Origin of the sequence: Actinoallomurus sp. NPDC050550 (genome assembly GCF_040655075.1) — a bacterium.
GTDB lineage: Bacteria > Actinomycetota > Actinomycetes > Streptosporangiales > Streptosporangiaceae > Actinoallomurus.
Map to the genome: position 1 here is coordinate 1 of NZ_JBFAJC010000058.1, position 57671 is coordinate 57671.

Annotated in this window: 48 protein-coding genes and 5 pseudogenes (1 of these 53 running past the window's edge); 17 read left to right on the forward strand and 36 right to left on the reverse strand. The window is 67.4% G+C overall.

The genetic code is table 11. The features are described from left to right. From AB0I04_RS45120 to AB0I04_RS45135, 4 genes and pseudogenes are all read right to left on the reverse strand, one after another. On the reverse strand, window positions 1-327 hold a 327-nt coding region (locus AB0I04_RS45120), incomplete at its 3' end, for a transposase (protein ID WP_360899421.1). Between the two features lie 245 nt (window positions 328-572). After that, window positions 573-830, reverse strand: a pseudogene (locus AB0I04_RS45125) (transposase); the annotation flags it as partial. 115 nt (window positions 831-945) lie between these two features. Then, window positions 946-2172: an IS110 family transposase gene (locus AB0I04_RS45130; RefSeq protein WP_360899424.1), complete on the reverse strand. Its 1227-nt coding sequence runs from the start codon at window positions 2170-2172 to the stop codon at window positions 946-948. Between the two features lie 210 nt (window positions 2173-2382). Next, window positions 2383-2535 (reverse strand): annotated as a pseudogene (locus AB0I04_RS45135) (transposase); the annotation flags it as partial. Window positions 2536-2851: 316 nt separating this feature from the next. On the opposite strand from AB0I04_RS45135, the gene AB0I04_RS45140 reads away from it, so the two are divergent. From AB0I04_RS45140 to AB0I04_RS45160, 5 genes are read left to right on the forward strand one after another with little or no spacing between them, the layout of a single operon-like run. Next, complete coding sequence (locus tag AB0I04_RS45140) at window positions 2852-4141, forward strand: helix-turn-helix transcriptional regulator (RefSeq protein ID WP_360899427.1); 1290 nt, start codon at window positions 2852-2854, stop codon at window positions 4139-4141. Window positions 4142-4154: 13 nt separating this feature from the next. After that, a complete protein-coding gene (locus AB0I04_RS45145) occupies window positions 4155-4883 on the forward strand; it encodes a toll/interleukin-1 receptor domain-containing protein (RefSeq protein ID WP_360899430.1) in 729 nt (242 codons plus the stop codon). Further along, a complete protein-coding gene (locus tag AB0I04_RS45150; protein ID WP_360899433.1) occupies window positions 4880-6796 on the forward strand; it encodes a hypothetical protein in 1917 nt (638 codons plus the stop codon). The genes AB0I04_RS45145 and AB0I04_RS45150 overlap by 4 nt, the downstream gene beginning before the upstream one ends. A gap of 25 nt (window positions 6797-6821) precedes the next feature. Beyond that, entirely contained in the window at window positions 6822-7883 is a 1062-nt protein-coding gene (locus AB0I04_RS45155) for a hypothetical protein (RefSeq protein WP_360899436.1), read from the forward strand. Then, window positions 7873-8322 (forward strand): hypothetical protein, encoded by a 450-nt coding sequence (locus tag AB0I04_RS45160; protein WP_360899439.1) that lies wholly within the window; start codon window positions 7873-7875, stop codon window positions 8320-8322. Before AB0I04_RS45155 ends, AB0I04_RS45160 begins: the two co-directional genes overlap by 11 nt. A 206-nt stretch (window positions 8323-8528) precedes the next feature. Here AB0I04_RS45160 and AB0I04_RS45165 read toward each other — a convergent pair whose 3' ends face one another. Both AB0I04_RS45165 and AB0I04_RS45170 read right to left on the reverse strand, forming a co-directional pair. Next, window positions 8529-9179, reverse strand: a complete 651-nt coding sequence (locus tag AB0I04_RS45165) for a DUF2637 domain-containing protein (protein ID WP_360899442.1) — start codon at window positions 9177-9179, stop codon at window positions 8529-8531. Window positions 9180-9323: 144 nt separating this feature from the next. Then, entirely contained in the window at window positions 9324-10793 is a 1470-nt protein-coding gene (locus AB0I04_RS45170; protein WP_360899445.1) for a recombinase family protein, read from the reverse strand. Between the two features lie 381 nt (window positions 10794-11174). Here AB0I04_RS45170 and AB0I04_RS45175 point away from each other — a divergent pair, with 381 nt between their 5' ends. Both AB0I04_RS45175 and AB0I04_RS45180 read left to right on the forward strand, forming a co-directional pair. After that, complete coding sequence (locus AB0I04_RS45175) at window positions 11175-11402, forward strand: hypothetical protein (protein ID WP_360899448.1); 228 nt, start codon at window positions 11175-11177, stop codon at window positions 11400-11402. Beyond that, complete coding sequence (locus AB0I04_RS45180) at window positions 11402-12964, forward strand: hypothetical protein (RefSeq protein WP_360899451.1); 1563 nt, start codon at window positions 11402-11404, stop codon at window positions 12962-12964. The genes AB0I04_RS45175 and AB0I04_RS45180 overlap by 1 nt, the downstream gene beginning before the upstream one ends. A gap of 782 nt (window positions 12965-13746) precedes the next feature. Here AB0I04_RS45180 and AB0I04_RS45185 read toward each other — a convergent pair. After that, complete coding sequence (locus AB0I04_RS45185; protein WP_360899454.1) at window positions 13747-14556, reverse strand: hypothetical protein; 810 nt, start codon at window positions 14554-14556, stop codon at window positions 13747-13749. 624 nt (window positions 14557-15180) lie between these two features. Between AB0I04_RS45185 and AB0I04_RS45190 the strand changes: the two genes are divergently transcribed. Further along, window positions 15181-15318 carry a hypothetical protein gene (locus AB0I04_RS45190; protein WP_360899457.1) on the forward strand — a complete coding sequence of 46 codons (138 nt, stop codon included), beginning with the start codon at window positions 15181-15183 and terminating at the stop codon, window positions 15316-15318. Between the two features lie 731 nt (window positions 15319-16049). Here the strand turns inward: AB0I04_RS45190 and AB0I04_RS45195 are convergent. The 4 genes from AB0I04_RS45195 to AB0I04_RS45210 are packed head-to-tail and all read right to left on the reverse strand — an operon-like array spanning window position 16050 to window position 22792. Then, window positions 16050-17276: a Wadjet anti-phage system protein JetD domain-containing protein gene (locus AB0I04_RS45195; protein ID WP_360899460.1), complete on the reverse strand. Its 1227-nt coding sequence runs from the start codon at window positions 17274-17276 to the stop codon at window positions 16050-16052. Beyond that, complete coding sequence (locus AB0I04_RS45200; RefSeq protein ID WP_360899586.1) at window positions 17273-20611, reverse strand: SbcC/MukB-like Walker B domain-containing protein; 3339 nt, start codon at window positions 20609-20611, stop codon at window positions 17273-17275. The genes AB0I04_RS45195 and AB0I04_RS45200 overlap by 4 nt, the downstream gene beginning before the upstream one ends. A gap of 2 nt (window positions 20612-20613) precedes the next feature. Beyond that, complete coding sequence (locus AB0I04_RS45205) at window positions 20614-21285, reverse strand: DUF4194 domain-containing protein (RefSeq protein WP_360899463.1); 672 nt, start codon at window positions 21283-21285, stop codon at window positions 20614-20616. Next, window positions 21278-22792: a DUF3375 domain-containing protein gene (locus AB0I04_RS45210; protein WP_360899466.1), complete on the reverse strand. Its 1515-nt coding sequence runs from the start codon at window positions 22790-22792 to the stop codon at window positions 21278-21280. The genes AB0I04_RS45205 and AB0I04_RS45210 overlap by 8 nt, the downstream gene beginning before the upstream one ends. Before the next feature lie 212 nt (window positions 22793-23004). Between AB0I04_RS45210 and AB0I04_RS45215 the strand changes: the two are divergent. After that, a pseudogene (locus AB0I04_RS45215) lies at window positions 23005-23115 on the forward strand (IS30 family transposase); the annotation flags it as partial. On the opposite strand, the gene AB0I04_RS45220 reads toward AB0I04_RS45215, so the two are convergent. Then, a complete protein-coding gene (locus AB0I04_RS45220; RefSeq protein ID WP_360899468.1) occupies window positions 23086-23433 on the reverse strand; it encodes a DUF2398 family protein in 348 nt (115 codons plus the stop codon). The pseudogene AB0I04_RS45215 and the gene AB0I04_RS45220 overlap by 30 nt on opposite strands. Here AB0I04_RS45220 and AB0I04_RS45225 point away from each other — a divergent pair. Next, on the forward strand, window positions 23334-23789 hold the full coding sequence (locus tag AB0I04_RS45225; protein WP_360899471.1) for a G1 family glutamic endopeptidase: 456 nt from the start codon (window positions 23334-23336) through the stop codon (window positions 23787-23789). The two genes, AB0I04_RS45220 and AB0I04_RS45225, sit on opposite strands and share 100 nt — an antisense overlap. A gap of 70 nt (window positions 23790-23859) precedes the next feature. Here AB0I04_RS45225 and AB0I04_RS45230 read toward each other — a convergent pair whose 3' ends face one another. The 6 genes from AB0I04_RS45230 to AB0I04_RS45255 all read right to left on the reverse strand — a co-directional run bounded on the left by AB0I04_RS45230 (window position 23860) and on the right by AB0I04_RS45255 (window position 29354). Beyond that, complete coding sequence (locus AB0I04_RS45230; RefSeq protein WP_360899474.1) at window positions 23860-24351, reverse strand: hypothetical protein; 492 nt, start codon at window positions 24349-24351, stop codon at window positions 23860-23862. 353 nt (window positions 24352-24704) lie between these two features. Further along, entirely contained in the window at window positions 24705-26306 is a 1602-nt protein-coding gene (locus tag AB0I04_RS45235; RefSeq protein ID WP_360899477.1) for an alpha/beta hydrolase, read from the reverse strand. Between the two features lie 430 nt (window positions 26307-26736). Then, window positions 26737-26901: a hypothetical protein gene (locus tag AB0I04_RS45240; RefSeq protein WP_360899480.1), complete on the reverse strand. Its 165-nt coding sequence runs from the start codon at window positions 26899-26901 to the stop codon at window positions 26737-26739. A 31-nt stretch (window positions 26902-26932) separates the two neighbouring features. After that, the gene (locus AB0I04_RS45245; protein ID WP_360899483.1) at window positions 26933-27847 is read right to left on the reverse strand and encodes an ABC transporter ATP-binding protein; all 915 of its coding nucleotides are present in this window, start codon (window positions 27845-27847) and stop codon (window positions 26933-26935) included. Then, a complete protein-coding gene (locus AB0I04_RS45250; protein WP_360899486.1) occupies window positions 27844-28659 on the reverse strand; it encodes a hypothetical protein in 816 nt (271 codons plus the stop codon). Before AB0I04_RS45250 ends, AB0I04_RS45245 begins: the two co-directional genes overlap by 4 nt. Beyond that, window positions 28656-29354, reverse strand: a complete 699-nt coding sequence (locus tag AB0I04_RS45255; protein WP_360899489.1) for a hypothetical protein — start codon at window positions 29352-29354, stop codon at window positions 28656-28658. The genes AB0I04_RS45250 and AB0I04_RS45255 overlap by 4 nt, the downstream gene beginning before the upstream one ends. Before the next feature lie 182 nt (window positions 29355-29536). Between AB0I04_RS45255 and AB0I04_RS45260 the strand changes: the two genes are divergently transcribed. Together AB0I04_RS45260 and AB0I04_RS45265 are read left to right on the forward strand one after the other, a co-directional pair. After that, entirely contained in the window at window positions 29537-30682 is a 1146-nt protein-coding gene (locus AB0I04_RS45260) for a histidine kinase (protein WP_360899492.1), read from the forward strand. Next, window positions 30679-31326 carry a response regulator transcription factor gene (locus AB0I04_RS45265; protein ID WP_360899495.1) on the forward strand — a complete coding sequence of 216 codons (648 nt, stop codon included), beginning with the start codon at window positions 30679-30681 and terminating at the stop codon, window positions 31324-31326. Before AB0I04_RS45260 ends, AB0I04_RS45265 begins: the two co-directional genes overlap by 4 nt. 395 nt (window positions 31327-31721) lie before the next feature. On the opposite strand, the gene AB0I04_RS45270 is transcribed toward AB0I04_RS45265, so the two are convergent. Then, the gene (locus AB0I04_RS45270) at window positions 31722-32393 is read right to left on the reverse strand and encodes a hypothetical protein (RefSeq protein WP_360899498.1); all 672 of its coding nucleotides are present in this window, start codon (window positions 32391-32393) and stop codon (window positions 31722-31724) included. Between the two features lie 939 nt (window positions 32394-33332). Between AB0I04_RS45270 and AB0I04_RS45275 the strand changes: the two genes are divergently transcribed. Together AB0I04_RS45275 and AB0I04_RS45280 are read left to right on the forward strand one after the other, a co-directional pair. Then, window positions 33333-33830, forward strand: a complete 498-nt coding sequence (locus AB0I04_RS45275) for a hypothetical protein (protein ID WP_360899501.1) — start codon at window positions 33333-33335, stop codon at window positions 33828-33830. Between the two features lie 319 nt (window positions 33831-34149). After that, window positions 34150-34362 (forward strand): annotated as a pseudogene (locus tag AB0I04_RS45280) (transposase); the annotation flags it as partial. A gap of 268 nt (window positions 34363-34630) precedes the next feature. Here the strand turns inward: AB0I04_RS45280 and AB0I04_RS45285 are convergent. The 4 genes from AB0I04_RS45285 to AB0I04_RS45300 all read right to left on the reverse strand — a co-directional run bounded on the left by AB0I04_RS45285 (window position 34631) and on the right by AB0I04_RS45300 (window position 39400). Continuing rightward, window positions 34631-35566 carry an aminoglycoside phosphotransferase family protein gene (locus AB0I04_RS45285; RefSeq protein ID WP_360899504.1) on the reverse strand — a complete coding sequence of 312 codons (936 nt, stop codon included), beginning with the start codon at window positions 35564-35566 and terminating at the stop codon, window positions 34631-34633. Beyond that, window positions 35563-37326, reverse strand: coding sequence for an ABC transporter ATP-binding protein (locus AB0I04_RS45290; protein ID WP_360899507.1), 1764 nt, complete (start codon window positions 37324-37326; stop codon window positions 35563-35565). Before AB0I04_RS45290 ends, AB0I04_RS45285 begins: the two co-directional genes overlap by 4 nt. Window positions 37327-37397: 71 nt before the next feature. Beyond that, window positions 37398-39011 (reverse strand): ABC transporter ATP-binding protein, encoded by a 1614-nt coding sequence (locus tag AB0I04_RS45295; RefSeq protein ID WP_360899510.1) that lies wholly within the window; start codon window positions 39009-39011, stop codon window positions 37398-37400. Beyond that, the gene (locus AB0I04_RS45300; RefSeq protein WP_360899513.1) at window positions 39011-39400 is read right to left on the reverse strand and encodes a hypothetical protein; all 390 of its coding nucleotides are present in this window, start codon (window positions 39398-39400) and stop codon (window positions 39011-39013) included. Before AB0I04_RS45300 ends, AB0I04_RS45295 begins: the two co-directional genes overlap by 1 nt. A 997-nt stretch (window positions 39401-40397) precedes the next feature. On the opposite strand from AB0I04_RS45300, the gene AB0I04_RS45305 reads away from it, so the two are divergent. Together AB0I04_RS45305 and AB0I04_RS45310 are read left to right on the forward strand one after the other, a co-directional pair. Then, window positions 40398-41459, forward strand: coding sequence for a hypothetical protein (locus tag AB0I04_RS45305; RefSeq protein ID WP_360899516.1), 1062 nt, complete (start codon window positions 40398-40400; stop codon window positions 41457-41459). Between the two features lie 185 nt (window positions 41460-41644). After that, window positions 41645-42112 carry a hypothetical protein gene (locus tag AB0I04_RS45310; RefSeq protein ID WP_360899519.1) on the forward strand — a complete coding sequence of 156 codons (468 nt, stop codon included), beginning with the start codon at window positions 41645-41647 and terminating at the stop codon, window positions 42110-42112. A 718-nt stretch (window positions 42113-42830) separates the two neighbouring features. Here the strand turns inward: AB0I04_RS45310 and AB0I04_RS45315 are convergent. The 12 genes and pseudogenes from AB0I04_RS45315 to AB0I04_RS45370 all read right to left on the reverse strand — a co-directional run bounded on the left by AB0I04_RS45315 (window position 42831) and on the right by AB0I04_RS45370 (window position 55124). After that, on the reverse strand, window positions 42831-43403 hold the full coding sequence (locus AB0I04_RS45315) for a hypothetical protein (protein ID WP_360899522.1): 573 nt from the start codon (window positions 43401-43403) through the stop codon (window positions 42831-42833). Window positions 43404-43928: 525 nt separating this feature from the next. Further along, window positions 43929-44234, reverse strand: coding sequence for a DUF6458 family protein (locus AB0I04_RS45320; RefSeq protein ID WP_360899525.1), 306 nt, complete (start codon window positions 44232-44234; stop codon window positions 43929-43931). Between the two features lie 43 nt (window positions 44235-44277). Next, window positions 44278-44574 carry a GlsB/YeaQ/YmgE family stress response membrane protein gene (locus AB0I04_RS45325; protein WP_360899528.1) on the reverse strand — a complete coding sequence of 99 codons (297 nt, stop codon included), beginning with the start codon at window positions 44572-44574 and terminating at the stop codon, window positions 44278-44280. A 417-nt stretch (window positions 44575-44991) separates the two neighbouring features. After that, complete coding sequence (locus tag AB0I04_RS45330; RefSeq protein WP_360899531.1) at window positions 44992-46902, reverse strand: 5'-nucleotidase C-terminal domain-containing protein; 1911 nt, start codon at window positions 46900-46902, stop codon at window positions 44992-44994. A gap of 212 nt (window positions 46903-47114) precedes the next feature. Next, window positions 47115-47987: a helix-turn-helix domain-containing protein gene (locus AB0I04_RS45335; RefSeq protein ID WP_360899534.1), complete on the reverse strand. Its 873-nt coding sequence runs from the start codon at window positions 47985-47987 to the stop codon at window positions 47115-47117. A gap of 17 nt (window positions 47988-48004) precedes the next feature. After that, complete coding sequence (locus AB0I04_RS45340) at window positions 48005-48628, reverse strand: SGNH/GDSL hydrolase family protein (RefSeq protein ID WP_360899537.1); 624 nt, start codon at window positions 48626-48628, stop codon at window positions 48005-48007. Between the two features lie 82 nt (window positions 48629-48710). Continuing rightward, window positions 48711-50318: a beta-N-acetylhexosaminidase gene (locus AB0I04_RS45345; RefSeq protein WP_360899540.1), complete on the reverse strand. Its 1608-nt coding sequence runs from the start codon at window positions 50316-50318 to the stop codon at window positions 48711-48713. An 8-nt stretch (window positions 50319-50326) separates the two neighbouring features. Further along, window positions 50327-50527: pseudogene (locus AB0I04_RS45350) on the reverse strand (hypothetical protein); the annotation flags it as partial. Window positions 50528-50682: 155 nt separating this feature from the next. Next, window positions 50683-51996, reverse strand: coding sequence for a sugar ABC transporter substrate-binding protein (locus tag AB0I04_RS45355; RefSeq protein ID WP_360899543.1), 1314 nt, complete (start codon window positions 51994-51996; stop codon window positions 50683-50685). A gap of 27 nt (window positions 51997-52023) precedes the next feature. After that, a complete protein-coding gene (locus AB0I04_RS45360; protein ID WP_360899546.1) occupies window positions 52024-52833 on the reverse strand; it encodes a carbohydrate ABC transporter permease in 810 nt (269 codons plus the stop codon). A gap of 9 nt (window positions 52834-52842) precedes the next feature. Next, the gene (locus AB0I04_RS45365; RefSeq protein WP_360899549.1) at window positions 52843-53817 is read right to left on the reverse strand and encodes a sugar ABC transporter permease; all 975 of its coding nucleotides are present in this window, start codon (window positions 53815-53817) and stop codon (window positions 52843-52845) included. Further along, window positions 53814-55124, reverse strand: a complete 1311-nt coding sequence (locus AB0I04_RS45370) for a glycoside hydrolase family 36 protein (RefSeq protein WP_360899551.1) — start codon at window positions 55122-55124, stop codon at window positions 53814-53816. The genes AB0I04_RS45365 and AB0I04_RS45370 overlap by 4 nt, the downstream gene beginning before the upstream one ends. An 88-nt stretch (window positions 55125-55212) precedes the next feature. On the opposite strand from AB0I04_RS45370, the gene AB0I04_RS45375 reads away from it, so the two are divergent. Continuing rightward, on the forward strand, window positions 55213-56463 hold the full coding sequence (locus AB0I04_RS45375; RefSeq protein ID WP_360899553.1) for an ROK family transcriptional regulator: 1251 nt from the start codon (window positions 55213-55215) through the stop codon (window positions 56461-56463). A 584-nt stretch (window positions 56464-57047) separates the two neighbouring features. Here the strand turns inward: AB0I04_RS45375 and AB0I04_RS45380 are convergent. Continuing rightward, window positions 57048-57671 carry the 3' portion of a recombinase family protein gene (locus AB0I04_RS45380; protein ID WP_360899556.1) on the reverse strand. The gene runs 126 nt beyond the window's last position, so 624 of the gene's 750 nt are visible here — the last part of the coding sequence; the start codon falls outside the window, past its right edge; its stop codon occupies window positions 57048-57050.

Below are 57671 nucleotides of genomic sequence, written 5' to 3' on the forward strand. Positions count from 1 at the left end.
AATCGCCTCGGCGTCGTCGATGTCGGTCTTGGCGCGCCGTCGTCGGCGCCGCCGCTCGGCGGTCCGGTTGGCCTGGACTTCCCGCACGTCATAGCCCGCGGCGGTCAACGCGACCACCAGCGGTCGGCCGAGCGCCCCCGATCCCTCGACCCCGATCCGGTCGAGGACGAGCTCGGTGTCCATGAGCAGAGCCAGCAGCTCACGCATGCCATCAGGAGTCACGGGGAACGATGCGGTCTCCTGCACCCGGCCGCGCAGATCCAGGATCGCGATCGTGGCGGTGTGCTTGTGCGGGTCGATCCCAGCGACCGCATGCGTCGGCTTCACCGAAAGTACTCTTCGTCTGCAGGCTACGGTGGTCAGCGCGGACCCCCGATGCCGGCAGATCTGGGTTGAGTCGGTGCAGGCTCTCTTCAAGCCAGGTGTCGGGGGGCCCGCGCTCACGCGGCCAGCCCGGCACTTCGAATCGAAGACGACCTCGCGGCGTCAATAGCGTTCAGAGCCAGGGCTGGCCGGTTGGAACGCCGTTCAAGGGAGCAACTCCTTGATCGACTCGGCAAGTACAACACCCAGATGGCGTTGGTGGAGCAGACGACTTTGCGGATCTCGGGGTCGAACTGCAGGAACGGGACGAACTCGGCCCAGGCGTTCTCCCAAAGCCGCACGATCGCCGGATACTTGGTCCCCCAGGTCTCGGCGAACTCCAGCCACCGTTCCATCGCCGCCGATTCGGTGGGTGCGGTGTAGACGGGCTTGAGGGCCTTGGCGATCTTGTCCCAGTCCTGCCGGGCGGCATACCGGAAGCTGTTGCGGAGCAGGTGAACGATGCAGACTCCCGCTGTCAACCTTTGAGGCTGAAGTGGCTGGTGGGGTGGTTCTGGAAGTGGGCATGCCGCAGACCCGCGTGACCGGGCCTCGCGCGGGTGATCTTCTCAGCGGGTGTGTTTAGGCGGCGGTGCTCTGTTTGGCGGCCTGGTGCTTTTCGGGGTCGTAGGGGACGTGGTCGATCCAGCAGCGCCAGAGAACGCGGGTCCAGCGGGCGCCGAGCCCACGCAGGGCACGGTATTTACCCTGGCCGCGGGCACGTGCGTCTTCGTAGGCTTGGCGGGCCCAGTCGACTTCGCGTGTGGAGGTGAAGGCCCACCAGTCGATGGCGTGCCGCATCCGGGAGTTGGCGGCATAACGGAAGCGGACCTGGTGCATCCGGCCAGAGGCTCGAGTCACTGGTGCCAGGCCCGTCTCGGCGAGGAGCACTGCGGGCTCGGGATACCGGGCGCGGTCATCTCCCATCTCGGAGATCAGCGCGGCGGCGGTGACGGGTCCGATGCCGGGAAAACTGCGGAAGATTCCGGCGTCGGGATGGGTGTCAAGGAGCTGGCCGATGCGTTTGTCGCAGCCTCGGATCTGGGTGTTGAGCAGCTGTAGTTGGTCGACGAACAGGCTGGCGGTGAACTGTTTGCCGGCGATCGTGCCGGGACTGGCCGACAACAGATGGGGGCGCATCCGCTCGACCAGCCGGGCGGCGGGGACGCGGCCGGAGTAGCCGTGCCGGCGGCAGAACGCCTCCATCCGTGCCTCGCCGACCCGTCCTGCCTGGGCCGGGGTGGGGTAGTCGGTGATGAAGGACAAGGTGATGTCGCGGTCCAGAGTCGAGAACAGATGCAACGGCGCCGGATGGTAAGCCTCGAGAATCGCGCGGAGCTGGGATTCCACGGCGCGTTGCGATTCGATGATGCGTTCACGGTCGCGGGTGACGGCGGCCAGTTCGGCCGTCACAGGCGAGGGCGCCGGCAGAGGCCGCCAGTGGGCATGCTCGTGGCGGAGCGTGTCGGCCAGCACGAACGCGTCGAAGGCGTCGGACTTGGTCGCGGCGAGCCGATAGCGTTCCCGGGCTCGGGCGGAGATCTTCGGGGAGATGCAGTAGACCTGAAGGCCGCGCTGTTGCAGATGCTCCACCAGCAGGCCTTCACCACGTTCGATCGCGACCTTGATGCCAGATCGGCGGGCCAGCTGCTCATCGAGCTCGGCCAGTCCGGCGACGTCGTGGCGGATGCGGCGCTGCTCCAGGACCTGGCCGGCGGCATCGACGACACAGAGCTGGTGGGAGGCTCCGCCCCAGTCGATCCCGGCGAACGCCGGCTCGGCCGCAGGGCTGTCGGGGGTAGTGACCACTTTGCTCCTTAACGGGGCTTGGTCACCGCGCAGGCCGGCTTCCTCGGAACCTCATCTCGGCGCTCGAAGCGCGACTCCCGCTGACCGATGTGAAGCCCGCCACCGCCTCGGGCCGGCAGGTCTGCGTCTGGACCTCGAAGGTGCTCGTCTGCATAGGTCGTGCCCGGGGCGGCGCAGGTGACCAGCGAGACGATCTCGCCACGAACCAGTGTGGACGGATGAGGTCTGCACCAGCGCCTGGGGCCAGACGTTGGCGACCGCATCGGGCAGGCCACTGAGGCCGTCGCAGACGACCATGCAACAGTCGGCGACGCCACGGTTCTTCAGTTCGGTGAGCACCTGCAGCCAGTACTTGGCGCCTTCGCGCTGCCCTCGCCCACCACAATGATCGCGCGGGTAACCGATCCAGCTCGGTCGCATGGTTGCCGATCGCCTGAGGTCCGCCCCTGCCGCTGATGCATCTCCGCGAGATCGCCCAGCGGCGACAGCACATGGTTTCCCTCGGAATCCGCTACGGCCTCGATCGGCTCCTGCACCCATCGACAAACGCGACGATTTCCTATTGCCTTCGGAAGAGGAAACGGGAAACACCGTATTCGTCTTGTCCGGCCAGCGCGGCTCCCGCAGTCTTACTGGCGGTGACTCCCGGCTGTTCGGACGGGCAGGGACGGAGGTTCAAGTGGTCCAACAGTCCACCGATTTCGGAGCAGAACTTCGACGAAGGCGCCTGGCGGCGGACCTCACGCTGACCGGTCTGGCCCAGCGGGTCCATTACAGCAAGGCCCAGCTGAGCAAGGTCGAGCGAGGCATCAAGAGACCCAGCCGTGAGCTGGCTCGCCTCTGTGACACCGCGCTCGACGCTGGAGGAACACTCGTCTCCCTGATCCGGGAGAACTCCCCAGAGACCGAAGTCACCGTAGAACCAAGAACTGATGAGGAGGTGTGGCTGATGCAGTTGTCCTCAGATGGCCAAAGTCGGTTCCAGCCTATGAGCCGACGCCAGGTGGTCGCGGCTGGAGCCGCATCGATTGCGGGCATGAACATCGGCCTGCCAGTCGTTTCCGCCGACGCGGACGGGACAACGCTTCTCGGAGCATTCCGTTCTTTGTTCGATCAATACCGGCAGCTCGGTCAAGCCACCGATCCCGGGCTGTTGCTGCCTGTCCTCATCGCACAGACCCACGTGCTCCAGGAACTGTCCCGCTCGGCCGGTACCCGCACGCGCCAGGAGCTGTTGCGGCTCGGATCCCGCTACGCCGAATACATCGGCTGGCTGGTACAGGAAACCGGCGACGAACAGGGGGCACTGTGGTGGACCCGACGCGCCGTAGACCTCGCCGACGCCGGTGGTGATCACCACCTTGCCGCATACGCGCTGGTCCGGCGCGCGCTCGTCACCCTCTACCGCGACGACGCCGAGCAGACGATCGAGCTGGCCCGGCAGGCACAGAGCGGTGATGTGCCACCGCGCATCCGTGGCCTGGCCGCACAACGGGAGGCCCAAGGACACGCGCTCGCCGGCGACTACGACGCCTGCATGCGAAGCCTGGACCAAGCCCGTGCGTTCCTCGCCCGCCACATGGACGCCTCGGGCTCTCCGGTCATCGGCACCACGAACCTGACCGACCCAGCCGAGATGGTCAGAGGCTGGTGCCTGTACGACCTGGGACGGCCGCGCACCGCCGCCCAGGTCATCGAAACCCAGTTCGCACGAGTGCCTGAACGCGCGACGCGCACACGGGTCCGCTTCGGCACACGGCGAGCGCTCGCGTACGCGGCGGACGGCGAGATCGACCACGCCTGCCAGCTGACCCACGAACTGCTACTGGGCGTCACCACGGTCGGATCGGCGACTGTCTCGTCCGACCTGCGCGCCCTCGCACGCATGCTGTCCCGCTACCCGAAGAACCGATCGGTGCGCGAGTTGGCACCTGAACTCGGTAGCGCATTAGGAACCACCGCCCCGTAGTGAGGAGACCACGATGCATGGAGTGTTCATCAACTACCGCACCGGTGACGGCGACGAGGCCGCCGCCCTGCTGGAGCAGGGACTGTCCAACCGGTTCGGCAAGGAGCGGATCTTCCGCGCCACCAACTCCATCCAGCCGGGCCAGTCCTACCCAGAAGAGCTAATCATGGCCGTGCACAACAGTGCGGTCCTGCTCGCAGTCATGGGTCCCGGCTGGGCTCACGACCGTCGGCTGCGCGACAAGAGCGATTGGGTACGCCGGGAGATCCTGGAGGCCTATGCCTCGAAGATCACCGTCATCCCGGTGCTCAAGGGCCGCAGAACCGAGCGCCTGAAGGCGGCCGATCTACCGGCCGAGCTCGAACGCCTGGCCGATGTCCAATCCCTCCGGCTGGACCCGCGCGACAACGAGATGGACATCAGACGCATCGGCGACTTCCTCGCCGAACTCGTCCCGGCGCTCAAGAAGGCGGACCGGCAAGCCTCCCGATCCACCGACACTGGCGCCGTGTACAACACCGCGAGCGACACCCGCGGGACGGTCACCCAAAGCCGCAACATCGACGGCGACGTCGGCACCGTCATCAAGGGCAATCGCGGCCCGGTCCACACCGGAAAAGGCGACATCAACCAGAACACCAACCACTTCTCCGGCGACGGAGCGACGTACATCCAAGGCGACAACCACGGCGGCATCAGCCACCGATTCGGCCGGGCGCGCGGCGAGGAGGAGGAGCGTTGAGCGACTCGTTCGAGACGCACGCTTCCGACGTTCGCGGAGGCATGCATACCGGAGCCGGAGACATCAACTACACGTACTACCTGCTGCAGAGCGACTCGCTCGGGGCCGCTCCCCGCAAGCAGCCCGCAGACGAGCTGCGATGGCTCAAACAGCGCTTCATCAAGCCTGTGGGGCTGGACAAGGCGCGAGAAGTCCTGAAGGCCTCCCACACCGTGTTCCTCTATGGGCTTCCGGGCAGTGGCAGGATCGCTGCGGCGAAGATGCTCCTGTGGGATCTCAGAGACGGTGGGAGGCAGCCTCACGAACTGGTGCTGCAGGAGAACGGGAACGGGCCGTCCATCGATCGCAGCCATGTCGGCGACGGCGACTTGGTGTGGCTGGACCTGTCTCAAGTGGCAGGGACGCGATGGGATGAGGTCCACAACGAACTGTCCTCGCTACGCGCGATGGTGCAGGACCGTGACGCGTACCTCGTCGTCGTCTTGCCGGACGAAACTGCTGCTCATCTCGGTTCGACTCTGGCCCGATACCGCGCTGAGATACAGCGCCCGGCGGTTGATGAGGTGTTGTCCCGCTACCTCTGGGCAGAAGACATTCCCCGGCCGGTTCCGCTTCCTCCGCTGCGTTTCCTGGACGCCGACCGACGCATGGAGGAGATTCCCCAATACGTCGGGCTGATCAGCATGGCTCGGGACGAAAGCCTCGAGGGCAGCTTCGTGACCTGGTGTGAGGACGCCTATCAGGCGCTCTTCGTCCAGGCGCAGGAGGTGGCCGAGCAGGTGGCCGAGCTCTCCTCGGGGCCGCAACGTGCGCTGCTGTTGGCTGTCGCCATGCTGCACGAAGCACACCCTGACGTCATCCACCAGGCAGGCGTCGACCTTCTCGATGCGGTCGCGCATCCGAGTGGGGACGACCGGCTACTGGAACGTGCTCCACTCGACCAAAGACTCAAGGAGATCGACGCAAAGGTTGATTCTTCCGACAGCGTCCGGTTCGAGAAGCTCGATTACGACGCGGCGGTCCGGTCGTATTTCTGGGCTCATATGCCGGAGCTCCGCAATCCGCTACAGGGCTGGGTGAAGCAGACCGCCGACTCACTCGACCTCTCCCTTCGCGAACGGACGACCCTGGTCAAGCACTTCACCGAGCAGTGCCTGACCGAGCGGTACCGGCCAGCGCTGGTGTCTCTGGTCGAACAGTGGACCGCACATCCTACGACGACCCGCAGGATGGAGGCGGCCGCTCTGGTCGTGCGGCGTGGCCTCCGGGACGAGAAGCAGGGCCGGTCCTTCCGGCGGCAGATCTACGAATGGTCGCAGAGGGATGGTCTCTCTGAGCGGCTCGCTGAAGTGATCATCGTGGCGTGCCGTGACGAGATGATGGCGACGCATCCTGATGAGGCTCTGGTGCGGCTGCATCATGTGGCGAGGCGAGAGCGCGGAGACCTGGCACGCGAGACCTTGGTCGGGCTGGTGAGCGGTGCGCCTCGACTCCGCCGGCAGATGCTGACCCGTCTCACGGATCCGCGATCCGAACCGGGCAAGTGGCAGCGCGACGTCGAGCTGTTTCTGGAGATCGCCGATCCTGAAGCGCTCACCGATCCCGGCAGGCGCAATCACGCGCTCCTCGCCGAAAGCACCATACGCCAGCAATTGACCACCGGCTGGTCGCTCGTCTTCTCGCGACGTCCGTATGAAGTGTGGACGCCGAGCGTGCGGTGGTGGCTGCGCGTCGCCGCCGCAGACGAGCGGCATCGACATCCGCTCCTCGACGTCCTCGTACGCGGAGGCGAAGAGGACGCCGCCGTTCTGGCCCGGCTCTACGCGATGACGCGCGAGCAGGAAGCGTGGACAGCACTCGGTGACCTGATCGTCCAGAACATCAACACCGTCTGGGAAGCCCGGATCGCATGACTCACATGAACGAAGGGAGAACCCCATGAGCGCCGGGCGAAACACCACGACGCTGTACTTGGCGGTCACGGGCGGATTGATCTTCGTCGGCCTGGTCCTCTTCGCGCCATGGCCGCTATGGATCTCGCTCGTCGCGGCGGCCGGGTTCGGGACCGCGCTGCTGTTCGCGAGCAGGCACGCCGGCCCACCGTCAGCCAGGACCTCACGACCGGAACCCATGCTCGGGTACGTGCCCCACCCGGCAGCGGACGTCAGGAGAACACGCGTTGTCACCGACATCGCCCTGCCAACCGACCTGCCCGACTACTCCTTCCTGTTCTCCGCCACGGTGATCTGGTCACCGACTACGGCCATCACGGACGAATCCGCGATCAACCCCGCCGCCCTCGCGATCGACGCCGTGTTGAAACGCGCCCGGGAGATCACCGAGCTACGACATCCGAGCCACGCCTCGCTCACCCGGCACGAGTTGGCCGGCGCACTCGGAGAGATGCGAGCGGACGCCACAGGACGTGTCCGGGCGATGGCCGAGTCGGTCCAACTCGTTCTTCCCGACCGCGACCAGGAACGGCTGGACAAGCTCGCCGCGGTACGCAAAGAAGAGGCCATCTGGGAGCACGAACGAAAATACGAGCTGAACAAGCGCGAGTATCTTGGCGAAGATGTTTTGAAGAACCCCGGCAGCGCCGTGGTCTGGTGGCTCGCCAGGAACGACGACCAGGTGGAGAAGACGGTCAATGACATCGGCCTTCTCGCGCAGCTCTCGTCCGCCGCGAACAACGGCGACGTGCCGGAGGCGTTCCACTCGTTCATTCCCGGGTTCGCCGCGTCGAACGGCCATTACAGCCCGAACGGATCTGATGCGGCTTGGTCGCCAGAGCCCAAGGACTCCGCTGCAGACCGCTTCGACGCCCTCGTACAGACGGCGCCGTTCGATGAGCGCGATCCGCAGTGTCGCCTGTTCGCTCGGCAGGTGGCCGGCTGGGCCGCCGAGCACGGATGGCAGGAGCTGGCCGAGGACCTGATACGCCGGTACGACGCGCCGACCGACGCCGAGCCCACAGCAGAGGAAGATGATGGAAGCTGAACTGGCCGCGCTGGCGAGCAGCGGAGCAACCGCACTCATTGGATTGATGGTCTCCGATTCCTGGGCGCAGGTGAAGGATGGATTCGCAAGGATGCTTGCTCGATTCGCCCCCGATGAGACGCCGTTGGAAGAATTGGAGACATCACGGGTCGAACTTGTGACCGCCCACCTCGAGCATGACGATACGAAGACGGCTGCCATCGAGAGCCACTGGCGCGCACGGCTGGAGTTCCTCCTGCGGTCAGACGAAACGGCCGCAGACGAACTACGGCGCCTTCTCGATACACCGATGCCCAGTTCGGCGAAGTCCATCTCCAACTTCAACAGCGGAGACGTACAATTCGGATCCATAATCCAAGCTGGCCATATTTCAGGAGCAACTTTCCACATCGCACCAACATCCGATGGCCATATCGACAAACACGGTGGATCCCAATGAGGTTTTCTCGATGACTTTTAGTGGATCCGGCGGTGTTCGAAGAGGGTGAGGATGTGGGCGGCGCGGACCCGGTCGCCGATTCCACGTGGGCTGAGCCTGGTGTGTTTGAGCGCGGTGCAGCGTTCGGTCAACAGGACGAAGCCGCGTCCGCCGCGGCATCGCAGAAAACGGCAGGCCACAGTGACCAACTCGGCCAACGTGAACGGTCACCGCCCAACGTAGGTTGACGAGTTGTCGGCTTCGGGAAGCGAGGTGAGGGCACCGGCAAGGCCGGCGTTCTTGACGAGGCGCCCCCATCGGGGACTTCGCTTGAAGCGTGTCCCGATCGCCGCTCCCCCAGGCAGCTCACCGTTCTCCGCAAGATACGCCAGGGCCCACTGCCACGCCTCCCGCTGCAGGCACCTCCGCAGATCGGACACCTCCGCGCCGTCGTCTCCAGGGCCCTCCGGCGCAGGCTCTCCCGCCGCAGGCTCAGGCTCCGCGTTTACCGTCTCTGGGTCGTCTTGTTCGGCCGGATCCGACAGGTGTACCCGTAGCTGGCCCTGCAGAAGGTGATAGGCACCGACGAAGGCGAACGAGGGCCAGGCGGCGATCACGCGGCCGACCACCGTGGGCTCGGCGACCTCGACATTAGCGGCCAGGCTCGCGAGGCTTCCGACGATGAGGAGCGTCCACGGCAGCCACGGGACGCTGACGCCGGTCCTGCCGGCCAGCAGCACGGACATCGAGGATGCGACGACCATCCCATCGACGCTGAGCGGGATGAGGGTCGCGTTCACGGGCGTCTCACCGTGCCGGAGGGCGAGTTCGTGCATGTGCCCGAAGCTCACCACCGCGGCGATCAGCGCGAGGAACACGACACTGACCGTGGTGATACGGCGGATACAGACATTGGCCGCGCCATTCGGGGTAACCTCCTTTCGTGTGGCCATTCACCTGGCTCCCAGCAAGAAGGAGCGGGTGAGGACGAGCGGATGTGCGTTCGGCTCTCGGACACAGAGTTACCCCATGAAGGGGTGTGGGCCTGGCTTGAGCTGTTCGAAGAGATCGGTTTCAGCCGGGCCGTCTGAGTAGTCGGCCTCAGCGACCGTCCAGGTCGCTGTGTCGCAGACGATCACCAAGTCGTTCGAACGCAGAAACTGGGCCAGCTCGGACGGATCACGCCCAGGAAGATGTGCGGCCAGCGCGGTGAGCATGCGGTCCTCACGGATGTACAGGTTCTTCGCCCGTGCGGGTGCCCACGTCTTGGCGCTACTGTAGCCATGGCGGCACCGGTAGCCCGGACGGTCATTCACCCAGTGCGCGTCCATGCGCCGCAGGCACATCCGGCACCGTAGTAGCCCCGAGAACAGGTACGCGCGGGCATTGCCGTCCTGGTTCGGACGGGCGGCCCTGATCGCCTGGGCGGCCACGAATTCCTCCTCGCTGACCAGCGGCGCATGCGCCACCTGCTTCGATACCGCCCACTCCCACACCGGGTACCGCCGCCTGACGGAAACGGCTTCCTCCGAGCCCGACGGGCCCTCATGTTCGGTCCGTTGCCGGTCCCAGACCTGGCGACCGGTGTAACGCGGATTGCCGAGAATCGCGGCAACCGTCTGCAACGTCCACCCTTGCCCTGACCGATGCGGATTACGTTTCTGATCGGCAGCGGACGGGCACGGCACGCCGCGTTCGTTCAACTCCCGGGCGATACCTGCCATGCTCCGCCCCGCGAGCCGCTCGGCGAAGATCCACCGCACGTGTGGTGCAGTCACCGGATCTGGCTCCAGCCGCTGGAGACGACGGCCCCAGCGGGCGTGTGCCCGATTGGGATGCGGGCCGGCGTCGACCAGCCGATACCCGTAGGGAGGCCGTCCGCCCAGGTATCGCCCCTGCTCGCACGCCTGCACTCGCATCGCCGCCAGAACCCGATGCCGCGACCGCAGCACCTCCCGCTGCGATTGGGCCCCCAGCATCACGATCAGCGCCCTATGCATCGGATCGCCGAGATCAATCGGTCCTCCAGCCTCGGGCAACCACACCCGCACGCCCCAGCGCTCGAACAACGGCATCATCCGCTCGAACTGATCTCCGGCGAACGCCCGCTCGTACTCCCCGACCACGATCGCATCGAACGGCCGCCCCGGACCAGTGATCGCGGCCAGCAACGCCGCCGCCTGGGGCCGCTCGGCCCAGGGCAACCGCCGCGTGCACCCGACATCGAAAAAATCCGCCACGATCACACCACGTCCGGCGATGACCGTTTCGGCGGCCTCACGCTGCCACCCGTGAGAAGTCCCCCGATCCTGAAACTCCACCGTCGACGTCCGCCCATAGAACGCGAACCGCACCCCTACCGCAGCCTCGGTTCTACTTCCGCGTTCGCTCCGACGCCCACGTTCGCCCTCGCCTCGCCCGCGCCGGATCCACGCCTCGATCACGCCCTGACGATCTTCCGCGCGGACTACCGCCATGTCGACCACATCCACCCATCTGGATCCTTGCTTCCAGACAAGGCAAGCGGCCGGCCACGACAGAGTTCGACAGCCGCTCCCGCTTCTCCCCTAATCCCGGAAGCATCTCTTTGGCGTCAATATCCAGCAAGGGCAGGGCGCGTATATAGAAAACAACGGAATCGTCTACGCGAAGCAACCAATTCCTCACACTAGAGGAACTTTAAGAATCACCATTTCAAGATATTTTCTATTTTTCCTGTCGCCCCTGCTATAACTGAGGGAGTGTCCGCTTTTAATCCATAGGTTCTGGGTTCGAGCCGCAGGCGCCCTACCACTTATCTGGCCGCTGACCTCCGTTTTCTTGCCGTGTCCGGCGACCAAGATGATCGTTTCGGGCCGATGTCTGCTCCATGTTTGCTCGTTTGTCGCGATCTTGTCGGGGCCGGGCAGGCCGGACGCCTGGCCAAGCGCTTTCCTCCCAGCATCGTCAAATTGGACCCCGCCCAGCAGGTCGACGTCTCGGTCGCGCTGGGCGACCTGGACGTGTTCATGGCCTGGGCACGCCAGGTCAGCGCGATCCCGGTCGCCGCTGCGGGCACCGGCCGCCGGCGCCGCCAGACCATGGAGCAGCAGGCCACCTGATGAGCGAAGAGACAGGCTACTGGACGCCAGCGCCGGACCGGCCTGAGCAGGACCGGGACCACGAGCAGGGCACCGCGCTGGCGGGCGATGACGGTGAAGAGGCCCTCGCCGAGGACATCGTCCAGTTCACCAACATCGAACGCTCGGGCCCGTGGATGCTGGCCTACCTGGTCGCCAGACGTGTCACCCCTGGTGAAGGCAACGGAGTCAGACTCGAATATCAGTTCAGCCCGTTCGGTCGAACGGCCTTCCGGCGCATTAGCGCCTCGGAGTTCGCTCGCCGGGCCAAGACCAGCCACAAACGGGTGATCGCCCTGCTGGAGGCATGGAACAGGCTGGCCGACGACACCGATGGCCTGTTCCCGCACTCCACCGCCCTGCAGCCCGGCGAACAGATCGAGCTGCCCGACTCCAAGAAGTATCCGTTCTATGGCAAGGACGGCTACTACCGCAGTTGGGACGCCAGGAACGTGTCTGCTGAGCGGCGTGAGGCGGTCGAGCGTGAGGCCGCGGCGTCCGGGGCCCGCCCCTCTGCCATCACCTACGTGCTCACGCACCCGGCAGCGGTCAAGAACGCACTGCTGGCCGATGAGGCGACCCGGACGGCGGCCCGGGAGGCATTGGCGGATTTCGACGCCCGGCAGGCCGCCGCTGACGCGGCCGACCGCGAGGCCGCCGACGCGGTCACCTCGCAGCAGGGCAGTGAGTTCGACGCCCACCGCAGCGAGCGAGAAGCCATCGCCGCGGCGGCCCGGGCCGCCCGGGACGGGAATGAGGCCGACGCGTCCATGGAGGTGTTCAACGCCATGGCCGAGATCCGCATGGCCGCCTCCCGGGCGCTGGCCCGGCTGCACAAGCAACACATCAACTTCACCCCCGAAACGCGCCGAGGCCATCGCCGAGCTCTGCACCGGCGCCGAGACCGCCATCGCAGCCGTCCGGGACCTGGCCACCGGCGCCGCCCTGGACGACGCCGCCCTGGCGGCGTTCCTGGACGACAACGGCGGACTGCTGTGAGCCCGCGACGGGACGCCGCCGGCTGGACGCAGGCCGAGACCGACGTCGCGGACGTGATGATGTGGCTGCTCAGCAACCACGGCCAGGAGCTGTCCTACGACGACATCGGCAAAGGGGTCGGGATCAAGAGCAAGCCCCGGCTGCAGCGGGCGGTCCGGCTGGTGCGGGTGATCGCCGCTGACCGCGGCGACCGGCTGGAGCGATTCCTGCCCTCGGCCGACCCCAAGCGCCGCCGGGTCTTCACCACCCGCTACATGCGCCAAGGCAACGGGGACGAGTTCAGCGCCCGGGATGCGATGGCGGCCGCGCGAGCGGCGATGACATCGGTGAAGGACATGCACCGCGCGACCACCTTCGAAGCCGCCAACCCCCACTCGATCGCCCAGACCGAGTTCGGGGCGATGGCCCAGGCCGCCGAGGAGTGCATCACCAAGGTCGCCGGCATCGACAAACTCGGGCCCCAGGCAGTCCGGCGCGAGAACACCAGCCTGCTCACCCAGATGATCGCCGACCTCGAAGCCCGCCTCACCGAAACCGCAGGCTGAACCATGTCCACGATCCGGCTCGCCACCGAAGACGCGGTCGAACTCGCCGAACTGCTCCAGTTCGTCAAGGACTGGATCACCGCCGACGACCAGACCAAAGCCTCCTTCGCGGATTCGTCGGCACCGCGGGCTACGACGCGGCCGACCTCGGCACCGACACGGTCCCAGACTCAGATTATGGAGGCCTTGAGCTGGTTGTGCGCTATGACGATCGAACGTCCAGCTCCTGGACGAGCTCGTTCTGTTCTTCGTTAGTCCCAACGAGTAGAATAGTGAAGTCTGCGACGGCACGACTGCGCAGCATGGACGTACCCTTCCATATTCCCTCCGAGGGTAGTCCAGTTGCAGTAGTAAACTCTATCCTTCTGCGGACGCTTGCTCGTCTCGTGCCTGCAGTAATCATTTTGAGTATCTACTGGCTTTCCGTCTTCGGTGAACTGGGCCTCTTCCGCCCCACCGCTGCGCGGAATCGTCCAAACGCGTGCGAGACGAATCTCTCTATCAGAGACGATTATCATCTGCTTCTTCTTGGCGGCCTCCACGACAGTGCACCCCAGATGCTGTCGCCAATGCCTGTCGTCGGCCGCGTCACTCATCGTCCCGTATTCCTTTTTATACTCTTCCCTTATTGGCTTTTGCCATAGCGCATTTCGTCGCATCTTCTCTTGTCGTTTTCTATTTTCCCGTGCCCCCGCCGTCTCTTTCTGCGTCCCCGCCGTCTCTTACTGCGCCATCTTTTCCCGCCTTGCCTGTCGCCACGCCCAGCGTGGATTTAAGAGCTGTCAGATGATGGAACGCCCCAGCCATTGTTGTTCCTCGGGCGTCATCAGGTCATGCGGAAAGATGATGCCGCCGCCTCTGTTCGGCGGTGTGAAGTAGCCGAGGTGCACGATCTGCTGCCTGCCGTCTGCGCAGACGAGCCAGTGCGCGATGTCGCGATCTGCGGGTCTTCCCGCCGTGGCCAGCGCGTCCACGATCCCCAGCTCGGTGATCAGCCGAGTGTAACTCCCACCGGGCATGGACGCGCGGATGCTTTGCGGGTCAGTTTCGGCGAACAGGCTCACAGTGATCTGGAGACCCTCCAACTGGAAGGTCTGCCCGTCTCGCGCGCCGGCGACGAAGGACACAGCCGGATCGCTTCCGAGCCGCCCGAACGCCGGACGGCGGGTCGTGGGATCTCCGGTCTTGGCCCGCAGACGGAACGCGGGACGGCGGGTCGTGGGATCTCCGGCCTTGGCGAGCCGCTCCAGATGCCGCGGGATCAACTCGCGCACCCATGTGTTGAATTCCTTCGCGAGCACGGCGGCCACGATCCGCTGCGTCCCGTTCACGGTAACGGTGCGCATGACCGTTCGGCTCGCCGCGCCGGATGAGAGTTTGCCTTGGCCCTCGAACATGTCGACCACGTAGCGTGCGTAACTCTCGGTCAGGTCGCCGTCGCCTCGGCAGGGCGACAACTGGTTGCCTGCCAGGCATATCTTCGTCTGCCGCGCAAACTCCGCCATGATCTGCCGGCCTTCCTCCGGATCGGGGTCCGGGCCGTCGACGTAGACAATGAATATGCCCTCTGCCTCTGCGGCCGGTACTGCCATGGGTTATCTCGCTTTCGGAGGAGACCGTTGTGTGCGTTGAGTAAAACTAGTGCGCGGCGTACTCGCGGCGATCGGGGAGACCCTTGCCCCGCGTTCCGTGTAATTCGAGGGTTCTGGAGACGCGGAAGCTGCCAGGCTCCTCAAGCAGACCCTCGGCTGGACCAAGCCCCGCCTGCGCGACCCGCAGGCCGCCGACCGGTGGACCTGGATCATCCTCGCCGTCCACACCCAACTGCGTCTATGCCGCGGCCTGGCCGGCGACCTTCGACGCCCCTGGGAGAAGCCCGCCGACCCCGACCGGCTCCCCCCGCCCGCGTCCGCCGGGGGTTCATGGCGACAGCGCGGTAGAGCGGGACCAGCTTCTTGAAGCCGGGCCGCCGCGTCGCTGGGGGAGCGGCGCCTCGGTCACAAGCGCCGCACACCCGATGATGCCGACATCCAGCTAACCCCCCGACGGCTCGCTAACGCCACTGGCCGAGTTCGGTTGCTGCTCAAGGGCTGACTCCCCGGAGCTGAAGCGCCTGCCCCACCGTTCAAGATCATCTCAATGTGGGTTTTGGGCTTACTTGGGCTGGACCCGAACTCACGCACGAACCGCTCACGCGCCTTCGGATCACGTGCGACATGAGTGCGCAGCAGCTTGACGGCCACCTCCCCGCCGTCCAGCCCGCGCCCGGCATACACGACGCCCTGGCCACCCTCCCCGAGACGGCCGGTCAGCTCGTACCGTCCCAGCCGTTCGGGATCGTCGGGTTGCAGTGAAACAGCCATAGTTGTCTATTTGACCATGCCGGAGCCCTCCGCCGAGCAGAGATCATCCACACTCGCGGCGGCCCGCGATCTCCGGGGCGGTCAGCCGAGGTTGGCGAGCTCGCGCGCCCCTGCGGCCTGGGTAGCAGTAGCGATCAAGAAGTTTCGATCGCATATGGCCCTGACCTGCGCCGGCCTGAGGCCCTCGGCCGATGTACGCACCATGATCGCGGTGCCCGTAGCGTCTTCCCGCGCGCCCACTCCACCTCGACCGAAGACGGGGTGAACACCTCCGCCAGCTCCCGCGCCGGCACCCGGCCCTCCAGGCACCAGCACCGGTCATCGCACGGATGCTCGGCTACACCGACCAACAGACCAGCCGCATCGCCACCGCCGTCGGCAGCCCATGGAGCCGCTACGCCCCAGGCGACGACCACTCTCCGTGACAACCATCCGGTTCAATACCCGCGAATAGGCGACAGTCGATTACGCGAGGTCGCCAGTGTGGCTCCCGATGAACGGGCAAGATCTGCGGATCAACTTCACCTACGTGCCTTACATGACTGACAGGCCACCAAGCCGCTGACCTGCAGGTTCACTCAAGTACCCCAGATAACTACCGGGCCGGCCGTACAGGGGCAACCTCATGCGGGCCCAGAAGGGGACCATCCCCGCAGGCGCGGTGCCGTCATCCGGTTCGTCGACGATGCCCTCGCCGAAGCCTGGCGGGGGCTGTGGCCCGGTTACAGAGGAAATCGCATGAAGACGTCCAGCAACCGGGTTGCGGCATGGGCGAGGGGAATGGCTTCCTGTTCAATCCGGCGGAACGGGGTGGGGCCAGCGGTCGCGACGATGTTGTAGGCGGTCGCCTCGGCTTCGGTGAGGTGCGGCAGGATCGCCGGGGAGGGCTTGATGGGGCGACCCGCCTTGTCATGATTCACCCCGTGCTGGGCGTAGCGGTGCAGGTCGGTGACGTCCATCAGGATCGAGGTGACCGGTTTCGGTGGCGCGTCGTCCGGTGCGGGCTCGGCCAGCGCGGCGCGGAACCGATCGAGGATCGCGTATCCGTCCGCGTCGATGTCCCCCCAGTAGACGACGTGGTCCGCAGCGCGGATCCAGGGCACGTTCGCGAGCACGGCGGCGGCCGCCTTGCCGCCGCCCTCGACCACGATCGTGTCCCGCACCGGTGGGAACCAGAGCCGGGAGTCGCGGTTCTCGACGACGAGAACGATCCGCGGCCGGTAGGCGATGTCGTGCGTGTCGCCGGTGGTCCAGGCGTCATGCCTGCGGCGGGCCGACGCGGCGTGCTCGGGGTCGACGTAGGTCAGGTGCAGCACGGCCGGCCGGGACCGGACCTCATCCCGCACGTCGCGTCCGGCGACGTCGCGCAGCAACGCGCCATGGGTGTCGAGCCACTTGGTGTGCATGCCAGGGATGGGGAGTTGACGTGCGGTCCATGCGCCCGCGTCCAGATGCCGGCGCAGCCACGTCACCGCACTGAGCAGTACCTCGGTGTCGTCGGCTTCGAGCTGGTAGGCGGCGCGGACGGTGGCCGGGGTAACTACCGCGCCGGCGGACCGCAGCGACGACGCGAGCGCACGGGCGCGGGCGACGTCCACGGTCGGCGGTTCGGTTCCGGAGACCAGGGCCACGGCGGCGTCCAGGTCCGCGACGAGCGTGGTGGGGTAGGCGTCCGTCACGCCCTGGACGGACACCGGCTTGCGGACGATCACGACACCGGTGGGGTGCCGGTCGGCGAACTCACGCCAGCGCATGTGCCACTCGTGCCAGGCGGCGTGCCCGATCCGCGCTACCGCGCTACCGGTCGACACGCCGGGGCGGAGCGGGACGGAGAACGTGACCGGGTCACCGACGCCGGGGTCGGCGCACACGGCTTCCGCCCACTTCTGGTGGACCTTGCGGCGGAGTGACTCGACCGCGTCCGCCGGGGTGATCAGTCGGGGGGTCATGTGTCGGGCACCGCGACGATGGGCTTCGCCCAGGACCGTCCCTCTGCGGTCTTGAGGATCAGGTATTCCGCATCCACGTGGGGTTCGATCGCGCTATGCTTGTCGTTAGGGGCGCCGATAATGAGTTGAAAGCCCAGCCCGCGCCATGCGCCGATGGCTCGCCCGGTGAAATGCGCATCCGCCTTGATCAGCGCCTCATCGAGGAAGACGGGGGCGTAGCGGGGGCGTTCAGCGCCCGCGTCGCCCAGCTGGTAGCGCAACGCGGCGCCCACGATGAACGCGACCAGTTCCTGAGACTCTCCACCGGACTTCTCCCCGATGTGGTCGTAGACCGCGACATGCTCGCCAGCGAGGTCGCGCTTCTCCGCACTGATCCGGACGTGGTTGCGCACGTCGATCAGGTCGGCGAAATCAGGCGCAGTGCGGCGGATGCGGTCGATCACCTTGGCCATCCGGTGGTAGGCGCGTTCCCGGTCGGCGTCCGTGGCCGCCTTGTCGATGACGGCACGTACCTCGCGCAGCTCCTTGCGGAACCGGGCGCGCACCGCGGAGTGGCTTTCCTGCGGGTCGATGCGCAGCCGGTGGCCGTCGTCGGCGAACGGCAGTTCGGCAAGGATGCGGTTGACCGGGTCGATCCGATCGCGGATCTCCCGCACGGCGGCGGAGAGCTCGCTGTCCAGGCTGGTCAGGTCGTTGCCGGAGAGTTTGAGCAGGCTGTCGCGCCACTCGGTCTCCAGCTCGTGCAGGCCGCTGGTCTCCAGGTCGGTGAGCAGGCGGTCGAAGTCGCGGTAGGAAGCCTCCGGTTCGGTGCCGAGGTTCGGGTTCGGCCAACGCTCGAGGAACGTCGAGAACGTCTCATGCAGCGCCGTCCGCGACCGGCCGATCGATTCTTCCGCCGACTTTCGATCCTCGTGCATCCGTTCGACGCCGCGCCTGTGCGCGGCGTCGAACTCCGCCAGCGCCGTCGCCGGGTCAGCGCCGTCCGGGGCGTTGTCGAACAGCCCCGCGAGGTACTCCTGATGCTCCCGGCTCACCTCAGTGCCCGTTGCCGCGGCGGTGTCGAGGGCCCGCTGGGCGCCGTCCACCTCGTCCACGATCGATTCCCATGACTCGCCGAGCCGCTCCAGCTCCCTCTTCTGTCCGCCGCTTCGCTCGGTCAGCCCGGTGACTCGCTTCTTGAGCTCCTCCGCCTCTCCCTGCAGCCGGTCGATCTCCGGATTCCCCGCGCGGACTTCGGCGATGACCCCCTCCCAGCGGTCCCGTTCGGCGACGACCGACTCGATGTCCACCTGGTCCCAAGACAGTTCGGTCACGGTCTGATAGGCGGTGCGTCTTTCTTCGAACGAGTTGAGGGCTTGTTCCGCCTTCGTCTCCTGTGCGAGGGCGTCATCATGGCGTTTCTGGGCGTGACCGATCCGGGTATCGAGGTCGGCGAGCAGCCTCGTGTTGGTGAATCCCAGCAGGTTGGCTCGGCCGTGACCGCCGTGCGCGCCCCGGCCGCGTTGCGATGTCTGGCCGGTGATCGTGAGCGCCTTGGGGTGCTGCGCCAGCAGTCTGGGTGTCTCGACGCAGACGAAGTCGAACCTGCTGGCGAGTTCGCTCTTTAGCCAGGCGGTGAACGGCGACGGACGGTAGTCGAGTCGGCCGGGGAGCGTCTTGTCGTTCAGCCCGACCTCGTCGCGCATGCCGGTGCGGACGCCTTCGAACTGGATGCGCCGGGCGACGGGAACCGCGTTGATCGCCTCGCGGAACGCGTTCAGCCGGCCGATGTCGATCAGCATCCGGGTGGCGAACCCGCCGAGCGCCAGGTTGAATGCCTCCCGCCACGGTTCGAACTCCGTGCGCACCTCGATCAGCTCACCGACGAACGGCAGGTCGTCGGGGGTGAGTCCGGCGGCGTCGGCCAGCAGGTCGCGGGCGGCATGCAGGTCGGTGGGAATGTTGCCGCGGCGGCCCTTGACCGCGCTGTGCTCGGCGCGCAACCCGGCCAGGTCACGTTCGGCGTCCTTACGCTCCGAGGCCGCCTCGGCGAACGCGTTCTGGGCGGTCTTCCTGGCGTCGGAGTCGGCCAGCGCCCTGTGCGCCGCCTCGACCAGCGCGGTGAAGTTCTGGCCTGTCGACACGGTCGCGCCGACGGTGTCCAGGGCACGGTCCAAACGCTTCCGCGCGCGTTCGACGTCGGCCAGCCGCTGATCCACTCCACGGATCTCGCGGCGCGCGGTCTCCAGCCGGTCGCCACCGGAAGCGCGCAAGGTCTCGAGCACCGCGTCCCGCTGGGACTCCGCCGCCTTGATCAGCGCGGCCGTCTCCCGCACCTCCTCCTCAGCCCGGCGACGCCTCCCGGCCAGGTCCCGCTCGACCGTGCGCAGCAGCTCGAGCCGGCGTTCGTGCCGCCACAGCGCCGCGGGGGACACCGGGTCGGTGAACGATCCGACATCGTCGATGACCCCCAGTCGTGCCATCGCGCGATCGATGATGTCTCGGTGGCCACGGATCGGGGTCAGCGCCCGCACCTGCCGGCGAGCGGTGATCATCCGGCCCCGGGTGCCGGACAGCTCGTCGAACTGCTGCACCACCTCGTCCGCCGTGACCAGGGTAGACGGCTCCTCCAGAACCATCGTCTTGTACAGCGCATCGACGGTGGTGATCTGCTGACCAGCCTGGATCCTGCCGAGCAGCCCGACCGCTTTGTGACCGTCCCCGGCAGCGCCGATCCCCAGCGTGGTGTGCAGCCGGGCGGTGAAGTCCCGGTCGGTGCCGAAGCAGGTCAAGCCCGTCGCGGTAACCGCGGCTTGGCCGAGCCTGCTGCCCGCGGGACCGTCCAGCTCACGCAGGTCGTAGGCGTCGTCCGTGCAGGCGCGGACCGGGACGACGTCGTCGAGGGCGCGCGCGGACGACGGCACGTACCAGGCACGGAGCGCGGTGAACATCGCACCGCTCCGGTCGGCCCACGTCATCGCGATCGCCGACCAAGTGTCGCGGCCATCCCCGCGCAGCACCCGCGACCTGGTCTCACCACCCGCCCGTGACTCGTCGAGTTTCCCACGCGCGTAGGAGACAATGTTGCGCTGGTCCTTACCGCGGGGCCGGCCGACCACCCCGCCGTTGGACGCCCCATTGAACGGCGTGGTGTGCGGCATCAGCAACGCGATGTAGGAGTCCATGAGCGTCGACTTGCCCGACCCGGAACCGCCACTGAACAAGGTCGCGCCGGGAGCGAATCGGATGCGGTGATACCCGTCGTAGCCGCCCCAGTTGACCAACTGCAGATCCCGCGCCACCCACTGCTGCCCCCGCGACGCCGCCGGGATCAACCCGAACAGCGTGTCGATCATGCTCACGGCGCAACCTCATTCTGTCCCCGCAACCACTGGTTCAGTTCAGTGAGCTTCTCGATGCTCAACACGACCTCGACCAGCGGCGTGATCCGGTACCGGCCCGCGGACTCCTCCGCGAGCAGACCCTCGGTGACCAGTCGCTCCACCGCCTTGCGGATCTCGCGCTGGCCGCGGGCAAGGTTGTGATCGTCCGGATCGAAATAGGTCAGCACGGTCTGTTCCAGCTCTTCGATATCGACCCGCGCGGACGTCTCACCGGTACCGCGTTCCCGCTGGAAGACGGTCCGAAGGTAGACCAGCACCAGAGTCTCGGCCCGGTTGTAGGGGTCGTCCTTCAGCAGGATCGGGACGTCGAGTTCCGCCGAGCGCACCTGCTGCTTGTAGGCGACGCCCCGGTCGTGGTCGATGACAAGCCGGACGAACAGGTCGTGCAACCGCGACTCTATGATCTGCTGGTTCTCCAGCAGCGTGCGCCACTGCGCCGGATACTTCTCGGCCAGCAGGAACCTGCGTTGCAGCAGCCGTACCAGCACCCGCCGCACGTCCACGTCCAACGTGCCACTGTCACCGGCGAACAGTTCGGTCGGGTCGTCCTCCATCGGGACCGGCTCGATGAAGCCAGCCGCCGCGCCGGTCGACCAGCCGTCGTCCGCGCCATCCGGTTCACTCATCGTCGTTTCCCGGTCGCTTGTCCGCGGCGCGCGTCGACGCCGGGTTCGCCGCCAACACGCCGCCGAACGCGAGCCGTCGCCGAGTCTGATCCGGTCGTACCGCTTCGACCACTGCGACCTCGGCCGTGTCGGTCATTCCGGCGTCATGCGCGATCTCCAGCAGACCGAGCAGATCCACCGGCCGCCGTAGCCGCTCGGCCGCCGCGCGGAACGCGGCCGCGACGTCGACGCCGTCCGCGTCGCCCGCGAACGCCGCTAGATGCGCGCGCAGTTCGGCGTACTGCGGACCACCCCATGCCCGGGTGTCCGCGGCCGGCACGTCTTCCGCCTCATCCCATTCCCGCAGCGGCGGGGGCGGCTGGGGCGGCCGAAGGTCACTCATCGTCTGCCGCAGCTGGGCGACGTCGGCCACCGGCAGGCGGCGCAGCGGTTCGATGACCGTGTTGCGGCGCGAGCCGGGCACCCATGTGTGGAACGCGGACATCACGTCCCGCAGCAGCTCGTCCACCTGGCGGTCCCGCATCGGGTCATGGTTGCGCACCTGGGTGGTGATGACGTGCGACGCCTGCCGTTGCGCGGTCAGCACCTCCTTGACGCCCTGCTCGATGCGGCGTGCGATCTCCGAGAGCTCCCGCCGCTGTGGTTCCGGCATCAATTCGGTGAACCCGTGCCGCAGCACGGTGCGCAGCAGGTTCCACAGATCGTCGATCTGTGCCGGGTCACCGATCAGACGCAACGCCCCGGCGAACGCGCGGCCCTCCGGCGTCGCGTCCATGATCTGCCGACCGCGCTCCAGGTACTCACGCAGCACCTCCCCAGTCGGCCGCACGTCCTGCCGCAGGTCCGCGACGACGTCTCTTTGCATGGCTTTGATCGACTCGGCGACGCGGGCGAAGTCGGCGGGCAGTTCCCGTGCCAGGTGCAGCACGTTCTCCGCCGCCTCGAGCAACTGGTCATCGTCGACCGCGTCAATGACTCCGCCCCGTTCGAGTCGGCTAAGTTCTCGCCGACGCTGATCGATCTCCGTCTGGAGGCGCGCCATCCGGGCCATCACGTCCGGGTCCGCGTCCTGCGCTAGGCGCTCGACCGCCTCCAACAGCGTCCGGACCCGGGACTCCGACACTCTGGTCCGCGCCCCGCCGACCCGACCGGCCACCTCGAGCGCACCGACGCCATGTGCGGATAGCCGGTACACCTCAACGTCGTCGGAGACCTGCCGCACCAACCAGCCCGCGTGCACCCACTGCCTGCACAGGTCGCGGGCGTTCCCCGAAGGCAACGGCTGGTCGCCCTCGTCGCCGTAGCCCGCGGCCCGCAACTGGTCAAGGGCGTCGGCGATCTCCGCATGGGCGTCCGCCACCGCCACCGTCGACCGCTCCGGCGTGAACATCATCGCCAGTACGGTCACCACAAACGGCGCATAGGTCCGGTGGAGCAGATCGAGCATCGGGTTCTGGAACGCCCGAAGCGCACCCTGATACGCGCCCTCCACACCTCGTGTCCCCATCGCCAATCAGAGTACGACCTGAAGCCCGACCCCACCCACCTGTCGGCGTACGGCTTCACGTGCAGAGCCATGTACAGGTAAACGTGCAGAGGTGATCAGCGTGTCGGCTGCTGTGATGAGGTGGTGATCGTGAACTCTGCCGGGTGGTGTTGATCATCTCGGTGGGGGGTCGTGGTGGTGCTGGAGGCCGAGACTTCACCGACCGGCCGGAGCTGCACGTGGTCCACGAGACCGTCTACCAGGCGCTGTATGTCCAAGGCCGCGGTGAGTTGCGTCGGGAGCTGGCAGCGGCGCTACGCACCGGCCGAGCCCGACGCATACCGGGACCTGGTGGAAACCAACCTCCCCACGTTCGGGTCGGCCCTCGGGCTCTGGAACCCGTCGGCGTCCGCCTCGCTGGCCAGCAACGCCGGCAGTATCAGCAGCGCCATGGCGCTGATCGCCGGCAGCTTCCTGTCGGTCAGGTAGCCGTCCGGGTCGGTGGCCGGCATCCCCTCGGAGCGGACTTCGGCGACCAGGCCGAAGTACCGCTCGAGCAGGAATGCCTCTCGGTCGTGGTGGCGGCGAAGGTAGGCCGCCTGCTCCGGCGGCTCGCCGATCGACAGCTCCTGGTACGAGATGTACCCGAAGGCGCCGGTCAACTACTCCGACCCGGTCTCGCCCGGCGTTCAACGCCTCCGTCACCACCGACGGCGCCGGGCACTTCACCCTGACGATCAGCGACCAGAGCCGCGGCTGGTCCCACACTCAGACGGCCTGCCTGCGCGGCGCGTCCCTGGCCTCGGCCAAGGTGATCGCGGAAGCCCCGTCCAGCTCGGGCGGCGTGCTGCCGCTGGCCGACTTCGGCACGGTGAACTTCAGCGGATCCACCGCCAACGGCGCCTCGCTGTCCTCGTTCAACCCCGATGCCATCACGATGGCCGGCGGCACGACAAAGGCGAATCCCAGCGGGATCTCCGGAAGCGGGAGCTTCAGCGTCGCCTGGAAGCACAGCTGACGCGAAGCCCAGGACGGCGCCCGGCCCCCCTCCCAGCATTCGGAGGACCGGGCGCCTCTGTGTGCGCGTCTCAGCCCTGGACGACGACCTTCAGGCTGAAGCGGCCCTGATCGCCGACGCACCGCATGGCCTCGCCGCAGCTGACCCGGCTCGCGGTCACCACCGCTGTACCGGCGCTGACGCCGGTGAAGTCGGCGAACGTCCAGCCGCAACCGGTGCCGGGCGGCTGGCACAGTCCGGGGCCGCCGGTGCTGCTCCCGTCCAGCTTGAGCGGCCCGGGCGCGGGCCGGTCGAACGTCCAGAAAGTGCTGTCGAGCACCACGTGCAGCCGGCCCCCGACCTGCAGGGCCACGGTCTTGCCGCTGTCCGCGAACGTCACATTGAGGGCCCCGGCGACGGAGGTCGGTGACGGAACCGGTCCGTGCGAGGACGGCCGACTGCTGGTCGACGCCGTCGTGGCCGGGGTGCCCCCGCCCGCCAGGTGCGAGGACCCACTCGACGAACCGCAGCCGGCGAGCGTAAGGACGGCCGCGGCGCAGAGTACGAAGATCCTGGTTCTCATGTCGTTACCGTTCCTCTTGGTCTGGGCCGGGCAGCTGTCCGGAAAACGCGGGGCGCATCAGGTCCGAGTGGGGCGATCCGGTCGAGTTGCAGATGCGGCTCGATGTGGCGCTGGTGGAGATCGCCGAACTTACCGAGCGACACGCAAACTAGATCATCACGGCCCCCTGAGCAGCGCACCGCCGCCCGCCCGGACACCCCAGGATCCGTTACGCCTCGGACGGAGCGGCGGATCTCTTATCCACAGACTGTGGATGAGCGTATTCGGGTGATCGTCGGTTCGGAGCCGCGGACGTACCGGCTCAGCGGCCGGGCCTGTGGGGCGGGCGCTCGCCCGGCCCCACGGGCTCACGGTCAGAACGGCTGACGATCCTGATGGCAAACGGTTCCGTGTGGCGGCAGCGCACCGGTGGTCATGTATTCGGCCTCGTAATCGGCGGCACAGGTGCTGGGGTTGCCGAACTCGGTATGGCCGTACCCGTCGACCGTGAGGAGTTCGGCACGGGCCAGCTCGCGGGACATGGCGATCGATCCCCAATAAGGCGTGGCCGGATCGCCGGTGTTGCCGATGAGGAGAACAGGGTTCGCCGTACGGCGGTTCCATGGGCCGGTGTAGCGATCCGGGCTGTTCGCCGCCGGCCAGGTGGCGCAGGCTTCCTCCGCGACCCACACCCACTCCGGCCCCAGCGCACCCGACCGCGCGTAGGCGCGGCGGGCCAGCGCGGGATACTCTCGCGGGTCGCGCGGATCAGGGCTTTCTGAGCACACGACGTCGAGCCCCTGCTCCTGGCCCATGTACGGTGGCCCCGGGCTGGCGGTGGGCGTCGGGTTCGCCGAGTGCACCTGGTCGCCCGCCGAGGTCTTCCGGCCGGTGGAGGCGAGCCACGCGTCCTGCATCGTCGTGGCCACCGACTGCCATTTGCTCGTGGTGTAGAGGGCACCTACCATGTCCGCCACGGCGCCGCCGTAGGTGAAGTGCTTCGTGCCCAGTGTCACCGGATTGCGCTGCAGGCGTCGCAGCATCGTGTTGAACTTGGCCTGGGTCGCCGCCAGGCTACCGGCGGAGAAGGCGCAGCCGCTGACGGGAGCCCGGCCGCACAGGCTGAGGAACCCCTTGAGCGTCGCTGCGGACGCCAGGTCGGACCCTTCGCGGAGCGATGTGGACAGGCCACCCTCGCTGTGAGTCCATGCGATGGGATCCACGTTTCCGTCCAGGATCACGTGACCGACCCGATCGGGAAAGAGGTTCGCGTACGTGGCGCCGAGGACCGTTCCGTAGGAGATGCCGTAGTAGTTCAGCACCGGGTCGCCCACCGCCTGGCGCATGAGGTCCATGTCCCGCGCGGTGTCCGCCGTGGTGACATGCTCGAGCAGGCCGTGGTCACGCTCGCCGCAGATAGCGTCGAACCGGGCGTAGGTGTTCTCCCAGAGCTTCTCCTGCCGCTGCCCGACGGGAATCCCGTCGGGCAGCACGGAGAGGAACTGCTTCTCCGCCGCGGTCGTGGGGAAACAGTGCGGCGCGGTACTGGCGCCGACGCCGCGCGGGTCGAAGCTGACGATGTCATAACGCGCCCGCATACGGGCCGGGAACGTGTCGTACAGATACGGCAGATTCCCGACTCCTGAACCGCCGGGACCTCCCGGGTTGAAGAACAACGACCCGAGGCGATGGGCGGGATCGGTGGCCGGATGCCGGATCATCGCAATGCTGATCTTCTCGCCGTCCGGGTGCCGATAATCCAGCGGAGCCTGGATGGTGGCGCACTGGAATGTGGTGTCGCACGAGCTCCAGTGCGGCGCCGGCACCGATACCGCGTTGAGACGGGCATCGGTCCGCGGCGCGGCCGATGCGGACGTGACCGCCAGACCGACCGCACTCGCGACCACGCAGGACGTGGCGATGAGGGTTGCACGGCGGGCCGGCGAGTACCGGCGGGGGGAATCGCTTCTCGACACGATGCTCCTTTCTTTCCTGGCCGTTCACGGCTTTGGCCAGGCTGTCTGTGCCGGGCCGTGACCGGCATCTTGAGTGTTAGGGGCCAACCAGGATCCGGCTGGGCGTGGATAGCTGAACGTCCTGCTCGGCGATGACGGCCGGGACGTCGGGTGGGGGCCGGTTCTACTCGGTGGATGAGGTTTCACCCGCCTTGCGTTGCCGGGGCAGTTCGCCTTTGGCTTTCAACTCCGCACGTCCGCCTCGGTGAGGCTCGAGGCCAGTTCGCCTGCGGGCCTGACGTTCTCTGCCGATGCGGTGGGTGTCTGACTACGGCGACCTTCATCGGCTCGGCCGTCGCGAGGGGAACCGGCGAGTCCCCGGCGGCCGTGTCGCCGCCGATCACACCGTCATCGAACCGGTGGCGGCAACCGCCGTGTGCTCAGGCAGTGTTCAACGACTCTTGCGGCGGTTGCGCACCAGGCGGACGACGTAGATCGGAGCGCCGATGATGGCGGTGATGACGAGGGCCCAGAACACGAAGTAGGCGGGGCCGGGATGGAAGCCGGTGGTGTCGTTGGCGGCGGCCAGGACGGCGGCGAGTGGCTGGTGGGGCATCTTCTGCTCCTCGGGTGTCGGCGGGGCTGGGTCAGATGACGCGGAGATTGGCGCCGGCCCGCTCCGGGGCGGTGTCGTGCATCAGGGCGATGTAGCCGTCCTCGACGGTGGCGCTGACTCGTTCCGCGTCCGGGGCGGGGGTACCGGAACTGATGACCCGGTAGGTGGTGCCGGTCATGCTGGGGGTGACGTTGACGGTGGGCAGGTCGGGCGGAGGGGTGGTGGCCGGCTGGGTGACGTGCCACACCATGCCCTCGGCGCGGGTGGCGAGGTCGCCGATGGCGCCCTGGAAGGCGACGTTGCCGTGCTCGATCACCACGACGTTCGGGCAGGTCTGCACGATGTCGTCGACGATGTGGGTGGAGAGCAGCACTGTCCGGTCGCCGGCCAGGGTGGCGAGCAGGCTGCGGAACCGCAGTCGCTCCTCGGGGTCCAGCCCCACGGTGGGCTCGTCGACGATCAGCAGCCGGGGGTCGTTCAGGATGGCCTGGGCGATGCCGACGCGGCGCTTCATGCCGCCCGAGTAGCCCTTCACCTTCCGGTTCGCGACATCGCCGAGCGAGACGAGTTCGAGGACCTCCTGGACGCGCTTGCGGCGGGCGCGCCGGTCGGTGATGCCCTTGAGCAGGGCCATGTAGTCAAGAAACTGGCGAGCCGTCAGCTCCGGGTACAGGCCGAGCTCCTGGGGGAGGTAGCCGGTGGTGGCCTTGACCTCCCGGCGTTGGCTGCGCGATGTCAGGTCGGTGCCGTCCACGCTGACGGTGCCCGAGGTCGGCTGCTGCACCCCGGTCAGGACCCGCATCAGCGTGGTCTTGCCGGCTCCGTTGGGGCCGAGCAGGCCGACCATGCCGGCGGGCAGCCGGAGGTTGACGCGGTCGAGGGCTCGGACCTGTCCGCGCCGGAAGGTGACGGTCAGGTCGGTGATGGTCACGTTGGGCGCGGTCATGACGGGCTCCTCCTGGTGAGCACGAGGTGGGTGATCGCGAGGACGGCGAGCGCCGCGAGGAGCAGGAAGACGATGCTGGTGACGGCGTCGGCGCCGGTCGCGTGCACTCCCCGCTGCTTGGCGTCGAACATGATGCCGTGGAACCAAGCACCGGACGGGTACTCGCCGATGGCTTCGAAGGGCGTGCCGGCGAGGGTGGGGATCCCGTAGCGCGGGCCGACCATGTTTCCCCAGATCCAGTAGCCGAACAGGCCCAGCCGGTACAGCGCGGGCCCGGTCAGGAGCGGGATGGTGACCGAGCAGGCCGAGATGAAGACCAGCCCGGGCAGGATGATGGCTGCGAAGGCCTCGATGCCGACCGGGATCACCCCGGCCCCGCGCCCGGATGAGGCCAGGTAGCCGAGCAGGCCCGCCCAGCAGAGGGCAACCGGTGTGATGGTCGCCGCGCCGGCGCCGATGGCCTTGCCCCATAGGCGTGGGCCGATGCCGGTGGGCGTTGATGTCAGGAGGTCGTTCAACTCCAGTCGGGCCTCCCGCCGGGCGCGGTCGGCGAGCACGGCGCCGACGCCGATCGGGGTCAGCATCGTGAAGTTGATCGCCCAGTCCGCGACCAGCGTGGAGAGGTCCGTGGTGCTGGTGAAGTCCGGCGGGAAGGGCCGTGAGCAGCGCAGGGCGATCAGCCCGATCACAACCAGCCAGACGGCCGGGCGGCGCACCTGCATCAGGTACTCGTAGCGGGCAGCCGCCACGGTCTTCGCCCACCAGCCCTGCGCCGTTGTCGGCGGGGCGGTTCGCTCAAGGACGGCGGTCATGCGGCATCACTCCCCAAGAATCGTTCGGGACGCCCCAGCAGCAGGCCGGCCACGACGACGGCGGCGACGCCGACGGCGGGCAGGGCGATCCGGTTGACGGTCCATTCGTGCACCGGGACCCGGTCGGCGACACCCATGAACATGAACTGCGTCCGCAGCACCGTGTGGGTCAGGATGTCGTGCGCCATGAGGAGTTGGGCCAGCCACACGCCGCCGATCAGGCCGCTCGCGGCGGCCGGGCTGCGCAGGGCGACCGCGATGAGCACCGCCAGCGCGACCAGCCAGACCATCGGCGGGGCCCACACCAGGACGTAACCGCCGGTGCCCTGCCCCACGGGCCACGCGTTCATGGCGTGGAACACGACCGCGTCCAGCAGCGTGGCCAGCGCCGCCGCGGCCACCACCAGGCCGGCGCGCAGGAACAGCACCCAGCGGTAGACCGTGGTGGTCATGACCAACTCTGCGCCGGAATCACGCCCCACGATCGACGAGGCCGCGACAGCGGTGCCGAGCGGGGCGAAGGCCGCCAGGACCGCGCCGGCCGCCCAGTCCAGCTCGCCCGCAGTGGCCCCGGAGGCGTGCATGGCGATCACCAGGATCGCGCCGGCCAGCGGCGCCGCCAGCGCTGTCAGCGGTGCGACGATGCCGGTGATCCGTATTTCCAAGCCGACGCGGGACCAGGTGGACCTGTTCATGTCCACCCGCCCGCGCGCAGGATCCCCGCCATGCTGCGAGGCGTGTGAAGGTATCGGGGCATGGCCTTAAGCCTGCTGGCGTCGCCTCGGCGGCGGTACGGCCGAAAGTACCGATCAGACGGGAACGGCCGGTACTTTCGGCCGGTACGGCAGCCTTGGGCGATTCCGTAGCCTTGAACGCTGTGAGCACAATTGATTGGCTGGCTGAACGAGCCAGGACGCGGGCCAATGTTCTGCTCGCACTGGTGTTCGCCGTGGTGCTGGCGGGTACGGCGTACCGCATCGCCGCCGCAGGTGGAGGCTGGCTGTTCGACTGCGGCGTCGGACTGGTGGTGTGTGCTGCGGCCCTGCTGCGGGAACGCGGCAGGACGATCGCGGCGGCTGTCGGCCTGGGCGTCGCGGCCGCCGCCACCATCGCCTCCCGCCTCGGTCACCTGGCCGGCGAGCCCGGCGTCGCGGCATCCCTGGCCCTGATCGTCCTCGGCGGCTCCTCCGTCCGGACACTGCCGCCCCGCCGGGCCGTCGTGATCGCCGCTGCCGGGTTCGCCGTCATGGGCCTCGGCCGGCTCACCGCCACCCCGAGCCTGCCTGCTCATCCCGCCCCGGTCCAGCTGGGCCTGCTCGGCTGGGTCCCCGCCATCGGAGCCGGGCTGGCCTTGCGCTTCCTGGACTACCGTCGCCAGGCCGCCATCGAGATGATGCGGCGGGACGAGCGTCTGGCCCTGGCCCAGGAACTGCACGACGTCGTCGCCCACCACGTCTCCGGCATGGTGGTGCAGACCCAGGCGGCCCGGATCGTCGGTCGCAAGCAGCCAGAAACACTGGACGCCACCCTGGCGGGCATTGAGCAGTCGGGCACCGACGCACTGGATGCCATGCGCCGCGTGGTCGCCCTACTCCGCGACGCCGACGACGCCGCGACCGCCACCGCGGGACCCGAACAGCTCACCGAACTCGTCCAGCGCTTTAAGCAGCACGGCCCAGCCGTGCACCTCACGCTGCCCACCGACCAGCGGCCGTGGCCACCCGAAGTGACCACCACCGTCTACCGAGTGGTCCAGGAGTCCTTGACCAACATCGCCCGCCACGCCCGCCACGCCCGCTCGGCCACCGTCACCATCACCCGGGACTGCACGAGCGTCAGCGTCGAGATCGACGACGATGCCCCGCACTCCCCGCTCCGGCGCTCTCACCGCAGCGGCTACGGCCTGGTCGGAATGCGCGAGCGCGTCGAGGCCCTGAGCGGCACCCTCAACGCCGGTCCACGGCCGGACGCCGGCTGGTCGGTGCACGCCACCCTGCCGGTCCCCTCCGGAGACGGCCGTTGAGCATCAGCGTCCTGATCGCCGACGACCAGGCGATGATCCGCAGCGGCCTGCGACTCATCCTTGAGGACCAACCCGACATCACCGTTACCGCCGAGGCACGCGACGGTGCCGAAGCGGTCGCCCTCGCCTGCCGACTGCGGCCCGACGTCTGCCTCGTGGACATTCGCATGCCCGGCCTCAACGGCATCGAAGTCACCCACGCCCTGGCCGGCCCCGGCGTCGCCGACCCGCTTCGCATCGTCATCGTCACCAACTTCGAACTCGACGAATACGTCTACGGCGCGCTCCACGCCGGCGCCGTCGGCTTCATCCTCAAAGGCGCCGGCCCCACCCTGCTCGTCGAAGCCGTCCGCGCCGCGAATGCCGGCGACGCCCTGGTCTCCCCATCGATCACCCTGCGGCTGCTACGCAACCTGGCCCCCACGAAGGCCTCGACCGCCCGGCAGCCCATCCAGCCGCTCACCGAACGAGAGGCCGAAGTCATCCGCGCCGTCGCTCGAGGACGCACCAACCAGGAAATCGCCGCCGAACTGTTCATCTCATTGAGCACTGTCAAAGGCCGCCTCACTGCCATCCAGAACAAACTCGGCGCACGCAACCGAGTTGAGATCGCCGCCTGGGCTTGGGAGACCAAACTAATATAATGATTCTAGTAAATAGCTGGTTTCGACGCCGATGGCGACGGCGCAGCCAGCGTTAGACGGTGCAGACCTAGCTCTTCCAAGGGGCACCGACATGATCTCGGGATGGTTGAGTTCCACACAGAGCGACCGGGTTAGGATTAGGTGCGATGCATAGCCATTCAAGCCCAGCGGCCAGTTTGGGTGCTCTGCGGGTGCAGGGAATTCCTCCAGAACTGTGGACTTTTAATCCGCAGGTTCGGTGCCCGGGAGCCATTCGGACATTCACAAAGCCGCAGGTCACCTCAGCGACTTGCCTTTCTCACGCCGTCCCGCCGACGACCGTTGCGAAGCTGTGAAGAGGAATGACGGATGGTCTGGCGCTGCCCGACCGCCATTACCGCGTTACACCGTCGTTCCTAGAGGTGTTGACATGGCGCTCCCCGCGCACACGGGGATCGTTCGTGGATCGCTGCCATGCGACAAATCACCGCGCCTCGTGAGCAGACCGGTTGTCCGCTGTGGGCGGGCGGGAGTTCGACATAGCGGGCGGGGTTGTCGGTGATGAGTCGTTCGCGGATCGCGGCGTTCAGCGCGGTGCGCAACGTGGCGTGAATGCGTTTGAGGGTGGCGGCGGTCACCGGTCGCCCGGACGCTGAGCTCCCGCGCAGGATCACGGTGAACATGTGCTGCAGATCCCGGATGTCAAGGTCCTGGAGCGGGATGATGCCGAGATGGGGATGAAGGTAGTCGTTGACGTGGCTGGCGTACCCGCGCAGTGTCGACGGCCGTAGTGAGATACGGCTGGTCAGCCACATGTGCAGCCACTGCCCGGTAGTCAGCAACCGACCGCGCGGATCACCCGATCCCGGCGTCGTCAGCTGCTGCAGCGCCTGGGTAGCCGCCGCGCGGGTGGGAAAGCCACCTCGCCGGATACGGCGACGGCCGGTGCTCAACCCGGCGGGGATGTCCAGGGCGTAGTACCAACTTCCATGTCCTCGCCGCCGCAGCATCGAGCATCGCCGTCCGAGCTGTTCGCCCGCGCTGGTGCGGCACCCGCACCGCTTGTACACCGAGCCCTTCGCGTTCATGACCGCCCCCCGGGTAGGCGTAATGGTGCAGACACACCCAGCATGCGCCTGCGCCATATCACGGTGCTCCACGGGTTACGGTGCCATGTCCGCTGACCAGCGAAGATTCCCGCGACTCGGGACAGCGAACCCGACGACCGGCGGGGTGGCTCGGCAAGCCGGCAACCTGATATTTGATCTGGGCGATCGCGCCGGCGGCTTCCTTTCTTGATCAGGGACAGGGACGGCAAGTTCACTGGAATGTTCGATGAGGTGTTCAATGCCGAGGGCATCCGCGTGGTACTCACTGCTTCGCAGGCCCCTCGGATAAACGCGATCGTGGAAAGGTGGGTGAGCAGCGTACGCCGTGAACCCCTCGACCGGATCCTCATCATCACACCTACACAAGGTCCTCGCCGAGGACGAGACCCACTTCAGCACCCATCGCGTTCTTCGGCGCGGATCACGTGCCTGATGTCCATGAGCATGTCACCGACGACGTTTCCCAGCAGGAATATCGGCAAGCCGTCCGCGCGCAACGACAAAATCTTCCAGTAGTGCGTTGTCGAACGATAACTTTCGGTGAATAGTGCCAATGGCGATGAAAGCGCACTGGAAGGGTCGCTTGGGTGAAGTCGCGACATCAGTGTGTCCCTGACAGGGCATGGACGCCGATGGTCCATCTAACTTCTGTTAGCCGTTTAGGTTTTCTGTTATTGTCATGTGCCTTAAAGTGGCAGATGGTCGATGTTCGGCAAGAGGGAGATAGCTGAAATGACAACACGAGGAGACGCCCCCATCGGCCAGTACGGAGCCGTATCTCGGGACACCACCATAAGCGTTCCCCCGCTGCGTGTCTTCCGGACGGCGATGGGGCTACTCCTGCTGACATCGTCCGCCTGCACGTCGGCTAACCCCACCCCTTCAAGAAACCTGACGACATCGCCAGCCTCTGTGCCCTTGCCGACCGTACATCCCACGTTCGGCACCTCGCTGCCACCATGGCGGCCCCCCATCAACGTGCTGGGCGGCGCCGAAGCTGCGGGCCTACGTATCGGGCCGAACCAGGGCACTGCCCGACGTTTCGTGAGCCACCTCGACGTCTTCGTCGGCGGTAAGCGGACTCCGGTGCCGGCGACGCTTGGAGTCGAAGGGAACTACGCCTCCGAGCTGCATACGCGCGACGCGACTGGCACAATCGAGGTCGCGTCATCCGATCCAGACAAACGCTTCGTCCTAGGCCAGCTCTTCATCGAATGGGACGTTCGGCTCACCCCCGCCTTCCTGGGCGGGCTGACCGTCGATGCCGCACATCCTCTGACCGCCTTTGTTGATGGGGCAAGGGTGACCGGGGATCCGGCCAGCATCGAGTTGACACCGCACCGAGAGGTCGCGCTGGTCTACGGTGCCCCGCCGCCCCGCGTTCCCTCGTCCTACGTCTTTCCTGCCCGCTCCTGACTGCCGCCGCGAGGCGTCGTCCGCGGTCCCAGTGTTTCTTCTGCTGCACGAAGACGAGTACATGCTCTGCGACGACGCAGGCTCCGGGGCAGTTGCGGCCAGATTTTGCTGGCCATCTCGCGCAAAGTGGTGTCCACGAACGCCCAGCGCTGGCCTCTCTAAGCGCCTCTTTGTTATCGGAAGCGGGTGGTCGGAATACGGTTGCTTCCACGGACGTGGTGTACGAGTTTCCGCTGATCAGAGGCGTGGCGTCGTGAACTGAGACGGCCATCGCGTGATCCTTCGAGATGCGAAGTCAAGATCGATGGAGACCAACGCGATGGCCGTCAGTGACAGTGTGGACCCTGCTGGGTGGTTCGCCGAGCAGATCGGGGCGTGTGAGCCGGATCTGCGGCGGAAGATGGTTAAGACCATGGCCGAGGCGCTCATGTCGGCTGAGGCCGATGCCCTGTGCGGGGCCGAGTACGGGCAACGCTCAGGCGAGCGCGTCAACCGTCGCAACGGCTACCGGGAGCGGGACTGGGACACCCGGGCGCGGCCCACTACAACCGGTGCAGACCCCCAGTCTTCGAATCTTCGACCTCCCGTCGACGGCACAGACGTGACCCGCCTGCCGATCGGCCCGGATCAAACGCCACCAGATCCTGGAGGCTTGATTAACGATTACGAAAAAGCATGCTGACCAGGACACGCTCAGCTGCGGGTCGTACATGGATGGTCATGGCGGAATTTTGACACCCTTCAGGGCCGGGACGGATGACGGGGTACGGGCGACCGGCTCGGATCAGCGCCCGCCACCGTCAGTCGCCCGCGGCGGTGACCGGTGAGCCGACGATCCAGTCGGCGATGATCCGGCATGCGGCCGGATCCCAGGTCAGTCCGGCGCCGGTCGACCACAGGAAGTAGTCCATGACGACGGCCAGCAGCCAGCCCTTCGCCCGGTCGCGGTCGAGCTCAGCCACCTCGGTGAATCGGTCGAACCTTTCGGGCACCTCGTGTTCGCCCACGAAGCGGTTCCAAATCAGGGGCGGCAGGGCGAACTCGGCGTCGCCGAGCACCCCGCGAGGATCGATCGCCAGCCACGGCTCGCGCTGTCCCGCCAGGATGTTGCGGAAGTGCAGGTCATGATCGACCAGCAGGCGCCCGGCGCCGGGTGCCAGCGCCCGACAGGTCTCGATGGCCGCGTCCAGCAGCCGGCGCGGCAGCGGGCGTCCCAGGTTCTGCCACTCAGTGAGCCAGCGCTCCGGCCACGAGGCGACGTGCTCGGCGAGCGTGGGAAGCCCGTCCACGCCGGGCACGGCCAGCCGACGCAGCACCAGAGCCGCGGCCTGCACCGCCTCGTCGAGCGGGACATCGTCCAGGGACCGGCCAGCGTCGAGGCGTTCTAGCAGGAGAGCCCCGTGCTCGGGCTCGACGGACACCAGTTCGACCATGCCGCGACCCTGCCATGCCGCAAGCGACACCACCTGGTTGTCCACCTCGGCCGAAGGCCTGGACACCTTCAGCGCATAGGCGTCCGGGCCACGCCGTACCGGGACGACGACGCCGAGGAAACCGTGCATGACATCGCCGTCGAGCGTGAGTTCCCACCGCGACACGAGTTCCCGGGCAAGATCCGGGAGCGCCTTAAGCCAGGCGACGCCGCTCTCCCCCGCGTGCCCTTCGACGCCCGCGGCGAACTCCGGCGGGACCTCCAGACGCCAGTCGGCCGACGATGCTCGCTGATCGTTGTTCACGCTGTTCCCTTTGCCAGGTGGATGCTCGCGGGGACGTTGCCGGAGCATGGTGGGTCGGTGTAGGCCTGCGAGTGCAACTCGTACAACTCCGCGTAGTGGCCGTCGTGGGCCAGCAGGGCATGGTGGTCGCCCGCCTCGATCAACCGACCTTGGTCCATGACGAGGATCAGGTCGGCGTCGACCACGGTGGAGAATCGGTGCGAGACGATGATCGTGACCCCGCCGGTCGTGCTGGCGACCGTACGGGCCCGGGCGAGGTGTCGCTCGAAGATCGCTTTTTCGCTGGGCGCGTCGAGCGAGGCCGTGGGCTCGTCCAGGACGGACACCAGGGTACGCGACCGCATGCAGCCACGTGCGAGGGCGGTCTTCTGCCACTGGCCTTCGGACAGTTCCGTCCCCCCGAAAGCAGCGCCCAGCGGGGTGTCGAGCCTATAGGGAAGGCGGGACAGGACCGGTTCCAGTCCGGCGTCGCGTACCGCCTGGGCGATCTCCTCATCGTCGTCGATGTGCGCGAGCGACCCGAGACCGATGGCCTCGCGGATCGTCGTGCGGTAGCGGCCGAAGTCCTGGAACACGGCGCTCATCGTGTTCCGCCACGCCGCGACGTCCAGGGCCGAGAGATCAACGCCATCGACGGTGATGCGGCCCGAGTCCGGCCGGTAGAAACCGGCCAGCAGTTTGATCAGGGTGGTCTTGCCCGAACCGTACTCCCCGACCAAGGCCACGACCGAACCGGCGGGCAGGTGGGCTGTGAAGTCCTCGATGGAGGGGTCGGTCCGGCCGGGGTAGCGGAAGGTGACGTGTTCGAAGGAGATGCCGGTGCGGAGCTTGTCGGGGAAGGCGGCGCTGGAGGAGTCCGCGTGCGACCGGGTGTGGAAGTCGCGCAGCCACAGGTACGGATCAAGCAGGCGGGCGTACCCGCTGGTCTCGCCGGTGCGGCGTACCGTCTCCTGCACCGAGAGGTAGAGCTGGGACGCGACGGTCACGACGAACACCACGTCCCCGAGGGTGCCGCGCCCGTCCATCACCAGCCGGGTGATGACGGCGAGCCCGACGCCGAACCCGCAGGTGAAGACCGACCAGCCGGCGACGGTGTACGCGGCGGCCATCATGCTCGCGCGGACCCGGCCGCGTAGCGCCCGGTCCCAGGCCTCGGCCTGGGACCGGAGCAGGTCCGCCTCGACGCCGGCCACCCGGATCTCCTGTCCCGATTCCGGCTCGGTGCACAGCTCGAACAGGTGGCGCTGAAGTCGTGTTGGCTCCGCCGCGTCGAGCTCGGCCGCCCGGACCCGTGCACGGCCCCGCCCGTCGAACCACAATGGGATGACGGCGAATACCAGAAGGCCGAGCAGTAGCGGGCTGACGCTGGCCAGCAGACCTAGGGTGAGGATCAGTCTGATCGCGTGCGCTAGGCCCTCCAGCGCGCCCCAGGCCGAGTCGACGACGGCCCACGCCTGGCCGCGCAGCACGGTAACCCGGTCGAGGTAGTCGCTGCGTTCCAGGTGCTCCAGCCCGTCGATGTCGGTGGCGAAACCGAGGACGCGCGGCTCGATGTCCCGCATCCCGACCATCTCCACCAGGCGCATCCTGAGGTTGAAGCCGGTGCGGGCGACCACCGCGTCCAGGGCGTAGGCGACGGCCGCGCAGACGGCGGCCAGCGCCATCCGCGTGTGGTCGCCCCGTACGGTCGCGTCGACGGTCGTCCGCAGCGCCAGGCTGATGAACGCGAACGCCGACGTGTTGATGATCAGGCACAGCATGGCGAGCGCCGTACGGCACGGGTGCCGCCGTCAGCAGAGGACCAGCATCTCCCGCCAGAGCCCGAGGTACCTCACGCGGGTTCGCCCTTCACGTGGTTGGTAATCGGTTCGGCGTCGTAGCGGTCGTCGTAGCCCCGCCGGAACCGTTCCGCTTGGATCGTGAACATGGCCGCGTACGCGCCGTCGGCGGCCATCAGCTCGTCGTGCGTCCCCGACTCGACGATGCGGCCGTCCCGGAGAAAGACGATCCGCTCCGCCTGCCGCACCGTGGACAGCCGGTGGGAGATGAGGATGACCGTAGTCGTGCCGACGAGCTCGGCGAGGTGGTGGAAGACCTCGAGTTCGGTACGTACGTCAAGGTGGGCAGTCGGCTCGTCGAGCACGATGACCCGAGCACCGGCGCCGATCGCGTATCGGGCCCGGGCAAGGACGACCTGCTGCCACTGTCCCCCGGACAGGTCGACGCCGCCGCTGCGCCCGCGTGAGAGCGGGGTCCGCCACCCGGACGGCAGGCCACGGACGAGCGCGGGCAGGCCCGTGGTCGCCGCGGCGGCCTCCAGCGCCTCGACGCTGGGCGCCTGCCCTGGCACGTCGCCGCCCTTGCCCAGCGCGATGTTGTCGGCCAGGGAGAGCTGGTACCGGATGAAGCTCTGGAAGACGACTGCGATCCGCCGCCGCCAGCCGGGGAGTCCGCCGGTCTCCTGGTCGGCGATGGGCCGACCGTCGGCGAGGATCCGTCCGGTGGTGGGCGTGTAGAGGCCGGCCAACAGCTTGATCAAGGTCGACTTCCCGGCGCCGTTCGCCCCGACGACGGCCAGGAGCTCACCTGGCCGAATCTCCAGATCAAGACCGTCGAGCACGGGCTCGACGGCCCCTTCGTAGGAGAAGCCGACGCCGTCGAACCGGATCGACGGGGGACCGTCCACGGGGCCCCGCGGTGAGCGCGTGGCGCGAGCCGCGCTCGTGGCGTACCGGCCGGAGGTCGGCGCGGGAGACTCGGCGCCGCACACCTGCCGCCGGAGCTTGTGCAGCGCACGGATCACCGGAAGAGCGCCCTCGATCGCGTATCCGTCCGACATCGGGGTGATGGCCGCGAACACTCCCCAGCTCGCCGTCAGTGCCGCCGTCGTCCGCGCCACCGACCCATCGGCGCCGGTACTGAAGATCACCACCTGGAAGACCACGACGAGTGAGCAGGCGATCAACAAGAACGTGACCCACTGGGTGCGCAGTGCCATGTCGCTGGCGTGCCAGACCGGATTCATCTGGCGGTGCATGTGGTGCTGCCGTCGGTCGAGCGCCCAGCGGCCGAACCCGAAGATGCGCAGTTCCTTGCCCTCTTCAGGGCTTGTCATCACCTTCTGCCAGTACTCGGACCGACGCCCGTCGAGGACTCCCGCGGCCAGGGTCCGGTTGATCCCCAGCCACTGTCGGCGGGTTCGCGAGCGGATCACGAGGGCCGGGATTACCAACAGCGGCAACAGCCACAACGCATACGCCGCCACGACCGCCGCGGACAGCCCGGCGCCCAGGAAGCGGAACACGAGGCCGAGTTGTGCGAGCGCTCCTTCCCCAGGCCGTTTCTCCGACCAGGTCCTCACGTCGGCGGAGGCCAGCCGGATGAGGTCCCGCGTCCGCTCCCTCTCCAGTTCGGCGATGTCGGGGTCGAGCAGGGCCAGCCGCATCACCTCCGTCCGGTGCGCTCGGTCGATTCGCCCGGCGTCGGTGACAGCCACCGGTCCAGGTGCGGCCACTTGATCGCCAGGATGGCCTCGAACCGATGCACCCGGATCTTGGGCGCCCGCGGCTGGGGGTCTGGCGGGAGCGGATGCTTGGCCACGAACACGCCGGCGCCTTTGCGCGAGGTAGTCAGGCCCTCCCCGTGCAAGCACCCGCAGCGCGGCGTGGACCGTGGCCCGCGCGATCTTGTAGTGCTCGGCGAGCTCGCGGGGGGGGGCAGCTTGTCGCCCGGGGCCAGGTCCCCGAAGCGGATCCGGGACCGCAGCGCGTCGGCGACCTGCAGGTAGGGGGCGAGCGTGTCGGCGGCATCGGCCCGTCGTACTGGAACGCTCATTGGCGATAGCGAGGCCCGAGGCCGGGAGATAGCGCCATCCACCGTTCCGATGCGCCCATTGATCTCGGCTCGCCTCATCTGCGGGCCCCGGGTGATTACGATGCAGTGGGGGTGTCCGGAGGGACATGGCCGCGACCCCGGATCCCTGGCCCGAGGCTGGGCCCGGCGGGTGTCCGAACCCCGGAGCCCAGCCCTCTCATGCCTTCCCCGGCGACCACCCGGGTCAGTGACGATGGCGCGGGTGGCGCGTTCGGTGATGTCCAGGGTGGCGGCGAGGTCACGGTGGCGCAGGTCGGGGTCGCGGGCGATGGCGATCAGGATGCGGGCGTGGTTGGTCAGGAACGTCCATCGCCGGGCCGGGGCCGGGCCCGGGTGGATCGGCGGGTTCCATCGCGTCCTCTCCGGCTGCTCGGCATCACTGGGGCACAGGAACCATATTTCCTGCGTTCCTCGGCGATCCGTTCGTCCCCTACCACGTAGAACGTTCCCCTGAGAGGAATGTAAGTCCTGCCGCAGGAGGAGCGGCCGGAAGCGGTCGGTACATTACGGGTATCCCCCGATTTACAGGCAGGATTATTCATGGTAATGCGCTCAGCGAACCGCCTTTAGTGATCAGCACTGTTTGACGGTTTGCGTCTATGGGCTAACACTCTGCGGCGTGATCTATCTAACAAAAGATATCTTCGCCGCAGCAAGCTCGAAGCTGACTTCATTGAACTCGACGAGTTGCTGTGATGTATTCGCTTGAGAAATCCCCCATGATGGACGTGTGCACGAAGAGAGGGAAGGTCGACATGCAGACCACTCGCCGCATCGCACTAGTAACGATCCCCGTCTTGGCCGCCTCCGCGCTCGTTGCTGGCACTAGTAGCGCGTTTGCCGCGACGGCGGAAGCCAAATCTCTAATATCCCACAATATCGACGCTGACGCGATAACCACTGGAGTGGTTACTCGCTCTGGGGAGCCCCTGGCGAACGCAGACGTAGCGGCCCAAGCGTGGCCGAAAAGTCTGTGCTCGACGAGGTTCCGGAAGGCGGAACGGTTAATCTCCAGACTTTCGCCGTCACCAAGACTGACGCCAGCGGGCGTTTCGAAATAAAACTACCCAAGGCCCTTGATTCTCGTTACGTCGGCGACGATGGGAGTGTCGACCTGCGCATCCTCGCGTCCGATCGCAAGAATTCGGTCATGTGGCAGTACACGGCCACGCGCCCGAAGAAGACGACGGCGACCAAGAGCGATAAAGCCATCTGGTCGACGGCGAAATCTGATGCCGCGAAGCAAAGCCAGCCGGCCGATCTCCGCTTTGATCTGAGTCCGACGTCGCCGCAGGCGTTTGATGCGCATGACGATCCCGCTGGTTGGGTCACCGATAACAGCGCGAAGCTGACCAAGGACGCGGCGGCCAGCGCCCGGTCAACGGTGCTATTGCCGCATTCCGCAGCGAATCTCGGCGCCTCGAATACCGCAGCGCCCTGCGGCCAAGCGAAGGGGACTCTCTACACCCAGAATCCTGAGCGGTTTGCCGTCGTCTCCACCTGGTCTGGCGCAAAGGGTACCGTTTACCAGTCGCAAAGCGTAAGCCATACGCTGGGATTGGGAATCCAGGTTGATGGGCCTTCGGGCGCATGGAAACCCAACGGAACGGCTTCGATCAATCTCACAAAGGGTGCTGGCGCTCAGTTGCCGGGAGTTGTTGACGCAACGGTCGGCAATGAGGTCAACTATCGTTTGTGGATAGGCACTGGCGACTGTGCGAAAATCTCGGAAATTCGCCCTGAGAGCACATACGCCTTCCTAAGCATCGCCGAGCGACATGGGCATGTCGCTTATACACACTGCAGTACGGCATTCCATGGCGCGACGTACTGGAAGGACAGCGGAAAGAATCTGACCTACGGCGCGGGAGTCGCACTCGGCTGGATGAATGTTTCCGCTCAGTCGGGATGGAATGGTAACACCAAGATTGAATGGGTCGTCACCCAGGACAGCAAACTGTGCGGGTCCGCGTCTACCGGCTGGGCGTCGTCTCCGGACATGAGTGCTGACAAGCTTTGATCATGTTCTGTACTTCGAAGGCCAGCCGTCTCGGCAGGCTGCTCTGTCTTAGCCTGGCCGCATCGCTGATGGGCACGGCGTGCTCCAGCGGGGGCCAGGCCGGGCGGGAGGAGAACGACGACGGACACCGGAACTCCTCAGGAGCGTCGCACCTCGTTCGTCCGAGTTCCGGGGGATCGGCCGGCATGGCACTACCGTCGAAGCAGGGCCGGGCCTACTCCGCCGGGCTTGGCGTGCTCTGCCTGGACGCCCCTGGAGACGTTCGGCTGACCAGGATCGATGCGCTCGCGTCCAACCAGGCGATCACGATTCGCGGGTTCGCCGTGCGGGCGAATCCCGCCATCGCGGGAAAGATGCAGATCGCCTTGGAGCCCGGATCACTGAGGGCAGCCGGGTTCAACCCGGCCAGCCCCCAAACGGTGGACGGAACCTGCGCCCCCGGAGCGGTGCGGGGCAGCGGCCAAGAGGATCCCGGACGCGAGGCCGTCGAGTTGGGCGTTGAGCTGGTTCGGACCGGCCAGGGGTCTGGCCGTATCGACGGTTTCCGTCTCACCTACCAGTCGAAGGACAAGAGCGAAGAACTCCGGATCCCCATGACCGTCATCTTGTGTAGCGACAGCGACAGGACTACGGAGGAGTGCAATCACCGATGACCGCGGCCGGTAGTCACACCGTCCGAGATCTCTCGTTTAGCGGCTGAGCTGCCGAAAGTAGCACGGCCGGCAACGCTCCTGGATCGCCGCGCAGGCAGGTGACAACCTCACCAGAGACTGAGCCGGCGGATGGCGGCCGGCTCAGTTGGCTTGATGCGCGCCAAGACATCGAGCTCCTCCGGCCCTGCCGCCCGTCCCCGGCCCGGTCAGCTACTGTAAATCGACGAGCGGCTGGCCGCGTGAGGCGGGGCAAGCGCACCGGTAAGGCCAGCGTTCTTGACGAGGCGCCCCCACCGGGGACTTCTCTTGAAGCGTCTCCCGATCGCCGCGCCCCCAGGCAGCTCGCCGTTCTCCGCCCGGTACGCCAAGGCCCACTCCCAGGCCTCCCGCTGCAGGCGCCTACGAAGATCGGACACCTCCGATGCGTCGTCTCCGGGGCCCTCCGGTAGTGACTCGCCCGCCACGGGTTCAGGCTCCGCATCTCCTTCATCAGGAGTGTCGTGTTCGGCCGGATCCCACAGACGCATCCGCAGCTGGCCCTCCAGCAGGTGATAGGCCCCGACGAAGGCGAACGAAGGCCAAGCGGCGATCACACGCCCGACCACCGTAGGCTCGGCGACCTCAACATTGGCCGCCACTGAGCAGAGAGTTCTCAGTGCGGAGCGTCAAGCTGCATAGGAATCCGTTGTGGTGGTGTCCGGCCGCGACACGGTCCGCGTCAGCGGAGGCTGAGAATCGGCCCTCGGCGTCCCTCAGCGGTGATCCGGATCTCCTTGACCTTCAGGTTGTCGCGGACGTCCTGGTAGCGGCCTTGGCGGGCGAGCGCTTCGGTGGCCTCGGCCGACCCCGAGCGCAGCTTCTCCCCGATGATGTAGTGGTGATCACCGGTCCGCAGGTGCAGGCGGTTCTCCTCCGAGGCGAAGCCGCGGTCAGCGACCCATACGATCCCTGACAGCGTCCAGTCGCGCATGTCGTCCTTGACCTGCCGGATCAGCGCTGAATCCCCGGTGGCTCCTGGCCAGGACCACACCCGGACCGGGATGCCGGTGCGGGTGACCCCCATCCCGATCACGACCTGGGGCAGGTCGTCGCGGTGGTCCTTGGACTTGCCGAACGACCGGAACCCCCGCCGCTTATGATCGTCGGCTGCCTGCTCGGCAGGTACGACCTGGCCGAACTCGTCGCGAGCAACCGCCGCATCGGCGTCCTCTGTCTGGAAGTAGGTGCTGGTGGTGTCGAAGAACAGCAGATCCATTTCGAGGTTCAGCAGGTTGGCGACCTGACCGAACACCTCTTCCTCGAGCGTGGAGGAGATCTCCAGCAGTCCGGATAGTGCAGTCGCGGGCGTTGGGGAACGGCCGCCCGCCGTTGGGTCGATCGTCGCTCGGCGTCCGCGTGTGCGACAGTGCCGAACATCCCGAACCCGAGCCTCGTCCTACCAGGGGTTTCTTCACGTTCCAGAACGGCTGTAGGGGCATCATCGGGTTAGAGGTCGTGCCGGAGTTCGGCGAGGGTGTTCTCGGCGATCGGCTGGGCTTTTTCGGGGTCGGCCAGTGGACGCCGGTGGCCCAGCCGAGGCGTTCGAAGGTCCGGATCAGGCCGGCGGACACGTCGATCTGGTGGGGGGCGATGCCGTGCCGGGCACAGGCCAGTGCGGAGTGGTGCCCGTTGGCCGGCTCTCCCCAAAAAGGCATCAGCGCGAACGGCCACAGGTCGGTTGATCGATCGAAGCGGCGGCTCGGGTGAGGGCGTGTTCCGATCGAAGAGCCACGCCGAGATCTACTGGTGACGGCGGCCAGGCGGGATGGGGTGGTGCTCATGGTCCCTGCCAGGGCCGGCGACCGTCGGGAGTGCGGCGGTCATCGTTGAGCGGAGGGTCCTGGCCCGGAGGTGCCACGAGTGTCTGTGGCCCCTCGTCGATGACATCCTGCCGGCTGCGGGCAGCCGGCCGGTTCGAGCGTCGCCTGGTGCGTACCAGCAAGGGCAGCAGCAGCCCGGCGGCACCGGCGAGCATCAAGATGACACCCGCCATGTGCAGGTCGATACCGCGTACGGACCCGGTCAGGGCGAACGTAAGGATCGCCCCGACGACGATGAGGGCGATACCGCCGCCGATCGGCATCACGCACCGCCCTCTCGCCGACCCAACCGCGAGGTCGGGGGTCTCACCTGTGGCCTACCCGACGACCGAAGCGCCGGCCGCTACTTTGCCCGGTGACCAGGTGGTAGGCGAGCAACAGGACTGCCGCGCCCACGATGGCCGTGATCCAGGTTGAGAGATCGAAGAATCCCCGGGTGCCGGCGACGTGGAACAACCGCGTCGCCAGGAAACCGCCCAGCAGGGCACCGGCGATACCGATCAGGGTGGTGATGACCAAACCGTTGCGGTCCCTGCCGGGGACCAGCATTCTGGCGACCATCCCGGCCACGAGTCCGAGAATGATCCAGGCGATGATGCCCATGACCGACTCCTAAACAGCAGTGAATCGAGGTCTGCGAAAGGTCGGTCTTCCAGGCCGGTCGACGCAGTGGGCAGATCACCCGCGGGAGTGCGGGCGTCGGCTGTCGTGCTCGTTCATCCCTCAGCCAACCCCACTCGCGCCGCGCGGGAAACAGCCGATCCCGGAAGAGCCCATCACCGCAACCGATCACCCTGCGATGGGCATCTTGACGCCCGCTCAATACGGCTTCTTCCTATTACGAGCGGCCAACCACCGTTCTCGTCGGTCGTCAAGCGTCGGCGTCGTCGGGGCGCTCCACTGTCCGGCCTTCCCCGCTCGTCCCCCTTGATACACGGGTCAGGTCGACCACCCACGGCCGGTTCGGCGCGGGTGCGGTGAAGTCGCGCTCACCAGGTCGGGTGCCGTCATCGGAGGCCGTCAGCAGCGGGCGCCGGGCGGCAGCGGCGGCCGGGTGTCGCGACCCGTGGCCGGTGGCGGCATGAACGCCGGGAGAGCGCCGCGCGGGTGCGGCGCGGTCGACGTGGCCCGGCCCAGCGCCGGCGGATCGATCGTGCCGCGCGTCCGCACGTACCGGATGAACCCCTCGTGGTCGAGACTGTGCCGCACCGCGTCGGTGTACTCGGTGAACGCCGGGTACCCGTCATATGCGAGCACCGTGTAGGCGTTCGTCGCGATCCGGTACGTCGCGTGCAGGTCGATCGGCGCACCGTTGATCCGCAGGTTCGCGGGGTCGATGCGCTCCCCGACCGGCTTCGTCGGGTCGTACGTGTAGCGGGCCTCGGCGGAGACCGCGACCGGGCAGTATCGCACCGAGCCGTCGGGCTGTGTCTGCCACTGCTGTTCGAGTCCGCGATGGAAGGCGTCGCCGGTCATTGAGACCGTGACGATCGGGGAGTCGAACCCGTACACGGTCCACGCCTCGCCGAAGAGGATCGTCCCGTCGGTGTCCGCGGCGTTGGCCCCCTTCACGTACGGCAGGTCGCCGGACAGCGGGCTCCGTCCCTTCGGCGGTAGGACCGGCGTGAACGCGAACTGCGCGTGTCCGTCGTTGCTCCGCAGGGTGTCCCACCGGATGAAGTCGGCGACCAGGTTGCCGAGCGTGCTCTCACCGTCGGCGTTCGGCATCCGGGTGAGATCGCCGGTCTGCCGCGCGATCGGCGTGGCGTAGAGCTTGTCGGAGCTGCGGGACCAGTAGTCGGCGATCTCCTGGATCTGCGGATCGACCGGCACGTCCCGGGTCACCGCATGGTTGGTGGACGTGGTCAGCTCGCGGATGACATGACCGGTGTCCCGGTCGAGCTTCAGGTGGATCTCGTTGATGACCTGGCCGTAGTAGCCGGCCTCGACGACGGGACGCGGCACGCCGTTCGGGTCCGGGATCATCATGTTGAAGCGGCAGTGCCAGTGACCGGTGATGATCGCGGCGATGTCGGGGTCGGCCTTCGCCGCCAGATCGAACGCCGGGCCGGTCGGGTTCACGCCCGAGTTGAAGTCCGGCCCGGCGTACCCACCCTCGTGCATGACGATGACGATCGCCCGGACGCCGCGGCGCTTCAGCTCCGCCGCCGACCGGTTGGCGGCCGCCACGAAGTCGGTCGTGGCGAGCGTCGGCTGATACGAGCAGTTGAATCCGGGACCGTCGACGCAGCCGTCGACCGTGACGTGGACGAACCCGATCGGCAGCCGGCGCCCGCCCCCCGCGTCGACGTACTCGATGTTGTACGCCGGGACGATCAGCCGGCCGTTGTCCCGGTACAGCACGTTGCCGCTGTAGTACCGGAAGTCGGCGCCATGGAAGCGACGGCCGGTAGAGTCGACGAAACTGTCGAACGGCTCGTCGAGATGGTACGGCGCGCCCTTCTCCATGTGGTCGATCAGGAACCGCGGGCTCTTGTCCAGCTCATGGTTGCCGACCGAGGAGAACTGCAGCCCGAGAGCGTTCAACACCTCGATCGTGGGCTCGTTGTTCTGCGAGTCGACGTAGTAAGGCCAGCCCGAGAAGTTGTCGCCGGCCGAGCAGAAGATCGAGTTGTGGTTGCCCTCGCGGAGCCGGTTCAGGTGCGTGGCAAGGTATCCGACGCCACCGACGGTGAGCTTCACCCCGTCGGCGCCGGTGATGACCCCGCCGTCGTTCGGCGCCGGCGGCTGCAGGTACCCGTGCAGGTCGGTGATGTTCAGCAGTTGGACGTCGACGTACCCGGTGCCACTGGCCGGGTCCGCCGAGGCGCGGGTGGAAAACGCGGTGGAGCCGACGGCCACACCGGCCGCCACCACCCCGCCGGCCCGCAGTATCGCACGGCGGCTGACCGGCATTGCGTTGCTGTCCATGGGATCTCCCGTGTTCGCGGGCAGCAGCCACCCACGCGCCGAGGGGACGGGCGTCCACAATGGACTCAAGAGGTCGGGGGCGGCGTGCGCTGGGGGCGCACGGCAAAAACATAGGGCGGCACCCGGCGGTTCCCCATGCAGCGGGCGGCTGTGCTTTTGCCTGATCCCGCTGACCTCGTGAACGGCGAGGGATCCTCGGATATATGCGAGGGTCAGGCGTGCTCGTGCCGGCGGACGCGGGCCCGGTAGGCGGAGGGGCTCTCGCCGAAGCGGCTGCGGAACTGACGGCTGAAGTAGTACGGCGAGGAGAAGCCGACGTCAGCCGCGATCCGGCCCACCGGATGGTCCGAGAACTCCAGCAGCGACGCCGCCTTGCGCAGCCGGGTGGCGAGCACGACGTTCACGATCGAGTTGCCGACCTCCTGGCGGAACAGGTGCGACAGCCGGGACGGCGACAGCGAGACCGAGCGGGCCAATTCCTCGATCGTGACATGGCGCGCGGGATCCGCGACGATGCGGTCGAGCACGCACTGGATGCGCGGATCGGGCAGGTGCTTCTTGCGCTGCTCGTGCTCGACCACGGCCAGCAGCAGGATCTGCTCGATCGCATTGAGCGCGAGTTCGGTCGCGAACATGCCCGTCAGCTCACGGGACGGCGCGATCAGCCGCCCCTCCCCCACGTCCATCGTGGACTGCATCGCGTTGCGGTGCACGCGTTCGAACGCGGCGACGGCCTCGGCGAGGCGGTCGCCGGCGAGCCGGGTCAGGCTAAAGCCGGGCGAGATCTCGGGCAGCCGTAGCCAGGAGAACCAGGCCGCCCGCGGCTGGAAGTGCGCCCACCAGTAACCCCACGGGCCAGCGTCGGGCGAGGCGCGGTAGTGCTGCACCGCGCCCGGTGCGATCAGGACGAGATCGCCCGGGTGGGTCGCGAGGTGCTGCCCGCCGGCCCAGTAGTCGGCAGTGTTGGTGACGGTGAGGCTCAGCATCCAGTTCCGCGCGCCGTGCTCACGGTAGACGGTGAAGCCGGGCTTTTCGTCGAACCTGCCCGCGCACAACAGATCCGGAGCCGGAACCTCGGTGTACACGGCTGGATTCGCGTCCCCTACAGTCCGAGCGCGATCCGATACCGGTCATAGATCGCCCGGTGCCCGGCGTCGTTCGGGTGGAACCCGTCGGTGGTGTACTCGCCGAACGCCGGAACCCCCGTCGGATGGCGGTTCGAGTCGCAGTCGAACAAGTCCGTGAACGGGACGTACATGCCGTCGTGCTGGTGCGCCTGCTCCGCGATCAGCGCATCGTAGTGCGCAACGCGTCGGCAGTCCGTCCACGTCCCCCCGTCGCTCGGCATCCACACCCCGCCGACCACCAGCAGCGCGTCCGGCGCAGCGGTGCGCACCTGGTCCAGCATGTAGGCGCAGTCGGAGTAGAAGGCGCTGTACTCCTGCCCCTCCCGCACGTTGTTGGTGCCCAGCATCACGAACGTCACGTCCTCGCCGCCGCTGACGTTGGAGAACGAGGTGAAGACGGTGTTGCCGTTGGCATTGTGAATGTGAGTGCAGGTGCCGTAGGTGACCGGCGCGAACGACTCCAGGCGGGCCCGCATGAGATACCGCCAGGAGTTCCCCAAGGCACTGGCGAAGGATCCCCGGTAGCCGACGGAGTCCCCTAGGAAGTTCACCCGCAGCGTTCCGCTGTCGGGCCAGATGATTTTTCCTGCCTGAGTCACTGTCTGGGCTCCTTCCGCCTTCTGGTGGTACGCCGCCGGACGGGGCCGCACGTTGATGGACCGAGAGGCTGGCCAGACCGCTTCACCAGCCTTCGCGAAGGTTGCGGGTCCAGTCGGCGACCTTCGCCCGCCATGTGTCGGCCTCCTCAGGTCGGCCAGGTACGCCGGGCCGCTGTTGCCAGGGCAGTGGACCGCCGTCCGGGCGGAACTCCACGCCGAGCGCCGCGAGTCGGGGCAGGTGGCGGTCGAGTCGCTGCCGGAAGTCCGTCAGATCCCGGTCCGAGGTGCTCCACACCGTCTCGGCGAACGCGGCGAGACGCGGGAAGGCCATGTAGTCCAGGTGCCGTGGGGAGTCGATGAGTTCCGTCCACAGGCAGCACTGTGAGCCGATGACGTGCTGGGCGGCCTGGTCGCCGGCGAGCGCGGCCGGTACGGGTTCGAAGGAGTAGACGTCCTCGAGGGTGAGCACCGTGCCGAACGGTACCGGCTCGTCCTCACCCGGAGCCTGCCGGTAGTCGAGGTAGGTGGAGGTGTTCGGGCAGGTGACCACGGCGTGCCCGGCCTTCGCGGCGGCCACGGCGCCGTGGTCGTCGCGCCACGAGGCGATTACGGTGCCTTCGGGCGCTCCGCCCTCCAGGATCTCGTCCCAGCCGACCAGTTGCCGGCCGCAGGAGGACAGATGGTCGGCGAACCGGCTGATCATCCAGCTCTGCAGTTCCTCTTCGTCGCGCAGACCGAGCTCTCCGATCCGGCGTTGTGCGGCCGGGCTCGCCCGCCACTGGTCCTTGCGGCATTCGTCCCCGCCGACACAGATGTACGGGCTCGGGAAGAGCTCGAGGACCTCATCCAGTACGTTCTGGAAGAACCTGATCGTGTGTTCCTCAGTGTTCAGGACGTTCTCGCCGACACCCCACGTCGTCGCCACCTCGAGGGGTACGTCGAGGTTGCCGAGCTCGGGGTAGGCAGCGATCGCCGCCTGGGTGTGTCCTGGCAGGTCGATCTCCGGGACCACCGTGATGTGCCGACGCGCGGCGTACGCGACGATCTCGCGGATGTCGTCCTGGGTGTAGTAGCCGCCGTGGGGGCGGCCGTCCATGGCTCCGTTCCAGCCGACCTGGCTCTCCCGGCGCCATGCGCTGACCTCGGTCAGCCGCGGGTAGCGTCTGATCTGAAGTCGCCAGCCCTGGTCGTCGGTCAGGTGCAGGTGCAGGACGTTCAGCTTGTGCACGGCCATCAGGTCGATGAACCGCAGCAGATCCGCCTTCGTGAGGAAATGCCGGGCGACGTCGAGAAGGCAGCCGCGCCAGGCGAAACGCGGCCGATCCTCGATGTGTACGGCGGGCAGCGGCAGGGGCTGTCCGGCGGCCGCCCTGCGGAACGCCTCGGGTGGGAGCAGCTGACGGAGTGTCTGCGCTCCATAGAAGGCGCCGGCCGGGTCGCCTGCCTCGATGAGCACACCGCCGGCTCCCGTCGACAGCCGGTAGGCCTCCGGCGGCATCTCCCGTACGGAGAGCGTGATCGCGCCTGAGCCCGTTCCCGGCGGCAGCCCACCGCCGACGACTGGGCCGAGCTCGGCTCTGAGCCAGGCGGCCACCTCGCTGAATGCCGGATCGGTGGTCAGGGCGGTGTGCCGGTCGAGGACGAACCGGTCCGGGCTGGTGTCGAGACGCACCGGCTTCGGGATGATCATCTATGTCCTTACTCTTCGCAGGTGATCTTCGCGTCGGCGAAGGCGGTGTGGTCGAAGTAGGCGACCTTCTGTGCCGGCTGGTCACCGGTGATCACGCCGATATGGCCGACCGGTTCACCGTCGGTCCACGCCTGGACCTGCGACGAGCCGCGTACGACTCCGGGCACGTCGACCTCATCGTCGATTCCGGCGTAGAACTCCACGGTCGTGCAGCGTTTGGCCGTCGGGTGCGGTCAGCGAACACATCGATCGGAGGGGCACGGCGGGTCGCCGCGCGCACGAGGGAGGCACCCGGTGCGGCGGCGATACCCAGGCTCGTACCCCCGGCGAGGAGGGCTCGCCGGTTGACCATCAGGCTCCTTGGCTACTTGACGAGCGCGTTGCCGTCGGCGACGGCCCGGTCGGCGGCCTGCTGGGGCGTGAGCTTTCCGAGGTACATATCGTTGAAGGTCTGGTTGAGCTTGTTCTCGAACGCGGTGAAGCCGGTGGTGATGGGCAGATTGAAGGTGGTGCCCTTGGACTCCTCGAGGTACGGGGAAACGTCCAGGCCCTTCTTCTTCCAGTAGTCGACGTAACCTTGGGAGAGACCGTTCAGTGCCGGGAAGACATAGCCGTCGTCAGACATGATCTTCTGCGCCTCGGTGCTGCCGAGGAAGCGGACGAGTTTCATGGCCGCCGCCTTGTGCGGGGACTTGGCGTAGACGGCCTCGGACAGTCCGTTGATGTTCACCGCGCGCCCGGCGGGGCCCTCCGGCATCGGCGCGATGCCGATGCTGAAGCCGGCGCCGGGAGCCATGAACGGCAGGAGTGCGTTGTTGGCCGGGAACATCGCCACCTGACCGTGTTGGAACATCTCGTTGATTTTGTCGCTGGGCGGGTTGGTCTGCGCGGCCGGCGGGGACACGTGGTACTTGTTCACCAAGTCGACGCCGAACTGCAGGGCCGCCACCGAGGCGCCGTCGTTGAAGACGTACTTGCCGAACGGCCGATCCACGATCTTGCCTCCGTTGGAGGCCACCCAGTTCATCCACTGGGTCTGGTAGTGGTTCCAGGACGCGAAACCGTACTGCTTCACCGCATTGGCGTCGAAGCCGGCCTGGTCCGGGTGCCGGCCCTTGTCGTCGACCGTCAGCTTCCGTGCGATCTGCGGCAGCGTGCCCGAGCCGTCGGGAGCCCAGGTGAGCTTGTCCGGCATGGTGACGCCGGCCTTCTTGAACAGGTCCTTGTTGTAGAGCAGCGCGACGATGCCGAAGTCCTTCGGCGCGCCGTACAGCTTGCCCTTGTAGGTGTATGACTGCACGACGTTCGGCTGGTATTGGGAGGTGTCGAGCTTGAGGGAGCTCAGGTCCGCCAACACGCCCTTGGTCACGAACTCGGGGAACTCCGTGGTCTGCATCCAGAAGACGTCCGGTGCCGTGCCCGCGACCGCGTCCGCGGTCATCTTGGTCCAGTACTGGTCGTAGGGAAGCAGCTCGATCTTGACGTGGATGTTGGGATCGGCCTTTTCAAAGGCCGCCATCACCTTCTGGTAGCCGACCTTCTGCTGGTCGTCCCAGAGCCGGTAGGTGAGCGTTACCTTGCCTCCGGAGTCTCCTGAATCGCCTCCGCAGGCGGCCAGGGTCCAGAGCAGCGCGGCGCCGAGCAGCGCCGCGATCCAACGGAATCGGGTGGAGGACATTAGGGGCTGACCTCTCTTTATTCGGTCTTACTTGAGGCCGGTGAGGACCACCGAGCGGACGATGTATCTCTGGAAGGCGACAAAGATCGCCACCATGGGCAGCAGTGCGATCAGGCCGGCGGCCGTCATCAGGTTCGGGTCGACTCCGATGGCGCCCTTCAGCCCAGCGATCCCGACCGTGACGACCTTCGTGTCGTCGCCGCTGGTGATGATCAGCGGCCACATGAAGTTGTTCCACGACGAGATGACCGTGATGATCGCGAGAGTGCCCATGGCGGGTCGGGACAGCGGCAGCATGATCCGCACCAGGATGGTGAGCGGACCCGCGCCATCGATACGCGCCGCGTCCTCCAGCCCGGCGGGCAGGGCGCGGAAGAACTGCCGCATGAGAAAGATCCCGTACGGGGTGCCGAGAAGATACGGCGCGAGCAGTCCCCACCATGTGTTGACCAGGTGCAGCTCACGCATGATGAGAAAGAGCGGGATCATGGTGACCGCGCTGGGCACCATCATCGTGGCGACGTACAGCCAGAAGAGCACGTCCCGTCCGCGAAAACGCAGGCGGGCGAACGCGTACGCCGCGAAGGTCGTGAACACGAGCTGTCCCACGGTCAGCGCGGCGGTCATCAGCACCGAGTGGGCGATGTAGCCGGCGAAGCCGGAGCGCAGCACGTGGCCGAGGTTGGCGAACGTGGGCGGCAGTGCGGGCAGCCACGGCCGGGTGGAGTTGAGCTGCCGCTGGGTCTTGAATGCGGTCAGCGCGACCAGCAGGTAGGGGAAGACGGAGACGAGGGCGCCGGCGACGAGCACGAGGTAGAGCACAATGCGCTTGACCATGTTTTCTCCTCAGCTCAGGTCGTAGGTGGTGCGCTTGGTGAAGAACCGGACCTGGACGAGCGTCACCGCGAGGATGAGCACGAAGAGAAGGGTGGCGAGCGTCGATGCGTAGCCGAAGTCGAACTGGCGGAAGGCCGTCTCGAAGATCCGGAAGTTGAGGACCTCCGTGCTGTGGCTCGGCCCGCCGTCCGTCATGGCGTAAACCGTGTCGAACACCTGGAAGGCGCCGACCAGGTTCGTGACGGTGACGAAGAACATGGTCGGGTTGAGCAGCGGCAGGGTGATGCGGAAGAACCGCTGGACCGGGTTCGCGCCGTCGGTGGCCGCGGCGTCGTACAGCTCCTGGGGGATGCCCTGCAGACCGGCCAGGAAGAACAACATGGTGTAGCCGGTGTACTGCCAGACGTTCACCAGTGCCACCGACGGCAGCGCCCACGTCGGGTCGGTCAGCCAGTTCGGCCCGCTCACGCCGACTTGGTGGAGCAGCTGGTTGAGCGCGCCGTCCCGCGGATCGAAGATCCAGGTCCACACGAGGCCCATCACGATCGGCGTGGCCATCCACGGCACGACGAACAGCGCGCGGAAGAACCGTACCCCTCGGATCCGCTGGTTCAACAGGAGGGCGAGGAGCAGCGCGAGCACGGTCTGCAGCGGGATGCAGAGGAGCACGAACAGCACGGTCAGCCACACCGCATGCCAGGTAGCGCCGTCACCGGCGAGCCGCCGGTAGTTGGCCAGGCCGGCGAAGGAGGGCTCGGACAACAGCTCCCAGTGGAACAGGCTCACGCCCAGCACTATCAGCAGCGGCAGCAGCAGGAAGCCGCACACACCGAGCAGGCTGGGGGCGATGAACAGGTAGGCGTACCGGTCGCTGCGACCCCGCCGGCGGCGACGCCGGGCCCCCGCCGTTACGGCGCCCGCCCGGTCGGCCGGATCGCCACGGTTGGCCTGCGCGGTCAGGCCGCCCTCCATGCTGCGCGTCATGACGGGTCCGTCCGTGTCGGGACCATGAGCCGCCGGGTGGTGTCCAGGCCCCACGTGTCGAGCGCGGCGATCGGATCGCTGGATCCGCGCAGGCCGCCGGTCGTTTCGATATGCGCCGCCCATTCCGCCCGCGCCTCGACCTCGGGCCGGGCCATGATGCAGTCGGGGTCGTTGACCCACCACCGGGCGTGCAGGAACTCACGCGCCGCTCCAGCGAGCCGGGCGCCCATTTGCGACGGCTGACTGATGTCGCCCGCCTTTGGCAAGACCCGGGGCGCGGTGTCGGGGCTGACCCGCATGATGTCGACGAGGCCGATGCTCGGCAGCATCGGAGCGCCGCACCCGTGCAGCGTCGCGTCCGGGCCGACACCGGTACGGATGAGCTCCAGGCCTCGACGGTACGCCGCGATCGGGTCGATGTCCTCGTGCCGCCGGCCGCGCAGGGCACCGGCGTAGAGGTAGTCGAGCTTGAAGTGATCGATTCCCAGCGCGGCGAGGTTGCGGAACACCTCGACCAGGTGAGTGGCGGCCTGCGGATGGGTGACGTCGAGTACCGCGAGGTCCTGATCCCACATCGTCCCCGCGTGCGTGTCCCGCACGAGCCAGTCGGGATGCTCCCGGTGGATCCGGCTGCGCCGGCCCACCAGGAACGGAGCCACCCAGATACCGGCCCGCCGGCCCGCCTCGCGCACGGCGCCGACGGCCCGCTCCAGCGACCCGAAGCCCGGCCGGAGCTCCAGCCAGTCGCCGATCTCGGCTTCGTAACCGTCGTCGATGAGGAACATGTCGGCGCCGATGCGGTGCCGCTCGGCGAGGGCGAGGTTGTCGAGGATGTCGGTGTCGGTGACCTTGTCCCAGTAGCCGTACCAGGAACACCACATCGGCGGCACCGCCGGGAAGTCCGCAGGCGCGTGCCCCTCCGCCACGGTCGCCGCCCAGTGCCGGAGCGCCGCGCCGAGATCGCCGTCGCTCGCCGTATGGCGTACGGGACCGTCGGCGGACACTCGCAGCCGGTCGCCGTGCCGGCGTGCCCGGATCGAGGGCACCACCGTCGGGCCGGGCGCCGAGAAGACCGAGACCGGGCCGCCGTCGCCAGGATCCACGGCCAGCAGGCCCTCGCCCTGGAACGCTCCGGCCGGGACCGGTGTCTCCGAGCGGTAGCAGATGACCTGCACGTTGTCGTCGGCGGCCCGCGGCGGGGTCTCCTCGAGACGGTAGACGCCGGTCGGGCTCCACGACTGCCAGCCGAACTCGAAGACCCGCGTCCGCGAGGTGACCGTGATCTCTCCGACGTCGGTGAACGGCATCTAAACCTCACTTCGGGAGGTACTTATTAAGGAGACCATCATTAGTACATCGGTTCCTGGCTGAGGGCAATGGTGCCGAGGGGGTATCTTGGGTTTGACTTGGAGTAAGCCGGTAGGACTCGCCTGGCCTTTAGAAGGAGACCTCCTGATGTCGAGCCTGTCGTTGAAAGGCGGCGATCTGTCCAGGTTGCGGCAGCTCAACTCGGTGTCCGTGATCAAAGCGCTCCGCGGTGCCGAGCCCACGACCCTGTCGATGCTCGCCGAGCGCACGGGTCTGTCGCGACCGTCGACCAAGGATGTCGTCGACGAGCTGACCGGCCTGGGGTGGGTGGAAGAGGTTCCCCCCACCGCAGGCACCATGGGCAGGCCGGCGCGACGCTACCGGTTCCGCGCGGACGGCGGCCATCTTGTGGGCGTCGACATCGGTGCACACAACATCCGCGCGGCCCTCGCCGACCTCGACGGCAACGTTCTCGCCGAGACGCGTCGGCCGGCGCGGCCCGACGCGCCGCTGGAGGAGCGGCTGGCGGCGATCAAGCGTGCGGTCATGAGCTGCCTCGATCTGGGCGGGCTGACGATGTCCGACCTGTGGATGGTGGCGGTCGGCACGACCGGGCTGGTGACTCCGGAGGGACACATCATCATGTCGGCGTCGATTCCGGCATGGAAGGACCTCGATCTGGCGGGTCTGCTGGGGGAGACGTTTCCCTGCCGGGTGTTGATCGAGAACGACAGCCGCTTGGCCGCACTGGCCGAGACGAGGCGCGGAGTGGCGCGAGGCGCCAGAGATGTGGTGTTCCTGCACGTCGGGCGGCGTATGGGCACCGGGTTGATTCTTGACGGCAAGCTGCACCGTGGCTTCGGTGCGGCGGCAGGGGAGATCGTCATGTTGCCGGAGACCGGCTGGGTCACCGCGCCGGAGGATCTGAACAGCTCCGCGGTCGTCCCGGAGGGCACGCCGATCGAGGACGCGGCCGGCTTCACTCTGGCCGCAGCGAGGAACGGCGATGCGGCGGCGCTGGACGCCGTCGGGCGCTTCACCAAGAAGCTCGGGGTCGGCGCCGCCGCGGCAATCCTTCTGCTCGACCCGGAGATCGTGGTGCTGGGCGGAGGCTTCTCGCGCTCGGCCGACGTGCTGCTGCCGCCGCTGCGCCACCGGCTCGAACGGGTCTGCCTGCGCATGCCGAAGCTCCGCGGGTCCACGCTCGGCGACGAGTGCGTGGTGCTCGGTGCCATCGACTATGCGATCGACCACCTCGACCAGTTCTTCTTCGCTCCCGACGGCCCCGCCCTGCGCCCGCCGGTGCGCCCAGCCGTCGTCCCCGAACGGACCGTCTAGAGCCGATCAGCTCACGAGCGCACGCCGGCGGCACCCACTCGTCCCGCTGCACCAGGTAGATGTCCTCGTCCTCCCCACGCACGTGGGGTGTTCCATCGCGGAGGCCGGAGATGCTATCGGTGGTGCCGTCCTCCCCACCCACGTGGGGGTGTTCCGTAGCAGTCTTCTAGCAGCCGGATCGTGTCGCCGTCCTCCCCACGCGCGTGGGGGTGTTCCGAACGCGAACAGGCCGGTGAGGTTCCGGGATTGGCCCTCCCTACGCACGTGGGGGTGTTCCGGTGTCCGGCGGCGGTGTCAACGACGTGCGAATCCTGGTCAGCGCACAACGGAGGTGGATGAGCTGTCGGCTGCGGGAAGCGAACTGAGCTCGCTGGCAAGGCCAGCATTCTTGACGAGCCGCCCCCATCGGGGGCTTCGCTCGAAGCGTCTCCCGATCGCTGCTCCCCCGGGCAGTTCGCCATTCTCCGCCTGGTACGCCAGTGCCCACTGCCATTCTTCTTGGCTCGCTGGGTCGGCGACTCAGCCCTGTGCGTCAGATTGCATAAGAATCCATAGGTTAGTGTCCGAGAGGGGCACGCTCTGGGTCAGCGAAGGCTGAGCACTATCGGTCCTCGACTTCCCACAGCGGTGATGCTTCGGCCGTGATGGTCGTAGGTCAGTTCAAGGCCGAGCCGTCGGCATAGCGCGGCCTGCTCAGCTTCGCCGCGGGGGATCTCGACGTTCTCGAACGCGATGATCGTCTCGGCCTGGCGCGTCTCGGCTATCGCGCGGATCAGCACAGCGCCGAGGTGGCTTGTGATCGTGTCTTCGCGGACGGACAGGCTGAGCGGCCAATCCGCCTGTCCTCCATACCGGTGATAGCAGCGGTAGTTCGCCCGGCCGTTGTTCCAGGCGCCTTCCATCCGGCGACCGCAGAAGCCGCACCGTAGAAGGCCGCGGAGCAGGTAGGTTCGCCGACCGCAGGCGCGTAGGGCGCGGCTGTGCTGGGCTCGTTCGAAGTCCGCGACGCTCACGATGGCGGGATGGGCGATCTCTCGTGAGGTCACCCAGTCCTCGCGACGGTTCCAACGCATCAGGGTCCGGGTGCCGAGGCTCACGTTGTGCGGGTCGACGAGGACTTCGGTGCGGCTCTGCTTGTTCCACACTTCGTGTCCGGTGTAGCGGGTGTTGGCCAGTATCGACAGCACGGTGCCGGCCGTCCATCCAGC

Excerpts from the sequence above, each read along its gene's own strand:
- AB0I04_RS45145 (WP_360899430.1), top strand. The coding sequence starts at position 4,155 with ATGCATGGAGTGTTCATCAACTACCGCACCGGTGACGGCGACGAGGCC.
- AB0I04_RS45155 (WP_360899436.1), top strand. The coding sequence starts at position 6,822 with ATGAGCGCCGGGCGAAACACCACGACGCTGTACTTGGCGGTCACGGGC.
- AB0I04_RS45160 (WP_360899439.1), top strand. The coding sequence starts at position 7,873 with ATGGAAGCTGAACTGGCCGCGCTGGCGAGCAGCGGAGCAACCGCACTC.
- AB0I04_RS45180 (WP_360899451.1), top strand. The coding sequence starts at position 11,402 with ATGAGCGAAGAGACAGGCTACTGGACGCCAGCGCCGGACCGGCCTGAG.
- AB0I04_RS45185 (WP_360899454.1), bottom strand. The coding sequence starts at position 14,556 with ATGGCAGTACCGGCCGCAGAGGCAGAGGGCATATTCATTGTCTACGTC.
- AB0I04_RS45190 (WP_360899457.1), top strand. The coding sequence starts at position 15,181 with ATGAGTGCGCAGCAGCTTGACGGCCACCTCCCCGCCGTCCAGCCCGCG.
- AB0I04_RS45195 (WP_360899460.1), bottom strand. The coding sequence starts at position 17,276 with ATGACCCCCCGACTGATCACCCCGGCGGACGCGGTCGAGTCACTCCGC.
- AB0I04_RS45200 (WP_360899586.1), bottom strand. The coding sequence starts at position 20,611 with ATGATCGACACGCTGTTCGGGTTGATCCCGGCGGCGTCGCGGGGGCAG.
- AB0I04_RS45205 (WP_360899463.1), bottom strand. The coding sequence starts at position 21,285 with ATGAGTGAACCGGATGGCGCGGACGACGGCTGGTCGACCGGCGCGGCG.
- AB0I04_RS45210 (WP_360899466.1), bottom strand. The coding sequence starts at position 22,792 with ATGGGGACACGAGGTGTGGAGGGCGCGTATCAGGGTGCGCTTCGGGCG.
- AB0I04_RS45225 (WP_360899471.1), top strand. The coding sequence starts at position 23,334 with ATGCCTCTCGGTCGTGGTGGCGGCGAAGGTAGGCCGCCTGCTCCGGCG.
- AB0I04_RS45230 (WP_360899474.1), bottom strand. The coding sequence starts at position 24,351 with ATGAGAACCAGGATCTTCGTACTCTGCGCCGCGGCCGTCCTTACGCTC.
- AB0I04_RS45240 (WP_360899480.1), bottom strand. The coding sequence starts at position 26,901 with ATGCCCCACCAGCCACTCGCCGCCGTCCTGGCCGCCGCCAACGACACC.
- AB0I04_RS45245 (WP_360899483.1), bottom strand. The coding sequence starts at position 27,847 with ATGACCGCGCCCAACGTGACCATCACCGACCTGACCGTCACCTTCCGG.
- AB0I04_RS45250 (WP_360899486.1), bottom strand. The coding sequence starts at position 28,659 with ATGACCGCCGTCCTTGAGCGAACCGCCCCGCCGACAACGGCGCAGGGC.
- AB0I04_RS45255 (WP_360899489.1), bottom strand. The coding sequence starts at position 29,354 with ATGAACAGGTCCACCTGGTCCCGCGTCGGCTTGGAAATACGGATCACC.
- AB0I04_RS45270 (WP_360899498.1), bottom strand. The coding sequence starts at position 32,393 with ATGAACGCGAAGGGCTCGGTGTACAAGCGGTGCGGGTGCCGCACCAGC.
- AB0I04_RS45290 (WP_360899507.1), bottom strand. The coding sequence starts at position 37,326 with ATGCTGTGCCTGATCATCAACACGTCGGCGTTCGCGTTCATCAGCCTG.
- AB0I04_RS45295 (WP_360899510.1), bottom strand. The coding sequence starts at position 39,011 with ATGCGGCTGGCCCTGCTCGACCCCGACATCGCCGAACTGGAGAGGGAG.
- AB0I04_RS45300 (WP_360899513.1), bottom strand. The coding sequence starts at position 39,400 with ATGAGCGTTCCAGTACGACGGGCCGATGCCGCCGACACGCTCGCCCCC.
- AB0I04_RS45310 (WP_360899519.1), top strand. The coding sequence starts at position 41,645 with ATGGCACTACCGTCGAAGCAGGGCCGGGCCTACTCCGCCGGGCTTGGC.
- AB0I04_RS45320 (WP_360899525.1), bottom strand. The coding sequence starts at position 44,234 with ATGCCGATCGGCGGCGGTATCGCCCTCATCGTCGTCGGGGCGATCCTT.
- AB0I04_RS45325 (WP_360899528.1), bottom strand. The coding sequence starts at position 44,574 with ATGGGCATCATCGCCTGGATCATTCTCGGACTCGTGGCCGGGATGGTC.
- AB0I04_RS45330 (WP_360899531.1), bottom strand. The coding sequence starts at position 46,902 with ATGGACAGCAACGCAATGCCGGTCAGCCGCCGTGCGATACTGCGGGCC.
- AB0I04_RS45345 (WP_360899540.1), bottom strand. The coding sequence starts at position 50,318 with ATGATCATCCCGAAGCCGGTGCGTCTCGACACCAGCCCGGACCGGTTC.
- AB0I04_RS45355 (WP_360899543.1), bottom strand. The coding sequence starts at position 51,996 with ATGTCCTCCACCCGATTCCGTTGGATCGCGGCGCTGCTCGGCGCCGCG.
- AB0I04_RS45360 (WP_360899546.1), bottom strand. The coding sequence starts at position 52,833 with ATGGTCAAGCGCATTGTGCTCTACCTCGTGCTCGTCGCCGGCGCCCTC.
- AB0I04_RS45365 (WP_360899549.1), bottom strand. The coding sequence starts at position 53,817 with ATGACGCGCAGCATGGAGGGCGGCCTGACCGCGCAGGCCAACCGTGGC.
- AB0I04_RS45370 (WP_360899551.1), bottom strand. The coding sequence starts at position 55,124 with ATGCCGTTCACCGACGTCGGAGAGATCACGGTCACCTCGCGGACGCGG.